The sequence below is a fragment of the Chryseobacterium rhizoplanae genome, assembly GCF_900182655.1.
Classification (GTDB): domain Bacteria; phylum Bacteroidota; class Bacteroidia; order Flavobacteriales; family Weeksellaceae; genus Chryseobacterium; species Chryseobacterium rhizoplanae.
On record NZ_FXTC01000009.1, the window covers coordinates 115,344 to 173,014 of the forward strand.

The 57,671-nt window shown below is 35.2% G+C and carries 54 protein-coding genes (2 of these 54 cut by a window edge); 32 read left to right on the forward strand and 22 right to left on the reverse strand.

Annotated features, from left to right (window positions below; all coding sequences use genetic code 11):
* The 6 genes in view from FN817_RS18190 to FN817_RS18215 are tightly spaced (at most 52 nt apart) and all read left to right on the forward strand, a layout consistent with a single transcriptional unit that may run on beyond the window.
* On the forward strand, positions 1 to 730 hold the 3' portion of the coding sequence (locus FN817_RS18190; RefSeq protein WP_142719169.1) for a glycosyltransferase family 2 protein. Its footprint begins 59 nt before the window's first position; 730 of the gene's 789 nt are visible here — the last part of the coding sequence; the start codon falls outside the window, past its left edge; its stop codon occupies positions 728 to 730.
* A 1-nt stretch (position 731) separates the two neighbouring features.
* The gene (locus tag FN817_RS18195; protein WP_142719170.1) at positions 732 to 1,496 is read left to right on the forward strand and encodes a polysaccharide deacetylase family protein; all 765 of its coding nucleotides are present in this window, start codon (positions 732 to 734) and stop codon (positions 1,494 to 1,496) included.
* A gap of 52 nt (positions 1,497 to 1,548) precedes the next feature.
* Positions 1,549 to 2,295: a glycosyltransferase family 2 protein gene (locus FN817_RS18200; RefSeq protein WP_142719227.1), complete on the forward strand. Its 747-nt coding sequence runs from the start codon at positions 1,549 to 1,551 to the stop codon at positions 2,293 to 2,295.
* Positions 2,296 to 2,299: 4 nt separating this feature from the next.
* Positions 2,300 to 3,286 (forward strand): glycosyltransferase family 4 protein, encoded by a 987-nt coding sequence (locus tag FN817_RS18205; protein ID WP_142719171.1) that lies wholly within the window; start codon positions 2,300 to 2,302, stop codon positions 3,284 to 3,286.
* Between the two features lie 3 nt (positions 3,287 to 3,289).
* Positions 3,290 to 4,477 (forward strand): glycosyltransferase family 4 protein, encoded by a 1,188-nt coding sequence (locus tag FN817_RS18210; protein WP_142719172.1) that lies wholly within the window; start codon positions 3,290 to 3,292, stop codon positions 4,475 to 4,477.
* Between the two features lie 3 nt (positions 4,478 to 4,480).
* Complete coding sequence (locus FN817_RS18215) at positions 4,481 to 5,722, forward strand: glycosyltransferase (protein WP_142719173.1); 1,242 nt, start codon at positions 4,481 to 4,483, stop codon at positions 5,720 to 5,722.
* A gap of 50 nt (positions 5,723 to 5,772) precedes the next feature.
* Here FN817_RS18215 and FN817_RS18220 read toward each other — a convergent pair whose 3' ends face one another.
* The 4 genes from FN817_RS18220 to FN817_RS18235 all read right to left on the reverse strand — a co-directional run bounded on the left by FN817_RS18220 (position 5,773) and on the right by FN817_RS18235 (position 10,089).
* Entirely contained in the window at positions 5,773 to 7,038 is a 1,266-nt protein-coding gene (locus FN817_RS18220) for a glycosyltransferase (protein ID WP_142719174.1), read from the reverse strand.
* Positions 7,039 to 7,064: 26 nt separating this feature from the next.
* Entirely contained in the window at positions 7,065 to 7,718 is a 654-nt protein-coding gene (locus FN817_RS18225) for a glycosyltransferase family 2 protein (protein ID WP_142719175.1), read from the reverse strand.
* A 3-nt stretch (positions 7,719 to 7,721) separates the two neighbouring features.
* Complete coding sequence (locus tag FN817_RS18230) at positions 7,722 to 8,519, reverse strand: glycosyltransferase family protein (RefSeq protein ID WP_142719176.1); 798 nt, start codon at positions 8,517 to 8,519, stop codon at positions 7,722 to 7,724.
* Between the two features lie 181 nt (positions 8,520 to 8,700).
* Positions 8,701 to 10,089 carry an MAC/perforin domain-containing protein gene (locus FN817_RS18235; RefSeq protein WP_142719177.1) on the reverse strand — a complete coding sequence of 463 codons (1,389 nt, stop codon included), beginning with the start codon at positions 10,087 to 10,089 and terminating at the stop codon, positions 8,701 to 8,703.
* 439 nt (positions 10,090 to 10,528) lie between these two features.
* Here FN817_RS18235 and gltX point away from each other — a divergent pair, with 439 nt between their 5' ends.
* Both gltX and FN817_RS18245 read left to right on the forward strand, forming a co-directional pair.
* Positions 10,529 to 12,037, forward strand: a complete 1,509-nt coding sequence (gltX, locus tag FN817_RS18240) for a glutamate--tRNA ligase (protein ID WP_142719178.1) — start codon at positions 10,529 to 10,531, stop codon at positions 12,035 to 12,037.
* Positions 12,038 to 12,086: 49 nt separating this feature from the next.
* Complete coding sequence (locus tag FN817_RS18245) at positions 12,087 to 13,043, forward strand: acetyl-CoA carboxylase carboxyltransferase subunit alpha (RefSeq protein WP_142719179.1); 957 nt, start codon at positions 12,087 to 12,089, stop codon at positions 13,041 to 13,043.
* Positions 13,044 to 13,104: 61 nt separating this feature from the next.
* On the opposite strand, the gene FN817_RS18250 is transcribed toward FN817_RS18245, so the two are convergent.
* The gene (locus FN817_RS18250; RefSeq protein ID WP_142719180.1) at positions 13,105 to 13,878 is read right to left on the reverse strand and encodes a DUF6759 domain-containing protein; all 774 of its coding nucleotides are present in this window, start codon (positions 13,876 to 13,878) and stop codon (positions 13,105 to 13,107) included.
* 145 nt (positions 13,879 to 14,023) lie between these two features.
* Here FN817_RS18250 and tsf point away from each other — a divergent pair, with 145 nt between their 5' ends.
* From tsf to FN817_RS18295, 9 genes are all read left to right on the forward strand, one after another.
* Positions 14,024 to 14,848 carry a translation elongation factor Ts gene (tsf, locus tag FN817_RS18255; protein WP_047385945.1) on the forward strand — a complete coding sequence of 275 codons (825 nt, stop codon included), beginning with the start codon at positions 14,024 to 14,026 and terminating at the stop codon, positions 14,846 to 14,848.
* 386 nt (positions 14,849 to 15,234) lie between these two features.
* Entirely contained in the window at positions 15,235 to 18,063 is a 2,829-nt protein-coding gene (locus tag FN817_RS18260; protein WP_142719181.1) for a T9SS type B sorting domain-containing protein, read from the forward strand.
* Positions 18,064 to 18,177: 114 nt separating this feature from the next.
* A complete protein-coding gene (locus tag FN817_RS18265; protein WP_167498896.1) occupies positions 18,178 to 21,576 on the forward strand; it encodes a T9SS type B sorting domain-containing protein in 3,399 nt (1,132 codons plus the stop codon).
* 201 nt (positions 21,577 to 21,777) lie between these two features.
* Complete coding sequence (locus FN817_RS18270) at positions 21,778 to 22,572, forward strand: hypothetical protein (RefSeq protein ID WP_142719182.1); 795 nt, start codon at positions 21,778 to 21,780, stop codon at positions 22,570 to 22,572.
* Positions 22,573 to 22,855: 283 nt separating this feature from the next.
* Positions 22,856 to 23,620 (forward strand): DUF6759 domain-containing protein, encoded by a 765-nt coding sequence (locus FN817_RS18275; RefSeq protein ID WP_142719183.1) that lies wholly within the window; start codon positions 22,856 to 22,858, stop codon positions 23,618 to 23,620.
* Between the two features lie 96 nt (positions 23,621 to 23,716).
* On the forward strand, positions 23,717 to 24,394 hold the full coding sequence (trmB, locus tag FN817_RS18280; RefSeq protein WP_047424982.1) for a tRNA (guanosine(46)-N7)-methyltransferase TrmB: 678 nt from the start codon (positions 23,717 to 23,719) through the stop codon (positions 24,392 to 24,394).
* A gap of 20 nt (positions 24,395 to 24,414) precedes the next feature.
* Positions 24,415 to 25,107 (forward strand): DUF6759 domain-containing protein, encoded by a 693-nt coding sequence (locus FN817_RS18285; protein ID WP_142719184.1) that lies wholly within the window; start codon positions 24,415 to 24,417, stop codon positions 25,105 to 25,107.
* Between the two features lie 6 nt (positions 25,108 to 25,113).
* Entirely contained in the window at positions 25,114 to 25,554 is a 441-nt protein-coding gene (locus FN817_RS18290; protein ID WP_142719185.1) for a DUF6759 domain-containing protein, read from the forward strand.
* A gap of 377 nt (positions 25,555 to 25,931) precedes the next feature.
* On the forward strand, positions 25,932 to 26,120 hold the full coding sequence (locus FN817_RS18295) for a bacteriocin-like protein (protein ID WP_142719186.1): 189 nt from the start codon (positions 25,932 to 25,934) through the stop codon (positions 26,118 to 26,120).
* Between the two features lie 66 nt (positions 26,121 to 26,186).
* On the opposite strand, the gene rpsB is transcribed toward FN817_RS18295, so the two are convergent.
* The 3 genes from rpsB to rplM form a co-directional block, all read right to left on the reverse strand.
* Positions 26,187 to 26,948 (reverse strand): 30S ribosomal protein S2, encoded by a 762-nt coding sequence (gene rpsB, locus FN817_RS18300; RefSeq protein WP_047373581.1) that lies wholly within the window; start codon positions 26,946 to 26,948, stop codon positions 26,187 to 26,189.
* Positions 26,949 to 27,155: 207 nt separating this feature from the next.
* Complete coding sequence (gene rpsI, locus FN817_RS18305; RefSeq protein ID WP_047385930.1) at positions 27,156 to 27,542, reverse strand: 30S ribosomal protein S9; 387 nt, start codon at positions 27,540 to 27,542, stop codon at positions 27,156 to 27,158.
* Positions 27,543 to 27,548: 6 nt separating this feature from the next.
* A complete protein-coding gene (gene rplM, locus FN817_RS18310; RefSeq protein ID WP_027375420.1) occupies positions 27,549 to 28,004 on the reverse strand; it encodes a 50S ribosomal protein L13 in 456 nt (151 codons plus the stop codon).
* Positions 28,005 to 28,353: 349 nt separating this feature from the next.
* Between rplM and FN817_RS18315 the strand changes: the two genes are divergently transcribed.
* Positions 28,354 to 29,466, forward strand: a complete 1,113-nt coding sequence (locus tag FN817_RS18315) for a DUF3667 domain-containing protein (protein WP_142719187.1) — start codon at positions 28,354 to 28,356, stop codon at positions 29,464 to 29,466.
* Here FN817_RS18315 and FN817_RS18320 read toward each other — a convergent pair.
* Complete coding sequence (locus FN817_RS18320; RefSeq protein WP_142719229.1) at positions 29,463 to 29,795, reverse strand: hypothetical protein; 333 nt, start codon at positions 29,793 to 29,795, stop codon at positions 29,463 to 29,465. The two genes, FN817_RS18315 and FN817_RS18320, sit on opposite strands and share 4 nt — an antisense overlap.
* Positions 29,796 to 30,044: 249 nt before the next feature.
* On the opposite strand from FN817_RS18320, the gene FN817_RS18325 reads away from it, so the two are divergent.
* The 4 genes from FN817_RS18325 to FN817_RS18340 all read left to right on the forward strand — a co-directional run bounded on the left by FN817_RS18325 (position 30,045) and on the right by FN817_RS18340 (position 37,218).
* Complete coding sequence (locus FN817_RS18325; protein ID WP_142719188.1) at positions 30,045 to 33,392, forward strand: methylmalonyl-CoA mutase family protein; 3,348 nt, start codon at positions 30,045 to 30,047, stop codon at positions 33,390 to 33,392.
* Between the two features lie 89 nt (positions 33,393 to 33,481).
* A complete protein-coding gene (locus tag FN817_RS18330; protein WP_142719189.1) occupies positions 33,482 to 35,575 on the forward strand; it encodes a hypothetical protein in 2,094 nt (697 codons plus the stop codon).
* Positions 35,568 to 36,476: an HNH endonuclease family protein gene (locus FN817_RS18335; RefSeq protein ID WP_142719190.1), complete on the forward strand. Its 909-nt coding sequence runs from the start codon at positions 35,568 to 35,570 to the stop codon at positions 36,474 to 36,476. Before FN817_RS18330 ends, FN817_RS18335 begins: the two co-directional genes overlap by 8 nt.
* Before the next feature lie 31 nt (positions 36,477 to 36,507).
* Positions 36,508 to 37,218: a Dph6-related ATP pyrophosphatase gene (locus FN817_RS18340; RefSeq protein ID WP_142719230.1), complete on the forward strand. Its 711-nt coding sequence runs from the start codon at positions 36,508 to 36,510 to the stop codon at positions 37,216 to 37,218.
* A gap of 36 nt (positions 37,219 to 37,254) precedes the next feature.
* Here FN817_RS18340 and FN817_RS18345 read toward each other — a convergent pair whose 3' ends face one another.
* The gene (locus tag FN817_RS18345) at positions 37,255 to 38,664 is read right to left on the reverse strand and encodes a pyridoxal phosphate-dependent decarboxylase family protein (RefSeq protein WP_142719191.1); all 1,410 of its coding nucleotides are present in this window, start codon (positions 38,662 to 38,664) and stop codon (positions 37,255 to 37,257) included.
* Between the two features lie 173 nt (positions 38,665 to 38,837).
* On the opposite strand from FN817_RS18345, the gene FN817_RS18350 reads away from it, so the two are divergent.
* Complete coding sequence (locus FN817_RS18350; protein WP_142719192.1) at positions 38,838 to 39,950, forward strand: serine hydrolase domain-containing protein; 1,113 nt, start codon at positions 38,838 to 38,840, stop codon at positions 39,948 to 39,950.
* A gap of 16 nt (positions 39,951 to 39,966) precedes the next feature.
* Here the strand turns inward: FN817_RS18350 and FN817_RS18355 are convergent, their stop codons facing one another.
* Positions 39,967 to 40,686, reverse strand: a complete 720-nt coding sequence (locus FN817_RS18355; RefSeq protein WP_142719193.1) for a hypothetical protein — start codon at positions 40,684 to 40,686, stop codon at positions 39,967 to 39,969.
* Positions 40,683 to 41,006, reverse strand: coding sequence for a PadR family transcriptional regulator (locus FN817_RS18360; protein ID WP_142719194.1), 324 nt, complete (start codon positions 41,004 to 41,006; stop codon positions 40,683 to 40,685). Before FN817_RS18360 ends, FN817_RS18355 begins: the two co-directional genes overlap by 4 nt.
* A 78-nt stretch (positions 41,007 to 41,084) precedes the next feature.
* Between FN817_RS18360 and FN817_RS18365 the strand changes: the two genes are divergently transcribed.
* On the forward strand, positions 41,085 to 41,609 hold the full coding sequence (locus FN817_RS18365) for a 2'-5' RNA ligase family protein (protein WP_142719195.1): 525 nt from the start codon (positions 41,085 to 41,087) through the stop codon (positions 41,607 to 41,609).
* 30 nt (positions 41,610 to 41,639) lie between these two features.
* Here FN817_RS18365 and FN817_RS18370 read toward each other — a convergent pair whose 3' ends face one another.
* The gene (locus tag FN817_RS18370; RefSeq protein WP_142719196.1) at positions 41,640 to 42,998 is read right to left on the reverse strand and encodes a T9SS type A sorting domain-containing protein; all 1,359 of its coding nucleotides are present in this window, start codon (positions 42,996 to 42,998) and stop codon (positions 41,640 to 41,642) included.
* Between the two features lie 2 nt (positions 42,999 to 43,000).
* On the reverse strand, positions 43,001 to 43,492 hold the full coding sequence (locus FN817_RS18375; protein ID WP_142719197.1) for a hypothetical protein: 492 nt from the start codon (positions 43,490 to 43,492) through the stop codon (positions 43,001 to 43,003).
* Between the two features lie 102 nt (positions 43,493 to 43,594).
* Here FN817_RS18375 and ruvC point away from each other — a divergent pair, with 102 nt between their 5' ends.
* From ruvC to FN817_RS18400, 5 genes are all read left to right on the forward strand, one after another.
* Complete coding sequence (gene ruvC, locus FN817_RS18380; RefSeq protein WP_142719231.1) at positions 43,595 to 44,149, forward strand: crossover junction endodeoxyribonuclease RuvC; 555 nt, start codon at positions 43,595 to 43,597, stop codon at positions 44,147 to 44,149.
* Positions 44,150 to 44,299: 150 nt separating this feature from the next.
* Positions 44,300 to 45,370 (forward strand): DUF4407 domain-containing protein, encoded by a 1,071-nt coding sequence (locus FN817_RS18385; protein WP_142719198.1) that lies wholly within the window; start codon positions 44,300 to 44,302, stop codon positions 45,368 to 45,370.
* A 173-nt stretch (positions 45,371 to 45,543) separates the two neighbouring features.
* On the forward strand, positions 45,544 to 46,137 hold the full coding sequence (locus FN817_RS18390) for a phage tail protein (protein WP_142719199.1): 594 nt from the start codon (positions 45,544 to 45,546) through the stop codon (positions 46,135 to 46,137).
* Between the two features lie 5 nt (positions 46,138 to 46,142).
* Positions 46,143 to 46,835 carry a T9SS type A sorting domain-containing protein gene (locus FN817_RS18395; protein WP_142719200.1) on the forward strand — a complete coding sequence of 231 codons (693 nt, stop codon included), beginning with the start codon at positions 46,143 to 46,145 and terminating at the stop codon, positions 46,833 to 46,835.
* Positions 46,836 to 46,932: 97 nt separating this feature from the next.
* Positions 46,933 to 47,130 carry a KTSC domain-containing protein gene (locus tag FN817_RS18400; RefSeq protein ID WP_142719201.1) on the forward strand — a complete coding sequence of 66 codons (198 nt, stop codon included), beginning with the start codon at positions 46,933 to 46,935 and terminating at the stop codon, positions 47,128 to 47,130.
* 54 nt (positions 47,131 to 47,184) lie between these two features.
* On the opposite strand, the gene FN817_RS18405 is transcribed toward FN817_RS18400, so the two are convergent.
* The 8 genes from FN817_RS18405 to FN817_RS18440 form a co-directional block, all read right to left on the reverse strand.
* The gene (locus FN817_RS18405; protein ID WP_142719202.1) at positions 47,185 to 49,053 is read right to left on the reverse strand and encodes a GEVED domain-containing protein; all 1,869 of its coding nucleotides are present in this window, start codon (positions 49,051 to 49,053) and stop codon (positions 47,185 to 47,187) included.
* A 347-nt stretch (positions 49,054 to 49,400) separates the two neighbouring features.
* Positions 49,401 to 50,861, reverse strand: coding sequence for an IMP dehydrogenase (guaB, locus tag FN817_RS18410; protein WP_047424940.1), 1,461 nt, complete (start codon positions 50,859 to 50,861; stop codon positions 49,401 to 49,403).
* A 189-nt stretch (positions 50,862 to 51,050) separates the two neighbouring features.
* Positions 51,051 to 51,755 carry a hypothetical protein gene (locus FN817_RS18415; protein WP_142719203.1) on the reverse strand — a complete coding sequence of 235 codons (705 nt, stop codon included), beginning with the start codon at positions 51,753 to 51,755 and terminating at the stop codon, positions 51,051 to 51,053.
* A 27-nt stretch (positions 51,756 to 51,782) separates the two neighbouring features.
* The gene (locus tag FN817_RS18420; protein ID WP_142719204.1) at positions 51,783 to 52,286 is read right to left on the reverse strand and encodes a DUF4252 domain-containing protein; all 504 of its coding nucleotides are present in this window, start codon (positions 52,284 to 52,286) and stop codon (positions 51,783 to 51,785) included.
* Between the two features lie 10 nt (positions 52,287 to 52,296).
* Positions 52,297 to 53,583 carry a DUF4252 domain-containing protein gene (locus tag FN817_RS18425; protein WP_047425186.1) on the reverse strand — a complete coding sequence of 429 codons (1,287 nt, stop codon included), beginning with the start codon at positions 53,581 to 53,583 and terminating at the stop codon, positions 52,297 to 52,299.
* 16 nt (positions 53,584 to 53,599) lie between these two features.
* Positions 53,600 to 54,277 carry a hypothetical protein gene (locus tag FN817_RS18430; RefSeq protein ID WP_142719205.1) on the reverse strand — a complete coding sequence of 226 codons (678 nt, stop codon included), beginning with the start codon at positions 54,275 to 54,277 and terminating at the stop codon, positions 53,600 to 53,602.
* Positions 54,252 to 54,761, reverse strand: coding sequence for an RNA polymerase sigma factor (locus FN817_RS18435; protein WP_124536645.1), 510 nt, complete (start codon positions 54,759 to 54,761; stop codon positions 54,252 to 54,254). The genes FN817_RS18430 and FN817_RS18435 overlap by 26 nt, the downstream gene beginning before the upstream one ends.
* An 85-nt stretch (positions 54,762 to 54,846) precedes the next feature.
* The gene (locus FN817_RS18440) at positions 54,847 to 55,197 is read right to left on the reverse strand and encodes a helix-turn-helix domain-containing protein (RefSeq protein ID WP_142719206.1); all 351 of its coding nucleotides are present in this window, start codon (positions 55,195 to 55,197) and stop codon (positions 54,847 to 54,849) included.
* A 154-nt stretch (positions 55,198 to 55,351) separates the two neighbouring features.
* Between FN817_RS18440 and FN817_RS18445 the strand changes: the two genes are divergently transcribed.
* The 3 genes in view from FN817_RS18445 to FN817_RS18455 are tightly spaced (at most 37 nt apart) and all read left to right on the forward strand, a layout consistent with a single transcriptional unit that may run on beyond the window.
* Entirely contained in the window at positions 55,352 to 56,689 is a 1,338-nt protein-coding gene (locus FN817_RS18445; protein ID WP_142719207.1) for a hypothetical protein, read from the forward strand.
* A gap of 12 nt (positions 56,690 to 56,701) precedes the next feature.
* Positions 56,702 to 57,265, forward strand: coding sequence for a DUF6705 family protein (locus FN817_RS18450; RefSeq protein WP_142719208.1), 564 nt, complete (start codon positions 56,702 to 56,704; stop codon positions 57,263 to 57,265).
* A 37-nt stretch (positions 57,266 to 57,302) separates the two neighbouring features.
* Positions 57,303 to 57,671: the 5' portion of a hypothetical protein gene (locus tag FN817_RS18455; protein WP_142719209.1), read on the forward strand. The gene runs 777 nt beyond the window's last position; only the first 369 of its 1,146 coding nucleotides appear in the window; the start codon lies at positions 57,303 to 57,305; its stop codon lies beyond the right edge, outside the window.

Genomic DNA, 57,671 nt, shown 5'->3' on the forward strand with positions numbered 1-57,671 from the left:
AGATTCATTAACAGATACTGTTGATGAAATTATTATTGTTGACAGCTTTTCGACAGACAGAACCAAAGAGATTTGCACTCAAAAATATCCTCAGGTAAAATTCTCTGAGAAAAAATTTAACGGGTATGGTGAACAAAAAAACCATGCCCTTACTTTATGTTCTCATGAATGGGTTTTGTTTCTGGATGCTGACGAAGTTCCTGATGAAGGCATGAAAAGATCCATTACGGAAATTGTGTCTTCAGAAAGAACAGAGTTCAATGTGTATAAAGCAAGATTCAACAATCATCTTGGCGTTCACCTGATCAGATTTGGAGGATGGGGAAATGTATGCCGTGAAAGATTGTTCAGAAAAAAATACGCCAGGTATTCTGATGATAAGGTTCATGAATTTCTGATTACCGATCAGAAAGCCGGTCTTCTGGAAGGAAAACTGAATCATTATACCTACAAAAGCATTCATCATCATGTCTCGAAAATCAATAAATATTCTGATATGATGGCTGAAAAAATGTACGAGAGAGGGAAAAAAATCAATAGATTTAAAATTATTGTAAGTCCTATCTTTGAATTTATCAAAGTATTTATTTTCAAAAGAGGCTTTTTGGATGGATTTCCCGGTTTTTACATTGCCAAAACGATGTCTTATTACACTTTTTTAAAATATATTAAATTGCACGAAAAAATAAGACTAGTGGAAATAGAAAAGGAAAAAAACAGAATAAAATAGTATGATTCTTTATCTTATTCCTGTTGTATTGGCGGTATTTATCGTTTTATATTTCCGTCTCTATCTATTTGCTTTCCCGCACAACAGACTGGTTATTCTTATGTACCATCAGATTGAAAAGGAAAGCCATGAAGATCTTACGGTAAGTTTAAAAAATCTTGAACAGCAGTTTTCTTACCTGAGCCGTAAAAAATATACTTCGCAGTTTTTTTCAGAACTTACTGCTTCCACGAAAAAAAATATCATCATCACCTTTGATGACGGCTACAGAAATAACCTTGAATATCTGCCTTCTTTACTGGAAAAATATAATCTGAAAGCTACTATTTTTATTCCAACCGAATTTATTGAAAAGGGATATAACAATTATTCCATGATGACCTTTGATGAAATCAGAAATCTGGATAAAAAATATTTTGAAATTGCCCTTCACAGTCATTCCCATGAAAATCTAAGAACTTCATCCATCAATTTTATAGAAAAAGATCTAAAAAAAAACATGGAAATTCTTGATGCCCAAAACATCAGGTATTCAAGAGTTTTAGCATATCCGTATGGAAAATATCCACAGAAAAAAGATGATAAATTAATATTTTTTTCTATTTTAAAAAAAATAGGAATCGATTTTGCAGTAAGAATTGGAAATAAGGTGAATTATTACCCTACCCGGCATCCTTACGAGCTATGTAGAATTGATATAAAAGGCAAAGATTCGATCATAAAATTCAAATTAAAACTTATCTTTGGCAGATTAAAACTATTTTAAAAACAATATTAAAGGAGTATTCACGTACTTCTCTATCAAACAAATCGTTGTGATGAATATAAGTGGTTTGATCATAACATATAATGAAGAAAAAAATATACAGGATGTCCTTGAGTCTTTTGATTTCTGTGATGAAATAGTAGTGATAGACTCATTTAGCACGGATAAAACTGTAGAAATTGCAATGAAATTCCCTAATGTAAAGGTGGTTCAAAATAAATTTGAAGACTTTACAAAGCAAAGAAATTTAGCTCTGGATTCTGCAAAAAATGACTGGGTGCTGTTTTTAGATGGTGACGAAAGACTTACACCGGCCCTGAAGCAGGAAATTAAAGATGAGCTGAATAAACCCGTGCAAAAAGATGCCTACTATTTTTACAGGAAATTCTTTTTTGCTCAGAAACCGATTCATTTTTCAGGAACACAGTCTGATAAAAATTTCAGGCTTTTCAGAAAATCGAAGGCCAGATATATGGCAGGAAAAAAGGTACACGAAACTCTGGAAGTCAACGGAACCATTGGGATTTTAAAAAATAAATTACTACATTACTCCGTTTCAGATTATGAATCTTATAGAAAAAAAATGATTCATTACGGAGTTTTAAAGGGGAAAGAACTGGCTGCAAAAGGTAAAAAGTACAATGTTTTAGTGCAATATCTTAAAACAGCTTTTAAATTCTTTAAGGCCTATATAATGAGACTGGGTATTTTAGACGGCAAAGAAGGGTATGAGTTATCTTACCTGCAATCTTTAAGCGTTTTTGAAACCTATGAATCATTAAAAAAAGAGCAAAATTAGTTGAATGAAGATTTGTATCATTAGTTATGATTTTTGGGATTATGATAAGTATATTGTTGAAGCATTATGCAAACGGGGTATTGATGCCCATCATATAAAGATCAGCTCAGTTACTCATTCCAATTTCAATGAAAGAGCTGTAAATGCTTTAAGCAAAACCTTTTTAAACAAAAATCTTAAGACTGAAAAAAGACAGAAATACGTTCTGGATGCCCTGGAAAAATTAGGACATCAGGATCAGATACTGGTGATGAACCCTGATACATTTGATCTTTCAACCCTTGAAAAAATCCGAAAATATACAGACCGTCTGGTTACTTATCTTTATGACAACCTTGAAAGAGTACCTGTAGAAGATAAGCTGTACCTTTTTGACAAAGTATTTTCCTTCGATTATATAGATGTTAAAAAGCACGGGTTTGAAAAACTGACGAATTATATTTATCTGCCGCATTGTGCAAAAGAAACCCAGCAGCCTGAAATGGATCTTTTCTATATCACCTCTTATGATAACAGAAGGGTTTCACTGATAAAATTACTGGCTAAAAAGCTGATTGAACAAGGTCTGAAGTTTCAGATTATGATCATCGGAAAAAAATCATGGAAACATCAGCTGACGAATATTTTCATGACAGTACCTAAAAACCTCTTTCTGATTTTCAGCATCAAAAAGATTCCTCATAACGATCTTCCTAAATATTATAAAAATTCGAAAGTGTTGCTTGACCTGATGCGTGAAGGTCAATATGGACTTAGTTTCAGGGTTTTTGAAGCAATGTCTCTGGAGAAGAAAATCATTACTGATAATGAAGCCATTAAAACCTATGATTTTTACAACCCCAATAATATTTTGATTTTAAACAAAAATATTAGTAATCTTGACAAATCTTTTTTTGAAACACCTTACGAAAAAATTCCTGAGGAAATCTACTACAGATATACTTTGGATAGTTGGGTAAACAAAGTTTTTGAACTTGATACTAAAAACTAGCAAATGGGACTCTTAAAAAAAATAAAAAAACACTTCGAAAGGAAACAAAAGCTCAAATATCTTCAGTCTAAGGATATAGTCAACATCAATCTGTATGACGATTCCCAAAAAACAATCCTGTTTGCATCAAGAGATTTCCCTGCCCATGATAAAGAATCCGGGGCCAACAGACTGAAGGAACTTATATTAATCTATAAAGAATTAGGATACAACTGTATTTTATTTGCCCCTCATATTTTTGAAGACGATTCTTATGTAAAGTTTTATCAGCAGCATCATGTTATGGTGTATGTAGAGAACAATAAGTACAAGAATATCTATGATTTCCTGTCTGCTTTTAAAAAGGTAGATTACGTTTGGTTTAACGGGCCGCTTGCCCTGAATCTGTTTTACAAAAAGATGAAAGCTATCCTGCCTTCTACCCGATTTATTTATGATATGGTAGATATTCATTTTTTAAGGTTTAAGAGAGCAATTGAACTGGAACCTACCCGTATTTCTTTAAAGAAAAATTATAAACACTTCTTCCGTTTGGAAACGGTTGTTGCCCCACAGCTGGACTACATTATTGCCATCTCTGATAAAGAGAAAGAAATCATGAGCCAGTACGCAGATAAAAATAAGATCATTACCATATCGAACATTCACTATCCTAAAATTGATATTACGGAAAGGAAGAACTTTAGTGAAAGTAAAGGAATTACGTTCATCGGATCTATCCATGAACCGAATATTGATGCGGTAAAGTTCCTTTATGAAAAAATAATGCCCATTGTCTGGAAAACCAATCCTGAGCTGGAAGTAAGCATCATTGGAAATGTTTCTGAAAAACTGGATCTTAAACTATATCCTAAGTTTAAATTTTTAGGATTTGTAGAAAGTATTGAAGAGCATTTCATGAATTCTAAAATCATGGTGGCGCCTTTACGCTTTGGAGCTGGGGTAAAAGGGAAAATAGGGCAGGCCTTTGAATACTTTTTCCCGGTGGTCACTACAGATATCGGCGCTGAAGGAATGAAGCTTACAAATAAAAAAAATGTGTTGATTGCCAACGATGAAAATAGTTTTGCAGAAGCCATCATTCAGCTGAATACTAATGAAGAGCTTTGGAATACATTAAGCCAAAATTCTGTAGACAGCCTGAGGGCATTTTCACCTGAAGAAGTAAAAGAAAAACTTAAAACACTATAATATATGTCATTAAGCGTAAACTATCACGGTTTTTTTGAGGGAAATTTTGGGATAGCAGAGGCAACAAGGCTTAATGCTGCTGCTATGGAAAGCCAGGGCATTACAGTAAACCGCATCAGCTACTCCAGTGACACTCTTGAAAAGTCTAAAAGTGACGCACAGCCCAATGCATTAATTAATATTTTTCACATTAACAGTAATGTGACCCACGAGTTTTTTTCAAAAAACCAGGATATCAATCTTGCAGGTCATTACAACATTGTCTATTGGGCCTGGGAATTTCCCGAAGTTTCAGATAAAACAGTTGAGTTTCTGAATATTTTTGATGAATTATGGGTTCCTAGTGATTTCTGTGTCAATATTTTCACAAAATATACAGGAATTCCTGTGATGAGATTCTCCCATCCGATTCAAAAACTACCTCCTTCTGATGAATTTGATTTTGAAGAATACAATATTAAACCCGGCTCAAATGTATATATTACAATTTTTGATTCGTTAAGTACTACCATCAGAAAAAATCCTGAAGCTACAATTGAAGCCTTTATCAATGTTTTCAAAAATGATACGGAAAGTGTTCTCATTGTAAAAACGCATAATCTTGACAGGAGTAAAGATGCACAGACAGTATTGGAAAAATACGCCGGGATTTCAAATATTATCATTATTAATGAACATTTTTCAAAAGAAAAACTTCATTCATTGATTCAGAAATCTGATGTTCTTATTTCTTTACATGGTTCTGAAGGTTTCGGACTGACGATGGCAGAAGCTATGTCTTACGGAAAAATTGTTGTAGGAACCGGATATTCCGGAAATCTGGACTTTATGAATGTGAACAACAGCTTTCTTATTCAATATGATTTTATTAAAACTTCTAATACAAAAGGGTTAATTGCTGAAGGACTTACTTTAGCAAGGCCAAATTTGGAGGATGCTACCCAAAAGCTTCAGTATATAAAAGATAATTTCCAGTCTTTAAATTCTATTAAACAGAGTGCGGAAGCTCAGATCAGAGATCATTTTTCTCTTGAGACTATAGGAAAACTGCTTAAGCTGAGACTTTCTTTTATTGACCAGATGGACAAAAAAGAAAATACTTCAGAAAATAGTGTCGGGAACGTTTTTTATCTTGCCGAAATAGACAGATTGACTGGCAGAGTAAATTACCTGGAAAAGACATTATACAATAAAATACGAAAAAAAGTAAACATCTTTTTAAAGAAAATAAAAGGTAAAAAATAAAAAAGAGCGGTGGTTTCATTTGAATCTACCGCTCTTTAATTTTACTGAAATTATTTTTTCCCTTTCCTATTTCTGAAATACATTTTGATATCATATATCCACTGAATAGGCTTACTCTTTTTGTAAATCCTCAGATCTTTTTTCAAAAATATACTGTCCGCATATAATTTTATTAATGCTGATCTGCTTTGCTGAATCTTACCCTCAGAAATCAACGCTTCGGACCTTTCTCTGATCAATTTCCCTACTCCTTCGAGTGAAAAATCATTGGTAATTGTTTTACGCGCATTATCTGATGCGGCTTTTACATCATCTCCACCCTGATATATTTTTTGTAGATATTGAGAAGCTTCTTCCAGTGAAGGCTCAGACCAGATGGTATTAGAATCATAATTAAGATCATCTGAACCGTAAGATACTTTCTCAGCATTCACTAAAAAACTGTTTTCAGCATTCATAAACTGTAAATTTCCGGAATATCCTGTAGCAATAACAGGTTTTCCAAAATACATAGCTTCTGCCATCGTCAGCCCGAAACCTTCAGATCTGTGAAGAGAAATATAGCTGCCACAGGTACTGATCACATAGTTCAGGGCATTTTTGTCAAAAATCTTTTCTACCACTTTGATCTTCACAGAGTTTCCGATAGCCTCTTTTATCTGTTCCCTTTCCAAAGAAAACTTATCAGATTTAGAGGTTTTAATGGTTAAAAAAGCGTTATTCTCTTTTCCGTCAAAAGTCTCTCTGAATACCTTGATCAGATTGAGCACATTTTTTCTTTGGATAGAACTATTGTAATCGAATATGAATAAAAAATTAAAGAAGTCAGTATTATAAAAATTCAATGCTTCAGAATCTTCTGTCGGCTTCAGGTTAATATCAATGGGATGCGGAATCACTTTTACCGGAGAAGCGATATACTTTTCAATACATTTTTTGCAATATTCTGAAGGAGTCCATACCTCATCGAAAAGATTAATATTCAAAAGATAATCTTCCGGAATAGTTTCTGATTCCCAGGCCATATACAGAATATTGTATTTTCTTTCAAAAAAAGAATAATCAAAATATTCAAAGAAGTTCGACATTTCCGAAACAGATGCTGAAACCTGAACCAAATTGATAGGATGATCTGCTTTATCAGAAAACCTGGTAAAGGTCTGATCATTAGTATCATGATTGGTTCTCACATCATAATTCATCAAATTAATGGGAATTCCTGCACTCTGCATCGCTTTACAATTAAGCCTTGTTGCCTCCGCAATGCCAAACTCGCCATTAATAAATCCAAAAACGTTAATTCCTAAATCTGCCATTTTAGTTGTGTAATAATTCAACCTGATTAATCTTCCAAAGTTTCATAAAAATCATTCTGCTTTTGCTGCTTTTCAAAATTCTTTTTATGAATTAATGATAATTCATATTTTTTTGGAATTTCTGTAAAATTTTTATTTCCATAGAGTACTTCATGTACTTTATTTTTCCAGAAGATTTTTTTATTGTTTTTAATAATCCTCGCCTGATAATCAGGAAAATTAATATAACCTTCGTTATTCATATTCCAGCCCATCTGCTTTACATATTCTTCTGTAATTCCTTCTACAATATTGATTCTGGGAACGTAAAATATTTCTACACTTTTTTCTTTTTTAAGATAAGCTTTCAATGTCTTGATGAAATGCTCAGTAGGATATTCATCTGCATCAATCTGAAACAAATATTGGCATGTTGCCTTTTCTACTAATCTGTTTTTAAAAGTGGCAAAATCTCCGTCCAGTTTTGCTTCAAGTTTTATAATATTATCATAGCTACTCAGTAATTCTGTCACCTCTTTATTTTTATTGGTAATATCCTGAAGTACAATTACCTCATCATTCTTGTCAATCAAAGGAAGAAGAACATCCAATAATTTTTTCAGTTCATCAGCTTCATCATTGACCGTAATACCATAAGAAACTGTTATAAATTTGCTGGAAATTCGTGAAAGTAGGCTCATAATTTAATTGTAGATTATAGGATAATTGCCGGAAAAATGAGTAAAATAATTTTCCGCAATGACTTGTTGTACGTAATTCTTATACTTCTTTGTGGGATAAAAACAGTATCCTGATTTTTTGTAATAATATTTCCTGAAAAACTGCGGAAGTTTTTTCTCATCGTGCTCTACCTCTTTTCCTTTTTCTGTTCCTTTTATTTTGTATAAAATCTGAACATTAAAGGCAGGAGGTAAAGCTTCAAACCAATTATTGATCTGGGAAAAATAAGCAAATGGTGTTTCTTCAAAACTATTCAGTTCACCCTGATTGTGTTCTGAAAAATAATATTCTTTAAAGATATCAGCTACTTTTTCCGGTCTGAAAATAAATACACCACCATTGATACTTCCCTGCAATAAAGGATTCGCTTCAAAATGACGGTCAGTAAAATACATCTCACTGGTCTCTTCAAGTATTCTCGGAATATGCCCCCAGGTTTTGTTGAATTCTTCAGTACCTCGTGGATCGAGAACAGCTCCGAAATATTTGTCTTCCGGAAGATAATCAAACACAGAAGGTGCTTTATCTGAAATAATGATATCAAGATCTAAGAAGAGAACCATATCATACTCCTTTGTTTCTGAAGGAATCAAAAGCTTCTGAGAAAGAAGCGGGCGATGAAAACTATCATCCATTGGTCTATCAATGATCTTTAAATCTGCTCCACATTTTTTAGCATAGCTTTCAAATCCGGCTCTGTTTTTATTATACATTTTCCAGTACTTTTCTCCTACGATAAAAAGGCAGATTGCTTTTTTCATTGATCATCTAAATTTATAAGCTACAAAAATACATTTTTAATGATAAGACTGCCGGAAATATTCTTTCAGTATTCTGCTATCAATGAAAATAATGTAGGAATATTTATTTTATCCTTTATTCAAATAAAAAACCGCCCTAAACAGGACGGTTTCTTTGGTTGTAAAATTTTAATATTTCTAATTAATAGGCATAGAATTCAATCCCTTCCTTAATATAACCCGAAGGTGTTACGCTGGATCTTGAATAATAATGGTCTTTACCGTTCCAATATTGGTAAATAGGAACTGTATTAGGCTGCGGAGTAGCAAAAGCATTGAACTCGATTCCTTCGTCTACATACCCTGAATAATATCCTGGAGTTTTTGTATAGTAATGATCTTTACCGTTCCAATATCTGTAGATAGGAACGGTATTCGGAGCTTTATATAAGAATGCATTAAACTCTGTTCCTTCAAATGAATATCCGCTGTAGCTTCCCTGAATTTTTGTGTAATAGTGATCTACTCCGTTATAATATCTGTAAATTGGAATTGTTTTAAATTCGAGATACACTTTATTATCAATCAGATATTGGTCTACATACGCTTTAAGCTGAGCTTTTTTAACAGGATCTTTTACAAAGTCATAAATAATAATTAACCCATTGCTTCCAAAGTCTACCAAAACAGAATTACTTACATTTGAGCTGTTCTGCCAATTGGAAATATTAACTTTAGTATTGGTCTGATCCAGGTTCAAATCTCCTACTAGACCTTTTGAAGGATCCCCTCCTCTGGTTTTGTAGGTCAATTTCTTAGAAAAATTCATGTGGTATTCAGAAGTATTCACATCATTATCCACATTCACATTAAAAATATTTAACATACCTGCCTTTATTCCGATTCTGGCTGCCTTATCACGAGTCTGACTCGTTGTTTCAGACTGGAATAAAATATCAAGCTTTGCTCCTGTATAAATATCAGTCATTACATGAGTTCCATAATCCTGAACAATCTGCTGTGGAGTTTTTGTTTGTAAATCCTGAGCAAATTCAGGAGTTACATAATCACCTAACATATCTGTAGTAGCATTGAATCTTACTCTTTTTTGTTTAATGGTAAGGTTATAACTTCCGTAGATATATTTTGCATCAAACTTATTGTTGGTTGTTACCGCTGAGCCAAAACCTACAGAGAGTATTTTTTTAAACAATGGAAAATTAACTGTTGCATCCACTTTGGTGGAAACCATTTTGGAATAAGCTTCAGCATTTTCACCATAATCTTCAGCATACTCTTGGGAGTTTGTATTTTCACTGATTAATCTATTTGTCTGCTCTACTTTAAAACGGTCAATATCAACCACTTTAAAACCAGCTGCCGTTGCATTGGCATATTCACCGGTAACATTATAACCATGCCCTAAGACATCGTAAATTCCGTCTCCTGCAAATTTGGCTGCTGATAATCGATTATTAGCTTTTGCTGCCGGGCTTTCAGGGGTTACCTCATTATTCAGTTCTTCCGTTGAACATGAACTCATGAAAAGCATCAGTAGACTACTGAAGCAAAATAAAATTTGTTTTTTCATAGTATTAATTAAAAGTTTCCGGCAAATATAATATTCATCAGTGAGTGAAAAAAGAAATTACATAATGATATATATCATTATTTAGTGAATTTAATCATTACTTAAAGTACCATTAACAAAGGTTTAAAATATCACAAATTAGAGATTTAAAAACAAAAACAAATTATAAAAACCGATTTTTTAACATTCATTAAAAACACACAAATATCAATTCAACAATTTCTCTTTATGAGCTTAATTTCCACAACACGGTTATTCATAACTATCATCCATGAATTTAAATTATGATCCGGAATAGAAGATTGAGAGCTTTAAAACAGTATTTCACAAAAACCTGTAGAGTAAATACAAAAATTGGAATCAAAAAAAAGAATACCAGGTCATAAATCACCTCTTAAACGCATAATTTTAAGTAAATTTGCAAAAATTAAAAATTGAAATGGAGAAAGTAAGAGTACGTTTTGCTCCAAGTCCTACAGGACCATTACATTTGGGAGGCGTAAGAACCGCATTATATGATTATCTTTTTGCTAAAAATCAAGGAGGAGAATTTGTATTGAGAATAGAAGATACAGATACTGCCCGATATGTAGAAGGTGCTGAAGAATATATTGAAGAAGCTTTGGAATGGTGCGGAATCATCCCGGATGAAAGTCCTAAGAAAGGAGGGAAATATGCTCCTTACAGACAGTCTGAAAGAAGAGATATCTATGACCGATATACAGAGCAGATCTTAAAAACAGATTATGCTTATATTGCTTTTGATACTGCTGAAGAATTGGACGGTATTCGTGCACAGTACGAAGCTAAAGGTGATGTTTTCTCATATGACAACAAAACCAGAAACGGTCTTAGAAACAGCCTGACACTTTCTGAAGATGAAGTTCAGAGATTGTTAGACGAAAAAACTCCGTATGTAGTAAGATTCAAAATGCCTGTTGACAGAGTATTAAATCTTGAGGATATCATCCGTGGAAAATTCTCTGTAAATACCAATACTTTAGATGATAAAGTTCTGGTAAAGAATGACGGAATGCCAACCTATCATTTTGCCAACATCATTGATGACCATGAAATGGAAATCTCTCACGTTATCCGTGGAGAAGAATGGCTGCCATCTTTAGGACTTCACACGTTATTATATGAAGCCATGCAGTGGGAAGCACCACAGTTTGCGCATCTTTCTTTAATTTTAAAACCTGAAGGAAAAGGAAAACTAAGTAAAAGAGACGGAGATAAATTCGGGTTTCCGGTATTCCCGCTTGATTTCAAAGATCCGGCAACGGGTATAGTTTCCAAAGGATACAGAGAAAACGGTTATCTTCCTGATGCTTTCATCAACATGGTTGCATTATTAGGCTGGTCTCCGGCAGACGATAAAGAAATTCTTCCTTTAGAAGAAATGATTAAGGAATTTGACCTTCACAAAGTACATAAAGCGGGGGCAAGATTCAGTAAAGAAAAATCAGAGTGGTTCAACCATCAGTATATTCAGATGAAGTCTGACGAAGAGCTTCTTCAGATATTGAAAAACACTGCTATTGATTTCGCAGGTGCTTCTGATGAAAAACTGTTGAAGGTGATTCACCTGATGAAAGAAAGAGCAACTTTCCCGAAAGATATTTACGAAAACGGAAAATTCTTCTTTGAAGCTCCAACTTCTTATGATGAAAAAGCTTCGAAAAAAGCATGGAACGATGAAACATCTGCAATTTTAGCAGAATTGGCAGCAGCTTTTGGTTCTACAGACTTTACTGCAGAGACATTGAAGCAGACCATGCATGATTTCGCGGAAAGCAAAGGGCTGGGTATGGGTAAAGTAATGATGCCGTTACGTTTGTCTTTAGTAGGAGAATTGAAAGGACCGGACGTTCCGGACATTCTGGAAACCCTTGGTAAAGAGGAAAGTACCTCCAGAATAAACAATGCTATAAATAATTTTAAATAGAATAACCATAATTTTTCATACATTTGAAAGATTTAATTTACTTCAAGAAATGGAATATTTAAGTTTCGAACTTCCTATCAAAGAATTGATGGATCAATACCAGACGTGTTCTTTAGTAGGAGAAGAAAGTGGTGTTGATGTAAAATTAGCATGCAGCCAGATTGAGGATAAGATTTTAGAAAAGAAAAAAGAAATCTATGGAAATCTTACACCTTGGCAAAGAGTACAACTGTCCCGTCATCCGGATCGTCCTTATACATTGGATTATATCAATGGGATGGCAGACAAAGGCAGTTTCTTAGAACTTCATGGAGACAGAAATTTCGCTGATGATCCGGCAATGATTGGAGGATTGATTACCCTGGATGGTCAGAAAGTTATGATCATAGGGACTCAAAAAGGAAGAACAACTAAAGAGAGACAATACAGAAGATTTGGAATGCCAAATCCTGAGGGATACAGAAAAGCTTTAAGACTAATGAAGCTTGCTGAAAAATTCAATATTCCTGTGGTAACTTTAGTAGATACACCGGGAGCTTATCCGGGATTGGAAGCTGAAGAAAGAGGACAGGGTGAAGCTATTGCAAGAAATATTTTTGAAATGGTTCAGCTGAAAACGCCTATCTTCACTTACATCATCGGAGAGGGTGCCAGTGGTGGTGCATTAGGAATAGGTGTTGGAAATAAAGTATATATGTTGGAAAATACATGGTATACTGTAATTGCACCGGAAAGCTGTTCTTCTATCTTATGGAGAAACTGGGATCACAAGGAAGATGCAGCCAATGCATTGAACCTTACACCAGCAGATGCTTTAAGAGAAAAGTTCATCGACGGAATCATCGAAGAACCACTTGGCGGAGCTCATTATGATCAGGAGACGACTTATTTAAACCTGAAAAATTCAATTTTACAGAATATCAAAGCTTTCTCCAAATTTACAAGACAGGAGCTTGAAACCCAGAGACAGGATAAATTCATTGCGATGGGTCAGTTTAAAGGATAAAAAAATAAAAAGGTTAAGAATTTCTTCTTAACCTTTTTTCTTTAGCTTTCTTCTATCTGTTTTATTCTGCAACATTCAGGGCAATTTCAATATCCTGGGTAATCTTCTTCGGAGCAGAATATTTTGCATCACACACCATTGTTGTCATTATATACTCTCCTTTATCTACCAGAATGAAGTTTTCTCCTTTTGCAGGAACACTCAGGTTATAATATTTTTTACCACTTATCTTTACAATAAGATTACAGGAAGATCTGTTTTTGATATTTACATAGGCTTCACTTTTGTTTATATCATTATTAAAGAGATGCGTCAGCATTGCAGCCCTTCTTTTATTTTCTTCACTCGGTTCTGCTTTAGAAGTACCGGCACTTTTTGCTGAACCTGCAGAACCCACTGATGCAAAAGTGGTTGTTCTTCTTTCTTCTTTTAAAGCTTCAATAGCTGCTGCAGTGTTATTGGAAACAGGCTTTCCGTTTGCCGTATACGTTTTATTTGCAGCAACAGTTTTACCGCTGTTTAACTCATTATTCTTAACGATATTTTCAATTTTATCTTTACTGATCGGTCTAATCGTAGGTTTCGCTTCAGGAGAATTGTCTGCCATGATAATATCAATCAGTTTTCTTTTAAAATAATCTGTTTTAGCATGTCCCGGATTCTGTTTCAAAAAGCCGGCAATCACTCTGGCTTCTTTTGAAATCTCAGCTTCCTGCTCTGTATAGATAATTACAGTTTCTTTTTCAACAACAGCTTTTGATTTTGTCTTTTTCTTTTTTTGGGAAAAACCAAGTGAGAAAATGCATATAAATAGAAGGAATAAGATTTTTTTCATTAATCAAATCTTTAAAATAGTATTAAATATATTAATAACGTGAAAAGTCATTTTTTAGTTTATCATTAAAATCATTATCTTTGCACTGCTCTAAATTTAAGCTAAAAATTAATACTAATCTTAAATAAAAAAAATAATAGATATTATGTCTTATACACCAGCTGCTGCAGACGTAGCAAAATTGAGAAACCAAACAGGTGCAGGTATGATGGACTGCAAAAAAGCTCTAGTTGAAGCTGAAGGAGACTTCGAAAAAGCGGTAGATATCCTTAGAAAAAAAGGACAAAAAGTTGCTGCTAACAGAGCTGACAGAGAATCTGCTGAAGGTGCAGTAATCGCAAGAGTAAACGAAGACAACACTTTAGGTGTAGTAATCTCTCTAAACTGCGAAACTGACTTCGTTGCTAAGAATGAAGCTTTCATTGAGCTAGCTTACGAATTAGCTGAGATGGCTATCTTCGCTGCTACTAAAGAAGAACTTTTAGCTACTGATTTCCACGGAATGACTGTTGCTGAGAAATTAGTAGAGCAAACAGGAGTTATCGGTGAGAAAATCGAAATCGGATCTTTCGAAAGAATCCAGGGAGATTTCTTAGGAGCTTACATCCACGCTGGAAACAAGATCGCTGCAATCTCTTCTCTTTCTGCTAAAGTAGACGGAGCTGACGAAGCTGCTAAAGCTGTTTCTATGCAGGTTGCTGCTATGAACCCAATCGCTTTGGACGAAACAAGAGTTTCTCAAGAGACTATCGATAAAGAATTAGAAATCGAAAGACACAAACTTACTGAAGAAGGTAAGCCTGCAAACATTATCGATAATATCCTTAAAGGTAAAATGCAGAGATTCTACAAAGACAACACTTTGGTACACCAGGATTTCATTAAAGACGGAAGTATCTCAGTTGCTGACTATGTAAAATCTGTAAATGCAGATCTAAAAGTAACAGGATTTGTAAGAGTAAGCCTATAAGCTCATCTTCAAAAAAATATTGAATCCCGGTGAAATTCACCGGGATTTTTTTATTCCCAAAATCTTTTAATTACAAAATAATACAGAGGCAGACGTCTGTAACACACAAATCAGCTGTTACCATTAAAATTGATGGCTCATAAGACCATTATTTCATCAATTTTCTGATAGGAATTATTTCTGTCCCCGAAAATCAAATAAAATAAGTCTTACAAAAGGGATATATTTCCATTTTTCAGATAAAATGCCTGAAATCCAATTACCAGTTTGACACTCAGGATGGCTTTTATTTAAAAATCGGCAATATTTTTTTAACATTTATTTATATTTTATTAAAAGTATTTCATTTTTTATTTTAATTTTGTAGAAATCCTAATTCCATACACATGAAAAGATTTCTACTCAGTCTGGTATTAATTTTTTTGACAATTAATACACTCTTTGCACAAAGGGATACAGAGCATTGGATTGCTCCTTACTATGATAGTTATGGCGGTAATACTTATACCAACATGATCTATTTGTCTACTGACTCACCCACCCCCTTTGATGTAACCATATACAATAACAATGCTCCAGTAACTACCGTTACCATTAGTAAGGGTAACCCGCAAACCTACAAGGTTACCAATAGCCTTATTAGTGCAACTACAACTACAGAAGCATTCACTGTTGGTAATAAAGGGCTGTATTTAAAAGCAGCAAAACCTTTTTACTGTAGTTTAAGACTTGCCCAAAGTGTTCACGGGGAAGTAATTACCAGTAAAGGAAAAGCCGGAATTGGAAAAACATTTTTCGTTGCTGCTGCTCCCAATACCTACACCAGCAGTATTCAGAACTTTACAGCAGGAGTGCTTGCTACTGAAGATAATACCAATGTAACAGTATCATGGAACCCTACTGCTGGAGTTGTTTTCATTAATGGAAGTCCTACAGGAAACACGCAAACCTTTACCTTGCAGAAGGGGCAGTCTTTTATTCTTGCAGGATCTGGAACACAATCTGGAAACCTAACGGGGTTTATTGGTGCAAAAATAGTTTCTGATAAACCAATAACCCTTACCAACGGAAGCTGTAATGCCAACTTCTCTGCCAGTACATCAGGAAGTGATCCGGTTCTGGATCAATCTGTACCTGTTGACAGACTTGGAAATACTTTCGCAATGGTAAAAACAAGATCTACTGCTCCCAATTTAAATATGGAGGGAGGTCTTATTGTTGCTACTGAAGATAACACTCAAGTATTTTTAAATGGCGGAGGAACTTCCGTTGCAACACTTGCTGCCGGAGAATGGTATAGAATTAATGAAACCAGCTATGTGGCTCAAGGGACTTCAGGACATTCAAACATGTTCATTTCGACGACTAAAAATGTATACTTATACCAATTTATTGGAATTCAGGGAAGTGATGCTACAAACGGATTTAACTATATACCACCGTTGAACTGTTTCCTTCCGAGAAAAATTGATGAAATCGGAAAGATCAATGAGATGCCTATTGGCTCAGGAGGAGCCAGTGCAGTTCAGGATATCATTGTCAAATTAAATATTTTAACAGAGACAGGAGCAACTGTGATGGTAAATGACGCCCCAGTTGCAGCTACAGACGGACCATATCCTGTAACAGGAAATACTAACTGGGTAACATATGGAATCACCGGAGTAAGCGGAAATATTAAAATCACTTCTACAAAGGCTGTAACAGCTGGTATCAACGGAGGATTCAGTTCTGCAGGATACGGAGGCTACTTTGCGGGATTCTCATCAATTCCTGTAATTGCGAAAAAAACAGGAGAATGTGTACCGGGAATCATTCTTGAACTGGATGACGGATATGAAACATACCAGTGGTACCGTGACGGAGTAGTCATTCCGGGTGCTACTTCTTACACCTACACTCCTACACAATCAGGAAACTATACTGTAAAAGTAACAATGGGAACATGTCCTCCTGTGACAACTCCTATCTATAAAGTACAAACTTGTTTAAAAGAAACAACTCAAACGCTTAACGCTTGTTCTACTAAAATCATTACTCCTGCGTTTACTTCGTCTACACAAACCGTGGTACCAAGTACAGTAGTAATTATAACTCCTCCTACAAAGGGAACAGCCGTGGTTAATCCAAACGGAACAATCACTTACAACCCAAATCCCGGATATTTAGGACCGGATAAAATAGTTTATAAATTCTGTGGAAACTCTGTTGAGTTTACAGATTGTGAGCAGGTAACACTCAACCTTACCGTAGTACCATTCATTGTAACGGATACTTCTATTAAGGCATGTTGGTATGATGTAGCTCCTTATGCTTATTTTGATCTTACAAAAGCTAAAGTGACAGATTATAATGCCGTTACTAAGAAATACTATCGTACATTAAATGACCTTACTGCTGGCATCAATGAAATCACAACACCAGATAACTTCCCTTCAACAGGAGGATTTGTATATGTGAAAGTAACCACAGCTGAAGGATGTACAGCCAATGCAAAAATCGAATTGATTGTACTTCCAATCAAAAAATCTCCGATATTGGTAGATCAGTATATCTGTATGGATGCTAAAACCAATCTGGACGCAGGTTCCGGATATGATTCTTACCAATGGAGCACAGGCGCTACCACTTCAGGTATCAGAGATATTGGTGTTGGAGAATATACTGTAATACTTGGTAAGAACGGATGTTTCCTTACTCAGACAGTAAAAGTTAAAAAAGTTGAAGATCCGGTAATCCAGACGATTGAGATCAACAACAATACAGCAACAGTAATTGTAAGCGGAGGTAAAGCACCTCTAAAATATGCGGTTGACGGAACTGCTAACTGGCAGGATTCGAATGTCTTCACAGGTTTAAGCAGAGGACAGCATACATTCTATGTAAAAGATTTCTACAACTGTACTCCTACTTCCGTAGAAATTACGGTTCCTAATCTATTGAATGCCATTACCCCTAATGGAGATAACGTAAATGATTATATAGATTACAGCGAACTTGCTTACAAAGAAAACCTAAGTTTTGTAGTATATGACAGATATGGAAATATGGTATTTACCGGAAATAAATTCAACAACTACAGATGGGACGGAAAACACTTCGATAAGAAAATTGGAACAGGAACATACTGGTACCATATCAACTGGAATGAATCCAACAAAGAAAAGACTCCAGTAAAATACACAGGTTGGATTCTTGTTAAAAACAGAGAGTAATAATTAGTTAAAACCATATTGGTAAGCCACGATTTTACAATCGTGGCTTTTTTATTACATTTTCAAGCATTTAATACTTTTTATTGTTAAATTTGTGATAAATACTACCGCTGAATGAAGAAAATTCTATCTTTTTTATTTATATTTTATATTTTCACCTCTGCTTTTGCCCAATTGGACCGGGAGCATTGGTTTGCTCCGATGGTAGACAGGACTGGTGCACCCAATCCTTATCAGAAACTGTATTTATCCACCAACAGAACAACTCCTTTTCCGGTAAATATTTATAACAATAATGTTCTGATCGGAACGGTGAATATCAGTAAAAATAATCCGCAGAAATTCGATGTATTAAGGAATTATATCATTACCACACAACAGGCGGATTTATTTACCCCTACAACCAAAGGGCTGTACCTTAAAGCAGAATTTCCTTTTTATGCCAATTTAAGGTTCTCGGTATTCAACCACGCTGAAATCATTACTTCCAAAGGGATTCCTTCTACGGGAAAATCGTTTTACGCAGCCTCCGCTCCTATCACTGTGAGCAATAATATTCTGAACTTCATGACCAGTGTACTGGCAACTGAGGATAACACAACTGTCACCATCTCCGGATACACGCCTACGGTTCAGTTTTCTAATGGAACTACCGGAGCTACCAATCCGACAATGACTTTCACTTTAAATAAAGGGCAATCTTATATCATTGACGGAATCGGGGATATAGCAGGAAATTTTGATGGCTTCATAGGCTCCAAAATTATTTCAGACAAGCCCATCAATGTTACCAACGGAAATTTTAACGGGCAATATGCAGGTAATTTTCCGTCCAGTTCTGATATTTTAATGGACCAGGCAGTACCTGTCAACAGACTTGGAAATGAGTTTGCCCTTGTAAAAGGTAACGGGCCGATAGGTGCCAATATGGAAGGCGCTGTTGTTATTGCCACCGAAGACAATACCCAGATCTTTGTCAATAATGAAATACCTCCTATAGCGACCATTAATGCCGGGAAATATTTCGTTATTCCTGATTCCAAATACATTCTTCAGGGAAACGGACATTATAATTTATATGTAAAAACATCAAAAAATGCCTATGTCTACCAGATTTTAGCCGGAGACTCAAATTCGGGAAATGAAACGGCTACCGGAGGATTCAATTTCATTCCGGCTTTGAACTGTTACTTACCGAAACAGATTAATGAACTGGGACTCATCAATGAAAACTTTGTTCATTCCAATGGTAATCCCGGAGGTATTCTGAACATCCCGACAAAACTGAATCTTATAACAGAAAGAGGAGCTATTATTACAGTAAACGGAACTAATCCTCCTGCAGTAACAGGTCCTTACAATATGACAGGGACCACCAACTGGGTTACTTATGGAATTCCCAATGTAACAGGGACCATTACAGTAGTTTCAAATAAGGCTATTATGGCAGGCATCACTGCCGGAAGTGATGCTGTAGGATACGGAGGTTTTTTCGCTGGTTTTCCTACGCAGCCCGTTATTTTACAATCAGGTGTAGGCTGTATTCCCGGTATTGTTCTTACTGTGGATCCACTGATCTATGACTCTTATCAATGGTACAGAAACGGTACCCTTATTCCGGGAGCTACGGCATCTTCAATTACCCCTACATTACCCGGATATTATACATGTTCTGTAACAATGGGAAGCTGTGCACCTTTGGTTACTGAAAAATTTAAGGTTCTGAATTGTACAAAACTTACCAATGCTTCTTACAATGTTTGTACTTCGCAGACTATAACACCTGCTTTCAGCAGTTCATCACAAACTCCTGTCCCAAGTACGGTAGCGATTACAACAGCACCTGCTCTGGGTACTGCAGTGATAAACCCTGTTACAGGAATCATTACTTATACTGTCAATACTCCCGGAACCTCCGGAACAGATACATTCACTTATACATTCTGCGGAAATGATCCGGACTTCCCGGATTGCGAAACAATAACAGTTACCATCAATATTCAGGCTCTTACGGTGATGAATACCACATTATTTGCCTGTGATATAAACGGGCAGGGAACGTTCAATTTGACTACAGCCAACGTCACCAACAATTCTCCTGTTACCATCACTTATTATCCTACTCTTGCAGATGCTCAGAATGAGAATACCACAGCATTAATCACCAATACAACATCATATACAGCGCCGAATGCGACTATCATATATGCTGTTGTCAAAAACAATATTGGATGTAAAAGTATTGCCCAAATTACATTATCTCTTTTCAATAAAGCAATTGTTCTGGATAACTACGATGGCGTTTTCTGTGATGATAATCTGGACGGAACGGTTACTCTCATCCTTTCCAACATCACCCCTATTGTCCTTAATAATCCTAACTATTTTACCAATGTAAGATATTATGCAAATCTGGCAGATGCTAACGCAGGAAACAACAATACTCTTCCTAACAGCTGGAGCTATACAGCAACAACTACAATTTACATCAGAGTAGATTCTCCTGACGGCTGTGCTTCTGTGATCAAGCCTTTACAGTTTAGCATTGGAGCTAAAGTGACATTGATTACCAAAACCGTTACGGAAAGTGTTTGTGATGATGATCTGGATGGAATAAAAAGTGTGAATTTAGCGCAGTTTATTCCTCAGTTTACACTAGATCCCAACGTTACTTTCACTTTTCACGCAACATTGGCAGATGCTCAGAATAATGTAAATATTGTTTCATCCCCGGTTAATATTACAACTTCCCAGACTTATTATATCCGTTTCGAAAAAAATGGAGTCTGCCCGGAAGTAGGCACTCTTAAAATCAATATTAAAGTTCCTAAAAAATCGGATATATTACAAGATAAGGCTATTTGCTCTAAAACCACAACTACACTGGATGCAGGACCCGGTTTTGAAAGGTATTTGTGGAGCACCGGAGCTACGACTCCTTCCATCACCAATGTAGCACCGGGAAGTTATTGGGTAGAACTCACTTTCAATGGCTGTGTATACAAACAATATGTAAATGTTACTGAACTGCCTCTTCCTATGATTACGTCTATTGAAATTGATGGGACAACAGTAAAAGTCGGAGTAAGTGGTGGTACACCTCCTTATGAATATTCTCTGGACGGTGTGGTGTGGCAGAGTTCCAATGTTTTCTACAACGTACCAAGAGGAGCTCACAATGTATTTGTAAGGGATTCTAAAATGTGTGAAGAAGTCAAAAAACCATTTGCCATTATTAATCTGATCAACACGATTACTCCGAATGGAGACGGTTATAACGAAGGAATAGACTATTCTGCTTTGATGGCCAATGATAATCTTGTATTCAGGATCTTTGACCGGTATGGTGCGGAAGTCTTCAGAGGAACTCCGGAAAACAGATATACCTGGGACGGAAGAATAGGTGGAAGATACGTGCCTACAGCAACCTACTGGTATTTCATCACCTGGACAGAATATGGCTCTTCCCTCACTGTAAAATACTCGAGCTGGCTGCTTGTAAAACATAGATAAAAAAGGAAGCCGGAAGAAAGCACCGCTGAAAATTCAGTATTCTTCTTCCGGCTTCTCTACTTGTATACACTCTTTTTTAAGGGAATTATAAATTTCTAACAGTCCTTAACAGTTTAATGTTAAAGTTTAATATAACTTTAACCACTATTCTTTATCTAACTAGGGAAAATTGCTTTATTTCTATGTAATTTTGCGCATTATATGAAGAAACTGTTTACTCTACTGCTATTGGTTTTTCTGGCAAAAATTAATGCTCAAATATATTCCGGGGAGGTATTTCTGAGAGACAACTCTATTTTATATCTCAATCAGGTATATGTCACTAACCTGAACACCCAGAAAACCGTTCTTACGGACTATAACGGTAATTTTAATATTCCTGCCAATCCCGGAGATGTAATCCGGTTTACCTCTATTGTTACTGAAAGAAAAGATATTAAGCTAACGCCCCAATCAATGGTACAAAAAAATCTGGTTGAGCTTAAAATTGCTTACTATGAGATTCAGGAAATTGTACTCAGCAGGTTCAAACCTACCGGAAACCTTCGGTACGATGTCAACTCTTTAAGAAAAGAGGATAAGGCCTATGCTCTTAAGAAAGTAATCGGGCTTCCTGAACCGAAAGGGGACGGAACTCCTCCTGAACTTCCTGTTGCCGGATTGCGGGATGGCGGGCTTACCTTCAGTCTTGAAAGTATCTATGATATTCTTTCCGGAGAGAGAAAGAAAAAACAGCGTTATCAGGCTTATGAGAGAATGAACAGCTCCGTTGCACAGATCAAAAATTATCTTGGGAAAGATTATTTTACAAGGTTTAAAATCCCTGAGAATTTAATTGATAACTTCCTTCAATTTGTTTATACTTCTGAAAACATTCAGGCTTATGTATTAGCCGGAAACTTTGAAGCTGTAAAGATTCCTATTGAAAAATATCTGCCAATTTATCAGAAGAGACTTAGAAGTTCACATCTTCAGGAAGTTGTAAGCAATAATTAGAAAAACAATTCCAATCCATATAAATAATCCATGTCATTCACATGGATTATTTTTTTTGAAATAAACGGAAATCCCGTGGTGTTCCCCTTCCACACGGCATCCGATACAGATTATTCAACTTTTATTGCATATCATTCTTCAATATTCAAAAATATGTTTAATTTTATCTCACAAACAAGTGTTTAAAATAAAATTACTTGTATTTCGTTATCCAAATAAAAACTAACCAACCCAAAGCGCAAATTAAGAGAGAAGCACCTATTTTTAAACTTAATATTAATTAATGAAACAAGTACTTTTACTTCTTTGCTGTATGTTTTTGTTTACTGTGTCTGCTCAAAAAAAAGGGAAAGACTATAGTAATATTCTGAAAAGTAATAATATCTATGAAATCAACGCTTTCTTAAGAGATGCCCATCCTGATGATCCCCGGAGATCTGTCCTGAAACCAAGAGTAATGGAAATGATGAAAGAATACATCAAAAATGCACATCCTGCTGATCAGAAAGTAAAAGATATGCAGGAAATGCTTGCCATGCTGAAGAGAAGGCCTTCCACAAAGATCACTTTTGATGAAATGAATGCGATCATCAAACAAAAGCAGATAGCAAAATACAAAGCAGAACTGGCAGCAAAACAACCTACTACCGTTTATACTCCAAGTACAGCCCAGAATACATTTGTTGTAAATGCAGCAGCCAATACAGCAATTCCCAATGCAGAAGCCGAAGAATTTAACATGCTTATGGCGGTTTCTCCCGTAGAGCATAAAAATAAAACGGTAAAAATCCTCAACTCTTTATTTGATAACGACCCCAATGCTAAAGAATGTATTGTTCTGATTCAAAATAAATCAGACTGTAATATCATTGTAAGAATGGAAGGTGTAGGGACTACCAAATACAGACTTGCTGTTCCCGCTCAGGGCGAAGGCTCAATTGTTATAGAAAAGGGCCAGTATCTTTTCACCAGTTTGGTTTGCGGGGCACAATATGCATCACAAAAGACAATACAAAGACCTATCATGGTGGCTTTGGGAAGTCAATAGCCTTAATCATAAACGGATTATCTCTCTGTCTTTTACCTTCAAAAGGCAGAGATTCTCCATAAATTTTCACTATTTTTGCACTCATTTTATAACTCAATGGGCAAGAATAAATTAGCAAGATTTGCAGAAAACAAAATATTACCGAATGTAATCCAACCTACAAGGGAAGACGCTTTACAAGGTTTCGAACTGAAGGGAAAATGGAGAGAAAATTTCTTTAAAAATGACAATCCGATTGTATTGGAATTAGGGTGTGGAAAAGGAGAATATTCTGTAGGACTCGCAAAAACATTTCCTGAAAAAAACTTTATCGGAATTGATATTAAAGGAGCAAGATTTTGGTTTGGTGCTAAAGAAGCGGTAGATAACAATATGACTAATGTCGCTTTTCTGAGATCACAGATCGAGCTTGTTGATCATTTTTTTGCCGAAAATGAAGTAGATGAAATATGGATTACGTTCCCGGATCCACAGATTAAATACAGAAGAACAAAGCACAGATTGACTCACCCAGATTTCTTAAACCGATACAAAAAGTTTCTGAAACCGGGCGGGATTATTCATTTAAAAACCGATTCAGAGTTTTTACATGGATATACACTGGGATATTTGCAGGGAGCCGGCTATGAAATCATCAGCGCTCATCATGATATCTATGGAGCACCGGAATATGATCCTGATACGGAACACCTTAGAGATATCAAAACATATTATGAAGAACTTTTCTCAGCGAAAGGAAAAACAATTACTTATATTAAATTCCGAATAAGCTGATGAAGTAAAAATAACAATTGATGAAAAAACTTTTACCCTTTTTATTCTTCATATTTCTGTTCCCCAACTTAATATCTGCTCAAAAGAAAGTAAATAAAGACATCCTGAAAAGCGTTGATATTAAAGAAATTGAAGAGTATATTAAGAACACCCATCCGGATGACCCGAAGAAAAGCGTACTGAAACCTAAGCTTATCGCTTTAAAAAACGCAGAGTGGACCAAAGGAGCCCGTACCGCCAAGCCTATGGAAGCAAGGCCTATTATCTCCGATATTCCTAAAAGCATCATGAGAAATCCTTATTCAGAGGATGCTGAGGAATTTAAAAAGCTCATTGCTGAAACTTCTGCTGAGCACAAAGAAAAAACAGTAAAGCTTCTGAATGCAATGTTCAATGAAGATATTACACGCAAGGAAGCGATACTCTTATTCAAAAATAATTCAGACTGCAATATCGTACTGAGGATTGAAGGAAAAGATTATTATAACCTTGCTGTTCCCGCCCGCGGAGAAAATTTCGTTGTAATTAATAAGGGTTCATATACGCTCAGCAGTAATATCTGCGATATGAAATACATCTCCCAGAAAGACATTAAAAAAAGTATATTTGTAACGATTGATAATCCAAGACTGCCTGAAACTGAAGTAAAAACTACTGAAAAGGAAACTTCCAAAGCAAAGGAGTCTTCGAAAAAAAGAAAAACCAAAAAGTAAACTAGTATGAAAAAACTATTAGTTTTTGCCGGGATCTCAGTGATCCTTGCCAGCTGTAATGTAAATTATGGCAGCTATCCGGGAAGAACCTCCTACCCTTCCTCTACCGGCAATCCAGGTAACAGAGCCAATACAGAAAGAGAATATAATGAACTGATAAAGACCTTTAAGCCGGAAACTGCAGACGTTCTTAATGATCTTCTTAACAGTGATGACCCCAAAAATCCGAAGACTTCTATTTCAGTAGAAAATAAATCTCCATGCAATATGGTCCTTACGGTAAGCGGAAATAATTTCTTCAAGAAAATCCCTATTGGTGCGGGAAAAATAGGATACACAATGGTTCCTAAAAATCAAAATTACAGGTTATCCGGAGTTTTATGCAACTCGACCTATCAGTCTACAAAGTTTATCACGACCTCATATTCTATAAAACTTTCAAACTAACATACAACCTGCAGGATTCTGTGGGTTTTTATTTTAATAAATGTATTTAAAATATAATATATAGTTAGCATTCATTTGAAATCCAAAACAAGCCATTTCTGAAGTTTTTTTAATAAAGCCAACCAACTTTTCTAAACTTTCTAAAAACGTCCGACAAAGTCATCTGAACAACCAGGAGAGGTTAATAAAGGCTCATTGCATTGACTTTAGATACAATGTGAAAATAATCACAAATCCCGTCATTAAATAGTTAAACCAAGTAAAATAAAAATATCCTATTGTAAATCATACACATAACAAATATTTCCATATATTTAGAAATATAATTGCGGTATCCGAAAAGCATATAGAGTAGGAAAAAAACTAAACTAAAAACCATGAAGAATTTAAAAAAAGTCTTAAGAAGTGAGCTAAGAACCATTAAAGGAGGATACAGAAGCTGTATAGACGGCTGTAGTATGGAGCTCGGAGAAATGTGTTGCGGCGGTGTATGCAGAATTGGAGTAATTATTCCTAGTACCGATCCTAATCTGCCTGACCTTATGGTATGCCCTAAAAAACCTTAGTATGAACAATAAAAAAAACGCTGGACCTAAATCCAGCGTTTTTCCTATATTAAAGAAAATCTTTAATTATTCTGCATCGAAGTCAGCATCTTTATCAGCAGATACTACTTCTCCTTCTTCTTTAGATTTTTCTTTATCAGCTTTTCTCTGAGACTGACCTTCTTTGATAGATTCTGAAACAATGCTCAAGATCATATCGATAGATTTAGAAGCATCATCGTTTCCTGGGATAACGAAGTCAACTTTTCTAGGGTCAGAGTTTGTATCAACAATACCGAAAACTGGAATACCTAATTTCTTAGCTTCAGTTACAGCGATGTGTTCTCTCAAGATATCTACAACGAAGATTGCAGAAGGAAGACGAACCATGTCAGAGATAGAACCTAAGTTCTTTTCTAAGTTAGCTCTTTGTCTGTCAACTTGTAATCTTTCTTTTTTAGATAAAGTTTCGAACGTACCGTCTTTTTTCATTTTGTCGATAGCATTCATCTTCTTTACAGCCTTTCTGATAGTAACGAAGTTCGTTAACATACCTCCTGGCCATCTTTCTGTAATATAAGGCATATTAAGTTCAGAAGCGTGTTTTGCAACAACTTCTTTCGCTTGCTTCTTAGTAGCTACGAAAAGAACTTTTTTACCTGCAGAAGTTAATTTTTCTAAAGCACTGCAAGCTTCATCTAATTTAACTGCTGTTTTATGTAAGTCTACAATGTGAATACCGTTTTTCTCCATAAAAATGTATGGAGCCATATTTGGGTTCCACTTTCTAGTCATGTGACCGAAGTGTACGCCAGCCTCTAAAAGGTCTTTTACATTTGCTTTTGCCATGTTTTCTGTTTTTGTTAGTTTACTTTCCGTCTTTTAAACAATCAACAACTTCTTTAGATGGGAGAAGCGTTTGGATGCTAAACGTAACGGGCAATTGGCGGTCTGCTTTTTGCTTTTGGCAATGGGCTTTTCGCCGAGATTAAGTTTAAAAAAAATTTAATACATTTCTGTAGGCAATAGCCATAAGCCATCTGCCAACGAGAAATCTTAACGTTTTGAGAATTGGAATCTCTTTCTTGCTTTTTTCTGACCTGGCTTCTTTCTTTCCACCATTCTTGCGTCTCTTGTAAGTAAACCAGCTGGTTTCAATGCTAATCTGAATTCAGCGTTGATTTCGCATAAAGCTCTTGAAATACCTAATCTGATAGCTTCTGCCTGACCTGTATTACCACCACCGAATACGTTTACGGTAACGTCATACTGACCAACAGTCTCAGAAAGGATAAACGGTTGGTTTAATTTGTAAACCATCACGTCTGTAGAGAAATATTCTTTAGCATCTTTACCGTTTACTGTAATAACACCAGAACCTGGTCTTACATAAACTCTTGCTACAGAAGTTTTTCTTCTTCCGATTTTGTGAACTATAGACATAATTAATTATTTAAATTCGTTAACATTAATTGTTTTAGGCTGTTGAGCTTCATGTTTGTGCTCAGTTCCTTCATATAAATAAAGGTTCTTAAGGATAGCAGCTCCTAATCTGTTTTTAGGCAACATACCTTTTACAGATTTCTCTAATACCTTTAAAGAATCTTTCTTTTGAAGTTCAGCCGCAGTCATAGACTTCTGTCCACCAGGATATCCTGTATGCCAGATATAAGTCTTATCAGCCCACTTGTTTCCGGAAAGTGTAATTTTCCCAGCATTCAAAACGATCACGTTATCACCACAATCTACGTGAGGTGTAAAGTTCGTTTTGTGCTTACCTCTCAAAATCTTTGCAACCGTAGAAGCTAGTCTACCTAACGGCTGTCCTTCAGCGTCTACCACAACCCATTCTTTATTCGCAGTAGCTTTGTTCGCTGAAACAGTTTTGTAACTTAATGTATTCACACGTTTTAGTTAAAGATTAAACATAATTTACCCCTAAAAGGGTGTGCAAAGGTACAAATTATTTTTGTAACCCAAAAACATATTTTATTTTATCTATATAATCAGGTCCACACACCCCTATATCAATAGATTTTAACACTATTATAATTTTGGCATGCATCTTGTAAATTGTTGTGGCGATGAAAAAAAACGCTTAGACGATTCTAAAAACACAAATGATACAGCAAAGAGTTCATTCCCTCAACTCTTTCTTTTATTAAGTTTACTTTAAAGATTTCCGTAAAACACATTAATATAATTACAGTTTCATTGAAATAATTATATTTGCGTCAATCATATTCCATAATTCATGAGCCACGGAAAACTAAGAGATGATAAAACCTGCCTGAACTGCGGACATCAGGTTGATGAAAGGTTTTGCCCACACTGCGGACAGGAAAATATTGAAAGCAGACAGCCCTTTCATTTTCTCTTTACCCATTTCATTGAGGATTTCACCCATTATGACGGACAGTTTTGGAAAACCATGCAGTATCTGTTTACCCGTCCGGGAACACTCACCAAAGAATACCTGGCTGGTAAAAGACAACTGTATGTAGCTCCTGTAAAGCTGTATATATTTATAAGTTTCATCACATTCTTTCTACCCAACATCTTACCTCACGCCAAGGAGGAAGCAGAAAGACCAAGCCAGATAAAAAAAGAAACAAAGGCAAAAAAGCCAAAAGAAATTTCACAAGACATTGTAAAAGATTTACAAAAAGAAGGTGTTCTGTCCCATGAAGTAGCAACAAATACTCAAAAGGTGTTGGATACTTTAAAAACTTTGGATACCCTAAAAATTAAAGACACCCGGGAAAAGACTGAACTTTTTGACCGTACGTTCGATACGAAAGAAGAGTCTATTATGAATGCCTATACAATAAAACAGTATGATTCTATACTTGCAAAGGATAAAACAGGGATATATTCATTAGCGAGACCCCTGGCAGAAAAAGCTTTTTCTTTAAAGGAAGAAGGATACAGCAAACATCAGATCTGGGAAAAATATAAAGACAATTTCATTCATACGATTCCTAAAGCGCTCTTTGTATACCTTCCTATATTTGCATTCTTTTTATGGCTGTTCCATAACAAGAAAAAATGGTGGTACTTTGACCACGGTATATTTACCCTTCACTATTTCTCTTTCCTTTTATTAGGAATATTAGTATTTATAGTAGGAGAAAAGATAACAAGTTATCTACCGGACAGTAATTGGCTTACCCTGTTATATGTTTTAGCCTGTTTAGGACTATCCGCCTATATGACGATCTATTTCTTTGTTGCCCATCACAGGGTATATGAAACAAAAAAAAGAACGAGTATACTGAAAGGGTTGCTACTATTTATTATTAACTATATCGGATTACTCCTGATGTTTATGGTACTGATGTACCTAAGCTTTGTTATGCTTCATTAATTTCTAAGGGATTTATTTCCTCTGAAGCTTGCAAATAAATAATACGCAACGAAAACGGTAGAAAATTTCAGGATAGAAGGAATCGCTAATTCAAGATTAAAAATTAAAGCTCCTACAAGAACAAGAATTCCCATCCCTACAAATGACAGCCCTAATTTCTTAGGCAGCGAAAAATTGGGTGTGTCCAGATAATAGGCAAGTCCCCAGGCAGAACCAAAGGCCACAGCATAATAAATATCAAGTCCGATATTCTCTGAACTTAAAAAGAAATAATTGATCAGGAAGCTAATTATGGTTCCTAATCCGAAGTACATCAAAGCTTTTTGCATGTCTGTAAAAATATTCTGCAAAAGTAGAGAATTTAATTTGAGAATGTAAAGATGGGTGTCTTTGAAAACGAAGTCACTGCAACTTGTTTTAACTCTGTGGTTTCCCAACTTTCCAGGTATCCAACCCAAAAAGGGGATATACAATTAAATAAATACAATCAATCAACTGACAATCAAAAGGATAAAATCAAACACGCGGTTCTTTTTTTATTGTTATATTTGAGAACTTAGAAACTTTCTAGAATTTTTATGGAAACCCAAAAATATACTCCAACCAACAAGGTAAGAATCGTAACTGCTGCCTCATTATTTGATGGGCATGATGCTGCGATCAATATTATGCGTCGTGTTATTCAGGGAACAGGATGCGAAGTGATCCATTTAGGACACGATAAATCAGCAGAGGAAGTTGTAAATACAGCAATCCAGGAAGATGCCAATGCTATTGCATTAACTTCATATCAGGGAGGTCACACAGAATATTTCAAATATATCTATGACCTTTTGAGAGAAAAAAATTCACCACAGATCAAAATTTTTGGCGGCGGCGGCGGTGTAATTCTTCCGGAAGAGATCAAAGACCTGATGTCTTATGGAATAGACAGAATTTATTCTCCGGATGACGGCCGTGAACTCGGGCTTCAGGGAATGATTGATGATCTTGTACACAGATCAGATTTTGCAACAGGAAAAGATGTAACTGCAAAAGATCTGGATGCCATCAGCTTTGAAAACTCAACAAGCATCGCCAGCATTATCTCTGCTGTTGAAAACTTCTCAGAAGAAAAACCTGAGCTTGTAAAAGCAATTGATGAAAAGTCTAAAGATTTAACCATTCCAATTATTGGTATTACAGGTACCGGAGGAGCTGGTAAATCTTCTTTAACAGATGAATTGGTAAGACGTTTCTTACGTTCAAATACTGATAAAAAAATCGCCATTATCTCCATTGACCCTTCGAAAAAGAAAACCGGAGGGGCTTTATTAGGAGACAGAATCCGTATGAACGCGATCAACGATCCTAGAGTTTATATGCGTTCTATGGCCACCAGAGAAAATAACGTTTCCGTTTCTCCATTCATTCATTCTGCATTGAATGTACTGAAGCTGGCTCATCCTGATGTCATCATCCTTGAAACGTCAGGGATCGGACAGTCTGGTTCAGAAGTTTCAGATTTTGCCGATGTTTCTATGTATGTAATGACTCCTGAATATGGAGCGTCTACACAGCTGGAAAAAATCGACATGCTAGACTACGCAGATCTTGTAGCCTTAAACAAATCTGACAAAAGAGGAGCTCTTGATGCTCTTCAGGCTGTAAGAAAACAGTTCCAGAGAAACCACCTTCTATGGGAAAGCCCATTGGAAGACATGCCTGTATATGCTACAAAAGCATCTCAGTTTAATGACCACGGAACAACGGAACTATACAACAGGTTAATTTCTAAAGTAAACGAAAAATTTGCTGATTTAAAACTAAACGCATTTGTAGAGCAGGAAATCACAGACGAGGTAACCATTATTCCACCAAAAAGAGTTCGTTACCTTTCTGAAATCGTTGAAAACAACAAACAATATGACGCCAATATTGAAAAGCAGGCTGAACTGGCCAGAACAATGTATCATATTGAAGGCGTAAAAAATATAATTTCCAATGAGGTTTTGGATGCTGAATATCAAAAGGCAGAAAAACACCTTCAACAGGAAAATATAGACTTCCTGAAAACCTGGGATGATACGAAAAAAGCTTTCCAGGCAGAATTCTATTCTTATTTTGTAAGAGGAAAAGAGATTAAGGTAGAAACTTCCACAGAATCTTTATCCCATTTGAGAATTCCAAAAATTGCATTGCCAAAATACACTGACTGGGGTGATCTGATCAAATGGAAAGGACAAGAAAACCTTCCGGGAAGCTTCCCTTATACGGCGGGAATTTATCCGTTCAAGAGAACTGGTGAAGATCCGACAAGGATGTTTGCGGGAGAAGGAGGCCCCGAAAGAACCAATAGAAGATTCCATTATGTTTCTGCAGAAATGCCTGCAAAACGTTTATCCACAGCTTTTGACTCTGTAACATTATATGGTCAGGATCCTGCTTTACCACCGGATATTTACGGAAAAATCGGAAATGCAGGGGTTTCTATCGCGACATTGGATGATGCTAAAAAATTGTATTCCGGATTTGATCTGGTGAATGCACTGACTTCAGTTTCAATGACCATCAACGGTCCTGCACCAATGCTACTGGCTTTCTTTATGAATGCTGCCATCGATCAGAATGTTGAAAAATATATCAAAGAAAACGGTTTAGAAGCTAAAGTAGAGGCTAAACTTAAGGAAAAATTTGACGATAAAGGTTTAGAAAGACCCAAATACAAAGGTGAACTTCCTCCATCCAATAATGGTTTAGGATTACAGCTTTTAGGATTAACGGGTGATGAAGTAATTCCTGCAGATGTATATGCAGAAATTAAGGCTAAAACGATTGCTACCGTTCGTGGTACCGTTCAGGCTGACATCTTAAAAGAAGACCAGGCTCAGAATACATGTATCTTCTCTACTGAATTTGCCCTTAGACTCATGGGTGACGTTCAGGAATATTTCATCAGAGAGAAGGTGAGAAACTTCTACTCTGTGTCCATTTCAGGATATCATATTGCTGAAGCAGGAGCAAACCCTGTTTCTCAGTTAGCATTTACACTGGCCAACGGTTTCACTTATGTGGAATATTACTTAAGCCGTGGAATGGATATCAATGATTTTGCACCAAACTTATCTTTCTTCTTCTCCAACGGTATCGACCCTGAGTATTCAGTAATCGGGCGTGTGGCAAGGAGAATCTGGGCAAAAGCTATGAAATTAAAATACGGAGCTGACGAAAGAAGCCAGATGCTGAAATACCACATCCAGACTTCAGGACGTTCTCTGCACGCTCAGGAAATTGATTTCAATGATATCAGAACAACTCTTCAGGCGCTGTATGCAATCTATGATAACTGTAACTCACTCCACACCAATGCTTATGATGAAGCAATCACGACTCCTACTGAGCAATCGGTAAGAAGAGCGATGGCAATCCAGTTAATCATCAATAAAGAATTAGGATTGGCTAAAAACGAAAATCCGCTTCAGGGATCATTTATCATTGAAGAATTAACGGATCTTGTGGAAGAAGCTGTATATACAGAATTCGACAGAATCACAGAAAGAGGCGGTGTTCTTGGAGCAATGGAAACAATGTATCAGCGTTCAAAAATCCAGGAAGAATCTATGCATTACGAATGGTTGAAACACACAGGTGAATATCCGATTATCGGGGTAAATACTTTCTTAGGAAAAGACGGTTCACCAACTGTTTTACCAGGAGAAGTTATCCGTTCTACAGAAGAGGAAAAACAGGCACAGATTGAATCTCTGCACAACTTCCAGCAAGCAAACGACAGCAGATCTGAAGAAGCTCTGAAACAACTTCAACATGCAGCCATCAACCAGCAAAACTTATTTGAAGTGATGATGGATGCTGTAAAATACTGTTCTTTAGGACAAATTACCAATGCCTTATTTGAAGTGGGTGGTAAATACAGAAGAAACATGTAGTCCGCAACTGGACATACATTTTTTATAAATTAAACCTCAAAGGATTTCTTTGAGGTTTTTTTTATTACTTTAGAAAAAATAAAATAACCATGAGTTTTAAATTAATTGCAATACAACCCTTACATGGACATAATGCAAATTTTATAAAAAATTTACATCCAAATACAGTTTATCAGTTTTATAGTGATTATCAATTTAATAAAAATAAATCAGGAAATATAACCGAAGTTATTTATAAAGAAAGAGTTCCTAAAAGCCTTTACGAGGAAAAAGTAAACATTTCAGCTATTGTTGGTAAAAATGGGAGTGGCAAAAGTGCTTTAGTTGAATTATTATACGTGACTTTTTATAAAATTTCGAGAATACTTGAAATTCTAGATGCTGAAGAGACTGATTTTTCAGAAATTGAAGATTTTAAACCTGAAATCTTCGAAATTGCGTTTGGGCATTTTAAACAAATATTTGAAAATAAGACTATTGAAAATAGAGACTCAAACCTTAAAGAGTCTGCAAAAAATTTAGTTGGGAATTTAAATAGATTTACAAGACCAAAGACAAAGTTTAAAGAATATGATAAATACACTACAGATTTAGGTATTAATATTTTCTATGAAATTGAAAATGAAATCTTTTGTTTAGGTATTAAAGAAGAGTCATTATTTCTTTTTTCCTACACTAATGGTACAATAGATATTTCCACTAAAATCAAGTTAAGAGAAAATGCTAAAAAAATATTCTACAACTTAGTTATTAATTACTCAATATATGGATTAAATTCTGAAGAATCTGGAAATTGGATTGAAAAATTATTTCACAAAAATGATTCATATCAAACACCTATTGTAATAAATCCTTTTAGAGATAAGGGAAATATAGATATTAACACTGAAAATTATCTAGTTAGACAAAGATTACTTGCAATTGTCTTCAGTAAAGAAATTATTCATTCTAATGAATTAATTGAAAACAAAACTATCCAAAAAATAAAATTTAGATATCGTAATAAATCTAATTATGAGTATAATTTAAATGAACCAACCTTTATAAATAACATTTTTCCCAAACTATATCAAAAATTTTTTAATGAGGTATTTATTGATTATAAACAAGAAACTATTTATCAAGAAAGTGTCATATATATAATTAACAAGATTTGTTCTATTACTGAAAGATATAATACTTTTTCCGAATTTAAAGATTTTGATTCTGGAGATGAAGAGCAATTGGAAGGTTTAGTTAATTTATTATATGAAGACAGAAGTCATATCACATTAAAATTAAGGCAAGCATTAAATTTTTATAAATATCAAAACTATATAGATTCTCAAACCGTTAATTTACAAGAATATAATCAAGAGTATACATTTAAAGAAATATTTGATAAGATAAACAGCCAAATAACTTTACCTGATGATCATTTATTTACATATTTAATAGAATATCTACCTCCATCATTTATTGATATTGAATTATATTTTGATGAAGATGAAAATAATTCTTTATCGAATTTAAGTTCTGGCGAAAAACAAAGAATTTATAGTCTTAATTCGATTATCTACCATCTAAGAAATTTACTATCAGTCAATTTTAATAGAAAAAAAGAAGATTTAATAATATATAGTAACTTTAATATTATCCTTGATGAAATCGAACTATATTATCACCCTGAGCAACAAAAATCTTTTGTAAAAGATTTGTTAGATTATATAAAAAAAATAGACTTTAAAGACCTTTATAAGGACTACATTCCAAATATAAATATTTTATTCATAACTCATTCACCTTTTATACTTTCTGATATTCCGAAACAGAATGTTTTATTTCTAAAAAAAGGATTGCCAAGTGAAGATTTTTCAAATAAAAATACATTTGGAGCAAATATCAATGATTTATTATCTAATAGTTTTTTCTTTGAACATAATGATAGTAAACTTTTGATGGGTGAATTTGCAAAAAACAAAATTAATGAAATAATTGATTGGCTTAATGAAAAAGAAGTATCATCTGAAAACAAAAAAGAGTATAAAAGAATTATAGATTTAATTGATGAACCACTGCTAAAAAATAAACTTGAAGAAATGTATTTTTCTCGCTTTCCAAATGAGTTTGATGAAAAACTTGAAATTGAAAAACTAAAAGTGAGAGCTATTGAATTAGGTCTAAAAATTAAAGAAAATGATTAATATAATACCAACAAAAGAAGCAATTGATTTTCATGAATCGAAAATCAGCATTTTTTTTGAAAAAATAATTTCTGATGGTTACATTTTAAGAAATAGAAAACAAAAAAAATTACCTGATACTTTTATCAGATTTTTATCAGATTACAAAGAAGATTTAATATCTGGGACACCGCAGCGTTTACAAGAAATCAATGAAGAATTCAAAAAAAAACATTTCTCAAATTATCATAAAGATTTGATTAAAAGTACATTTATTCAAACAGGCTATACTAATTTCCAAAAGAACCACGCAAAGGAGTTTTTAAGTAAATTAAATATTGATTCTTGTGTTTATTGTAATAGAAATTACACTTTAGATATTGTAAAGAATAGAACTAGGGCTGAACTAGACCATTGGTTTCCAAAAGAAAGTCATTATGTTTTAGCCTTATCTTTTTATAATCTTATACCAAGTTGTCATTCATGCAACCATATTAAACATAATAATAGTCCTGAAGGAGGATGGGAAAATGCAATTATAAATATTAATCATCCTTATTCAAAAGATACAAATCAAAGTTTTACATTTAATTATATTTTAAAGGATTTAAAAACTCCCAAGACAATTACAAGGTATAATGAAACCAATTTAAAAGTAAAAAAAACTTTGGATTTTAATAAAACAAGAGAGATTTATGATACCCATTCTGATAGAGAATTAATAGACTTATATAATTTAAGGTATAAATATTCTGATAATTATTTAAAAATATTAATTGATAGCTTTCAAAATTTCACTACAAAACATGAGGCTTACAAATTATTGTTTGGTATTGAAGTTGAGGAAAAAGATTACCATAAACGTCCATTCAGTAAATTCAAAAAAGATATTATTGATGAACTATTAAAAAACACTTATTAATAAACTACCAATGAGGCTTGTTATTTTTACAATGAAACCAAAAGCTTTATTCAACTGGAGCAGCGGAAAAGATTCTGCTTTTGCCCTTTATAAGATACTACAGGAAGATCAATATGAGATTTCTACACTGCTTACAAGTATTACTCAGGAATTTCAAAGGATTTCCATGCATGGAGTTCATATTTCTCTGTTGGAAAAACAGGCAGAAAGTCTCGGAATTCCATTGATTAAAATGGAGCTTCCTAAAGAACCGTCAATGGAAGAATACCAGCAAATCATGAGTACAACAATGACCGGAATTCAGGCTCAGGGAATTACCCATTCCGTTTTCGGTGATATTTTCCTGGAAGATCTGCGAAAATACAGAGAAGATCAATTAAATGCTGTCGGTATGAAAGCCGTATTTCCCCTGTGGAAACAAGATACATCCAACCTCATCCGTGAATTTTTAGATCTTGGTTTTAAAACCATTGTAACCTGCGTCAACGGAACTTATCTGGATAAAAGCTTTGCAGGACGGATTATTGATCAGAAATTCATAGATGATCTTCCTGAAAATGTAGATCCATGCGGAGAAAATGGAGAGTTTCATACCTTCACTTTTGATGGCCCTATTTTTAAAAATCCTGTTCAATTTGAAATTGGAGAAACCGTCAAAAAGACTTATCCTAAACCTAAAATAACTCCTGAAGAAGAAGACAGCGAATATGTTTTCTGGTTTTGTGATCTGCTGATAAAATAAGCCTGTGAATATTAATCCACAGGCTTTTTCAATATATTATTGTATTTCAGCAATGATTTCATTCATGAGATCAAATACCTGTCTGATATCTTTTTCACTGGTCATCCAGTTTACAAAAGCGGCTCTTATTCCTTTATGCTGATTATAAAAAGTAGGTGTCATAAAAACTTTTCCCGTGTCATTAAGCTTTTCAAGAAATTGTTCTACCTCATTCTGTCTTGTATCATCTTTTAATGTAAAACAGACCGTATTCAATCTTACCGGAGCCAGCAGTTTAAAATCATGACTGTTCTCAATCATCTGGCCAAACTGTTGTGCCCATGTTATATTATTATCTACAATCTCCTGGTAACCTTTCTTCCCATATGCCATGAGAGAGAACCATGCCGGAAGAGCCTTTAATCTCCTTGAGTTTTCAGGAAGGAAATTTAAATAGCTGAAATTCTCCAACGGATCGCCCAGATAAGGAGCATTGGAGTTTTGAAAAGTTTCTACCTGTAAAATTTTATATTGCTCTTTAATCAGAAATACTGCACTTTCATAAGGGACATTCAACCATTTGTGGCAATCTACTGTAATACTGTCGGCATATTCCCACCCTTCCACAAGATGCTGATGCGTTTCCGAACAAGCTGCAAAACCACCGAAAGCAGCATCAATGTGCCACCAGAAATTGTATTTTTCTTTTAACCTGCTGATCGCTTTAAAATCATCAAAATCCACCGTATTTACTGTTCCTCCGCTTGAAATTAATATAAATGGGCCACCATTAAGCTTCAGAATATTTTCTTCCAGATCTTTGATATGGATTGCTTCACGGTTTCCTTCTTCCGTTTTGATCTTAATGATATTACCGCTGCCAAGTCCCAATAGTGACAATGATTTTATTGAAGATGAGTGAGGTGTCGCCGTAAGTACCTTTACTGTTCCGGAAACGCCTTCTTTGGCAATATCTCTTCCCTGCTCTTTTCCCAGCCATTGACGACCAACAGCCAAACAGGTAAAATTAGACATCGTAGCTCCCGATACAAAACCTCCCAGAAAGCTTTCCGGAAGCTGAAGAAGTTTCAGTAAAAGCTGTATGGTTTCCATCTCTATTTTTGCGGAAGCATCTCCCTGCTCTGTTACTGACTGGGGATTCTGGTCATAAACCGTCGTCAGCCAGTCACCTGCTATCGATGCCGGTGTAGCTCCTCCTGTTACAAATCCCCAATATCTCGGCCCTCCCGATCCAACCATGGTCGGTTCAAATTTTTCATTAAAAACCCTTAAAGCTTCTTCTGTTCCTAATCCTGATTCCGGAAGCTCCTGCCTCTCCGATATAGTATTATTGATTACTGATGTTAATCTTTCTTCAATAGAATTCAGGTAATCTGTTCCCTGTTCTTTGATGATATTCAGCAGATTTCCGATGTTTGCTGAATCATTTTTCAAGTGTTCATTCATATTTTGTGATACATTTTCTCTATCAAATGTATTAAATGCTCACTAAACAACCCCATTAAATCCATATAAAATTGATTCAAGGCCCTTCCTAGCACGTAATTTGCATCCCTTAATGCTCTTGGATATTTTAGTATCTTTAAGAGTAACAACCATTATTTAAAAATACAACACCTGTGATTAAAAATTTAGTATTCCTGACCCTATTCTGCGTTTTATTTTCCTGTACAACAACTGAGGCTCCAAAAGCCACTCCTGTTGATAAAAAAGCCATTATTGATTCTACTGTTGCAGCTTTTCAGAAAACACTTTTAGAACAGCAGATTGATTCTACTTTTAAAAAGTACCATTTCAATGGAAGCATTGCCGTTTTTAAGGACACCATTCCCCTTTACAGAAGAGAAAACGGATATTCTGATTTTAAGAAGAAAACTAAAATTGACAGCAATACTATTTTTGCCATAGGTTCGGTAAGCAAGCAGTTCACCGCTGTTTTGGTCTTACTTCAAATGGAACAGGGAAAACTGAATGTGACTGATAAAGTTTCAAAATACCTGAAGGAATTCCAGGGTAAAGAATATGAAAACATTACGATTCATCAATTATTAAATCATACTTCAGGATTGAATATAGTGGGAGGAAAGCTGATGTTTAAGAGCGGATCCGACTTCTTCTACTCCAACGACGGATTCAATACTCTTGGAAAGATTGTGGAAAAAGTTTCCGGAAAGTCCTATGCTGAAAATGTTCAGGAACTCTTTAAAAGAGCAGGAATGAAACATTCTTCTACAGGAGACACTTTTAAAGGAAATAATTTTGCCAGTGCTTATCTGGGTACTCCTGCTAAATTTCAGGAAGTTCCCAATATGCCGAAAAGATTAGGCGGTGCAGAAATCGGAACTCCGGCTGGCGGAATATTATCTACCATTCAGGATCTTCATTCATGGAACAACGCTTTGTATGGCGGAAAAATTTTAAAGCCTGAAACCCTGAAGTTATTCATGGCAAAAAGCGCAGAAAGACGCCATGCAATCTTTGGAAAAATGGGCTACGCTTATGGTATCATGCTTAATATCGGGAAACCCAATTCTTATTTCCACAGCGGCTATATAAAAGGTTCTCCTTCATTAAATATCTATTATCCGGACACCAAAACTTCCGTAATCATCCTTTCTAATATTGCCGATGAAGAAAAAGGGAAAGGAGTGATCTTCAGACCTCATATTGAAGTAAAAAAGATCACAGATCATCTTGAGAATACTCTTACACAGCTTAGATCACAACATTAGTTGAATGGTGTATTATTTATGCGGGTTTAAGGAATTCCTGCATTTTCACCAAACTCTTTTTGTGTTCCATAAAATTGAATACAGCAAAAACAAGTGCCGTCTGCAGTATAAACGGCAAAATCAAGGTCACTAAAGTCAGAAAAACTTCAGAATGGTTGTGTTCTCTGAAAAACTGATAAGCATAATTTCCGTTTTTCATGACAACCTGTGCCATTGAAGAAGCACATACAACCATCAATCCTATATTCTGTTGATACATTGTATAAAGGCTTTTCCCTTTATATTTAAAATCTGCTTTCAGGTATTTCCAGATCTTATAATTAAAAACCAATATCAATACTGAGCCCAATAAAAAAGACCCGTTAAGCAGTTTGAAAAACAGATTATAATGGTCCTGATTTTTTGCTATAAAAATCAACAATAAATTAATTATTAAAGCCAGCAGCCCTATCATTAGAGATTTTCTGAAAAGCCCGGCATATTTTTCCTGTATAATCCTCTTGGCAATCAAAGGGATTGCCGTTGGATAGAATAGCAGATAATTAACTAACTTAAATTCTCCATTCCAGGATTCTTTTGTCTTTAAAAAAGCATCCTCGAAACTGATATTATCCTTATTCTGAAGATCTGAAATCTGACTGATCATATGATCTCTGATTTCTACCATAATATCCAATGAAAGCTGCTGAGCGATCAGATAATCTGTAATTTTATTTTCCTGTTCTCCGGTTATCATAAATTGAATATGGTTTGTAGGTTTAATAAGTAACTTTTCATCTCGGTTTCTTTTTCTGCCTGTTGTGTTTTTCCTTTTTCAGTCAGCAGATAATATTTCCGGTCTCTTCCGTTGATCTTCTGAATTTCAGAAATAATCATCCCATCACTCTCCAGTTTGTGCAGCAATGGATAAAGTGCTCCTTCCGTCATTTCAAGCTCACCTTCTGTGAGTTCTTTCGCCCTTTGGGTAATCTGATATCCATACATTTTAACTTCTTTGGAAAGAAGCTTCAAAATAATATTCTGCAGGGTACCTTTATAAAGACTATTCTTTTTCATAAAATGATTTATACCTTGCAAACATATGCATAATTTTCTTATGTATATAAATTTAATATAAAAATTTTAATTTGCTTTATGAAAAAAATGTACTTCATAGCGATTTTTCCTCCTCGGAAGATTGTTGAAGAAATAAAAATATTTAAAGAAGACCTGGCAATGAATTATGCCAATTCCAAGGCTTTGAAAAATGAAGCCCATATTACACTATTTCCTCCCTTTTCCAGGGAAATTGAACTGGAGGATGATATTCATGATGCTTTTCAAAAGATCAATACAGAAATCACACCATTTGAAGTAGAACTGGATGGCTTTGGAAGCTTTGCTAATCCTAAAAACCCTGTACTCTATATTCAGCCGAAAGAAAATATTCATTTAACCGCGCTTTATCTTAGAGTAAAAGAGTATTTTAATTTTGCCCTGTATTCTTTTAACCCTCATGTAACTGTAGGATTCAGAGATCTGAGTTGGGAAAATTATCTTAAAGCCTGGAAAAAATATGAAACAAAGGAATACAAAACTAAGTTCTTAGTCGATAAAATAATTCTTCTCCGTCACGATGGACAATGGATACCCATAGCAGAGAAAAAACTGGAAAAATAAAACCGGCTGCTGGAGCCGGTTTTGTTCAATTTATTCTTTTATGATCTTTTGAGAAAGAATCAGGTTTTTATTTTCTTTTACATTCAGCAGATATGTACCTGTCGGAAAGTTTTTAATATCAATCTTAATTCCGGCATCTTTAAATTCAAATCTTGATGGAATCAGTTTTCCCGAAGTATCATAGATTTCTACTTTTACATCTTTTGAAAAATCCTGTTTTCCTTTAATGAAAAATTCTCCGTCTGTAGGGTTCGGATAAACACTGAAACGTCTTTCTTCAGCTTTTACTTCTGAAAGTTTAAGGGTAGATTTACTCAGTGTCCATGAAACCGTAGTAACATGCAGAGTGCTGTGGTTATCAACTTTCAAAAGCGGATTATTATCCACTACGGACAATGTTAATGTATTATTTCCATTGTTCAATTGGGCAGGAGTAATGGTAACGCTGCTCCCTGTTGATCCAAGCGTTGTTCCGTTCAAGATCCAGGTATTGACTAAAGTATTAGGATTGGGAAGAATTTCAGTAGCTGCAAAAGTAACATTAGATGTAGCATCTACAGTCGTATTATTGGCAGGTGTATAGGAATCTATAGGAGAAACTAAACTATGGATTTTTTCGATAATTGCCTCTTTACATACGGAGCAGAACTGCTGGTTCAGATACCTCATCTCACAACTCTGATGCGGACGGAACCAGCTAGGACTTTCAGCATGAGCATACACTCCTACTCCATTCAATCCTACCCAATTTTTCCATTTGATCGTTGCAGGATTGGAATTCTGTGTTTTATTAGGAGATTCCAGTGAACCTGAGAACCAATATTCATCTGCCAACTTTCCAAAAGAGTGTCCCAGCTCATGCACTACAATTTCATTTGAAGATCCGTTTAATGAAGCAAAAGCATAAGTTCCTCCACAGCCTCCATATTCTGTAGAATTCCCCAAGATATAAGTAATATCATAATCAGGAATATTCGCAGCCAGTACCTGACCTACTTTATTGGTTGTATTACTATATATACATCTGTGAACTCCAACATCGAATGTTGAGCCCAGATAATTGTTCGGATTGGTAACCGGGATTACAGGTTCAGTAACATCCGTTGCTGTGCCCGGATGTTTCACCCCTGATTCTGTGGAAATCACTTTTACGGCATAAGCATTAAAGTAATTTTTATATTCCGTATAGGGACTCTTTGTAAAAAGATAATTGACCGTATTCTGAGCTGATGTTGTAAAAGCAGTTTGCTGTGCAGCAGTGAATCCGTCTCCTAAAACAGCAATAATAATCCTTTTGCTGTTGTCTCCGTTCTGTAAAAGCGGAACAGTATCGAATGTCTGGGCAAAGCAGCTGCTACCAACTAAAAGGGATAATAAAACTTTTTTCATAATTATAGTTTTTTGGTGAATAATAGTTGTGCTCCATCATCGGTTGCCTTTTCAACCTTTACCGTCTGAACATTTTCAGAATAGGAAAAGCGGGCACTGAATTCCGTGCTTTGAAGGGAAGCTTTATGTCTGGAAATCCCTTCTTTTTCGTATACTTCCAATTCAGGGTTAAAAGGATCTTTCACAAGCTGTCTGGCAACTTCTTTTCCGTCAGACCCTGTCAGCGTAATAATAAAGTCTCCTTTATGAGCATCACTTCTTTCGAAGGAAGAAATCTGCTTCAGTCTGCCATCCGTAATTTTGCTGTTCTGAAGAGTAATTTTTGCATTTCCGGATTGATCTTTATCTGCCTTGAAAAACAAATAAATAATACGCTCGCCTTTTCTTGTCACAGTTTCAGAAAGCGATTGCCTTTTTTGTGTTAATCCGTTCTCTTTCTGAAAGCTACAGAACAGAAAAACAGGAACAATGAGTACATTAAATACATTTTTCATAATCATTTTTGTTTAAAGGTACTAAAGTTTTAAATATAAATGAAAGTCATTTCCAATACTTTTTCACTCTTAAAAAACTTAGAAAGTCCTATCTTTGAGGCAATGATTTCAGAGAAAATAATTTTAGGTATTGACCCGGGAACAACTGTGATGGGGTTTGGCATTATCTCCGTAAAAAAAGGAAAAATGGAGATGGTTTCTATTCATGAACTGATCTTAAAAAAGTATCCCAATCACGAAACAAAGCTCAAATATATTTTTGAAAGAACGCTGTCTCTTATCGATGAGTTTCATCCTGATGAAGTAGCTCTTGAAGCGCCTTTCTTTGGAAAAAACGTACAGAGTATGCTTAAACTTGGCCGCGCACAGGGAGTGGCCATGGCTGCCAGCCTTTACCGAAATATTCCTATCACCGAATATTCTCCGAAAAAGATCAAAATGGCCATCACAGGAAACGGAAATGCCAGTAAAGAACAGGTAGCGGGGATGCTTCAGAATCTTCTTAATTTAAAAGAGTTCCCTACCAAATATCTGGATGCTTCCGACGGGCTTGCCGTTGCGGTATGCCATCATTTTAATTCCGGAACTATAACGGATACTAAATCCTATACCGGATGGGAAAGCTTTTTGAAGCAGAATCCGGATAGATTGAAATAATTTTGGCTTTTCTTATATTCTTTCAAACTACTGTTTTAAACCACTAAAAAACAATATTTTACAAAAACACACATAATTACTTGGTAAAACATAATACTATCTTTTACATTGGTATGATTTTTAGTACTACCTTTGTATAAATTTTCAGTTATGAAAACAAACCAACAAACTATAAATCAAGGGACTCATAAAATAAACTGGTTCCAAAAGTTTCTGATGGTATGTTCCGGCGGGAACATCCATATCTTAAGAAAGACTCCGAGTGAATGGAATAAGTTTTCCGGAATTGGGGGGATTGTACTTTTTACTGCAGTATTCGCCACTTTGTCTGCAGGCTATGCGATGTATACGGTATTCGACAATATCTGGGTTTCCATAGGATTTGGAATTCTTTGGGGGCTGATGATCTTTAATCTTGACCGTTATATTGTTTCTTCGATTAAAAAAACAGGAACCTGGTGGAATCAGATTCTGATGGCTATTCCCCGTCTTATCCTTGCTACATTTTTAGGGATTATTATTTCAAAACCATTAGAGCTTAAAATTTTCGAGAAAGAGGTAAATAAACAGTTGAATACAATCATCCAAAGGAATAAAAAACAGCTTCAGGGTGAAATGAACGGAAGGATTCTTCAGCAGAGCGGGCCTTTTGAAACCGAAAAACAACAGATTTCAGGAAAAGTAGCACAGTATCAGAAAGCCTATGATTCCGCATCAGTAGAACTTGAAAAGGAAATTCTGGGGAAACAGTCGGGCTTAACCAGTGGAAAAGAAGGTTACGGACCGAATGCAAAACGTAAACAGGAATTAAAAGAGCAGCGCAGACAGGATCTTGAAAATTATCAAAAGCAAGCTGCTCCCAGACTGGAATATCTGGATAAAGAAATATCCAAGGTATATACGAACCTTGAAACCGAAAGAAAATCTACAGAGACTTTTGAGGATAAATTCAACGGATTTGCAGCAAGGCTTCAGGCATTGGATGAATTAGGTAAAAATTCGGCAATTATAGGATTAGCAGCAGCTTTTATTATGGGCTTGTTTATCTGTCTTGAGATATCTCCGGTTCTGGTAAAATTAATTTCTCAAATAGGGCCTTATGACTATCTTTTAGAAAAAACAGAAAATGATTTCAGATTGTATTCCAAAGAGAAAATTGAAAAGGGAAATGCTTTGACCGATTTCAGGATTGAAAATTTTAAGGATAATTTGAAAAATTAAAATAATAATTCATTATGTCATCCACTTCTAAACATTAGAGAAAAAATCTATAATAATTAATTTTTTAATAAATAAAATCTAACCTTTCGTTATATAACGAAAGGTTTTTCTTTTAATTAAGTGTTTTGTGTAAAATATTTTCTAATTTTATACTACTTAAAATTCTTGCTATCATGAAAAACTTAATTTTTGCATGTACACTGCTAATCTGCAGTGCATTTGCTCCTGCCTTAAAAGCTCAGGCATCAGAACCTTTTTTAGGGCAAATAGCCTTTGTACCTTATAATTTTGCTCCAAAATACTGGGCAGAATGTAATGGGCAGATCCTGCCTATCGCTCAAAATCAAGCACTTTTTTCATTGCTAGGAACCACTTACGGAGGAAACGGAACCACTACATTTGCCTTACCTGATATGAGAGGAAGAGTACTTGTTCATAACGGACAAGCTCCGGGAGGGGCAACGAACTATACTATGGGAGAAACCGGCGGAGCTGAAAGTGTAACATTACTGATAACACAGATGCCAGCCCATAATCACACAATAAATGCAGTAACAGCGGAAGGAAATCAAAACTCACCTACCAACAGCCTTCCGGCGGACACAAAAGTTCTTGACAAAGAATATTCCGATGCAGCTGCTAATACTACGATGAAAAGCACAATGGTAGGAAATACAGGAGGAAATCAACCTCATGAAAACAGACCTCCTTTTATTACCCTGAAATGCATCATTGCATTGGCAGGAGTCTTTCCATCACAAAATTAATAGTTATGAAAATTCTTTACGTATTATGTCTTGCTATGGGAAGCTCAGCTTTTACGCAGACAATAACTTTTAGTGGATGTCCTAATCTGTTTAGTAGCCCGCCTAATACTTATGTTTTTAACAAAACAGGAGTAGATGCTTTTAGTAAGAACATCTATATGACTACTCCTATTGATGGTGGACAGGATTGTAGTGGATTGGGTACCTGTGAATTTAAAATCCAATGGAATAATACCCTTACCAGATGGGAATTTCTTGGTGATGAAGGAAACGGAACTTTTACCACTCCCTATCTGATTTATTATAATTCAACAGGAAATAATTCTGTTCCGATACCTCCAGGTAATAGTATTGGAACCTGGGTTGAAAATACCACAATGACAAACGGGCAATGCGGCGGAAACCTTACCGCGGTAAATTCTACCATGACAGGTGATGTACAGACCACAACATTGGGAATTTCAGATCTTTCTAAAAATAAAATCCAGATCTTCCCTAATCCTGTAACAGATTTTATTCGTATTTCCGGCATTGAGGACGGGTTATCTATTCAAATTTACAATATGGATGGACGTCTTATAAAATCTGAAATGTTTGATTCAAAGATTGATGTCTCACAACTTGTTCCAGGTGGTTATATATTAAAAATAAATACCCGGAATTTTCAAACTCATCAATTTAAATTTGTAAAAAAATAATCTGCTCTTTAAAAAAAACAGATCTTTGAAGCTTTCGGAATTTCCGGGAGCTTCTATTCTTTCCTGACAAGGAACATTTTTTGTATGAACGTCTAACATGCCTTCAAGTGTTGTACATCATTTCATCTATTTCCCAGATACTGAAATATTAAGAATTATATATCAGTCAGGAGCGGTTTATGATTATCTTAAAGTACCACCTGACATTATTGAAAAGTTTAAGGAGGCAAGATCCAAAGGGCAATTTTTAAATAAAGTGATCAAGCCTAAATTTAAATACCGTAAAATTGAATAAAAAAATGTCTCCATCGAAATGGAGACATTTATAATATATTAAAATTGAATCAATTTATTTGATGATCAATTTTGAAGTTTTAGATTCTTTTCCATTAGAAACCTGAATCATATATACTCCTTTTCCTAGCTGCTGGTCTACTTTGAAAATACCATTTCCTTCTTCAGTTGCAGAAGGGCTTGCTACCAATCTTCCTGCCATATCAGAAATAGAAACTTTCAGGTTTTTACCATTTTTAGCTTTAATGAAGATCTTATCCCCGGTTGCAACCGGGTTAGGATAAACAGTTAAATCACCATTATCTGCTTTCACTTCGCTTGTCCCTAAGTTCGTAACAAATTTCACAGTATAGTCTTCAACCTGTCCGTACATTAATTGTCCGCAAGGAGTCATGTTAGGATTTTCATCATCTACAAGAACTCTCATTCTTAGCGGAGTGTTAAGTACCACTGAAGCAGGAGCCGTAATAGTAGTATTGTAAGTACCTATTTCTGTAGCTGGATCTGCTATAATATTATCAGCAGAAGCTACAAGTTCAGAAGCTTCAAACGTTCCATTATTATTATAGTCAATCCAAACTCTTATTTCATTATTTGAACCTGAAACATTTACCTGAAGGTTATGTGTTCCCGTTGATGAAAGTTCAGTTGATGTAGCTTTCAGGCAGCTTGCTCCTGTATAGTCTTCATAAAAACTAGCATTATTATGCCAATATCCAGTAGTTGCATTATTAATACTTCCCAGTTTTACGAGAGTTGGTCCTACAAAATAATCATCTGCTGTAGTAATGCCTGCGGGATTACATGTTGCAGCAATAGGCGTTCCAATCGCAGCAGCAGTAGATGGAGCTGTTCCTCCTAATGAAGAACTCAAAGATCCTCTCATTAAAAAGAAGTAAAGAGCAGCCCTGTCATGCTGTCCATTGGTAAACTTAAATGCTATTGGATTGGTATAATTCATCATGTTATACTGTACTCCCTGATAGTTTGCTCCTGTACAATAATTCATATCATTGTTAGTAGGTGCAGGATCATTCAGTAAGCTTCTTGATCTTTCTGTATCACATACCTGATCATCATCTTTATTACAATCATTATAAGTCATCGCCGGGCAGTAGGTAGTAGAAGTAGTACCTTGTGGCGGTTGAGCGTTAGCATTACCAAATGTATGAAGTAATCCCATACTATGTCCAAATTCGTGCGCCAAAGTAATATCATCCTGTAAAGTAACTACAAAAGATTTCATAAAGGATTCGTAGTTATCATCAGAATTTTGAGGCAATCCGGCCCATCCCATAATACCATAAGTTCCGCCTCCATCTACTTTGTTCATAATATAAATATTAAAGTAAGAAGCTTCTGGCCAGTGCGGAGCAATTGTTTTAACCTGTGCTGTAGTAACACCAGATGTACCACTACGGTTTACCCCATTGGCATCATATCCTGGAAGAGTACCACCATTATATCGAACAATTCCTGTAGTAGCATTACAATTTGGGTCTCTTTTGGCCAATACCAACTTAATCGGCATTGTAGCTGCAGTACCAAAATCTGCAGGAATTCCCTGAGCCCATTGATAAGTACCTGCATACATTTGATTACAATGATCCAGCCACGCCTGAATTTGTGCATCACTCTTATTGTAAGCGGTACCAATAGCAGCTCCTGTAGGTGCTATTACGTGTACTACAACAGGAATTTCATAAACTCCATTTACAATTTTGTATGCACTTCCACCTTTAGCAGTTGTATTTTGATTACTGCTAATAATTTTGTTACGCATATTGCGAACCATTTCATCAATTTCCGCATTCTGTTTCTGGTGTACTCTCTGTTCATTATCAAAGTCACACCATTCTTTTTTTTGCTGTGCTGAGATTGAAAGGGAAAGTAACAATGCCCCACAAAGGATAGTTTTCTTCATTACAATAATTTAAAAAAATTAAACAAGTTGAAAATTCATTAATTTCACATATCAATCAACAATATTTATCATCAAAACCAATGTAAAATTTTAAATTTCACTTCAGTTAGTAGAAAAAAGTTCATTATTGTTACATTTTTAAACCAAAATAAAATTAACATCACTTCAAACTACTATTACTTTATTTAAACTTTCCTTAAAAAAATATACAAAATAAAGAGAAATATATAATTTAAAAAATCAAAATACAAAATCAACACACTGATATTCAAATATTAAAGTAAAATTACAAAATAAAAAAACCGCACAAATTGTGCGGTTTTTAATATATAAATTCAATAGTGATTTTATAAAGAATAATTCGGAGCTTCCTGTGTGATAATTACATCATGCGGATGAGATTCTTTCAATCCGCTTCCTGTAATCATTACCAGTTTAGAATCTTTTTGAAGGGTTTCAATATCCTTAGAACCACAGTATCCCATACCAGCTCTTAGGCCTCCTGTTAACTGGAAAATTACATCTTCCAGTTTTCCTTTATGTGGAACTCTCCCTTCAATTCCTTCCGGAACGAATTTTTTAGCTTCACTTTGGAAATATCTCTCTTTACCACCTCTCTTCATTGCTGAAAGGCTTCCCATACCCTGGTAAGACTTGAATTTTCTTCCCTGGAAAATAATTTCTTCACCCGGAGCTTCATCTGTACCCGCTAAAAGTGAACCCAGCATTACTGCTCCTGCTCCACTTGCAATCGCTTTAACGATATCTCCTGAAAGTTTGATTCCACCATCAGCAATTACCGTTACATTTTGTGATTTAGCATATTCGTAAACGTTGTAAATCGCAGATAACTGAGGAACTCCCACTCCTGCAACTACTCTTGTTGTACAGATAGAACCCGGTCCTACTCCCACTTTAAGTACGTTAGCTCCAGCTTCAATAAGGTCTTTAGCAGCTTCTGCAGTTACAATATTTCCGCCTACAACATCAAGGTTCGGATATGCTTTTCTGATTTCTGAAATTTTGTCTAAAACTCCTTTAGAATGACCATGTGCTGAATCGATTGCTACGATATCAACTCCTGCCTGTACCAAAGCCTCAATTCTCGCCAAGGTATCTTCTCCTACTCCTACTCCGGCTCCTACGATAAGACGGCCGTTCTGGTCTTTATTAGCATTTGGATATTCCAACTGATTATCAATATCCTTGATGGTAATTAATCCTACAAGTTTATTATCTTTATCTACAATCGGAAGTTTTTCAACTCTGTTTTTAAGAAGGATTTCTTTTGCCTTTTCAAGGTTGGTATCTTTGTCTGAAGTGATCAGATTTTCTTTGGTCATGATCTCCTCAACTTTCATATCAAGGTTTTCCTGATATTTTACATCTCTGTTGGTGATAATTCCAATCAGAACATTATTAGGATCTACCACCGGAAGACCGGAAATCTTATATCTTGACATAAGATCTCTAGCTTCACCTAAAGTATGATCTTTAGATAAAGTTACCGGATCTGAGATCATTCCGTTTTCGGAACGCTTTACACGGTTTACCTGAGCTGCCTGCTCAGCGATTGTCATGTTTTTGTGAATAAAACCTAATCCTCCAACTCTTGCTAAAGCAATAGCGAGATCAGCTTCGGTAACAGTGTCCATCGCAGCGGAAACTATCGGAACATTCAGCGTGATTTTGTCGGTAAGTCTTGATTTTAATGAAACCTGGTTAGGTAAAACTTCTGAATAAGAAGGGACTAGAAGAACGTCATCGAAAGTGATGGCTGTCTCTACAATTTTGTTATGAATAGACATCTTTACTTTCTTTGCAAAATTAGGTTATTTTAGTGAGATATGAAAATCCTTTTTAATAGTTTAAATAAAATTTAATAATCAATAACTTAAATCGAAAAAACCGCTCTTTTATCAGAACGGTTACGGTACAAAATAATTGAATATGTAGAAACTACTTGTTAAGTCTAATCAAGATGGCTGTTAACAGGTCTATTTTACCGGGTTTCCATTTTCATCTAATTTATCAATATGGGTCTGATTATTTTTATCGATGTATACTTTTAATCTTACTTTCCCTTTTGTATCCCGGATAAATATCCCTACATCACCACTGGCTGTTTTACCGGCAAAGAAGCGTTCATTGGTAAGCTTTCCTTCTTCTCTGAGTTTTGCATAGGCTTTTTTACTTGCACTCGGATCATTTAATTTTTTCAGAGAATCTTCAAACTTAATGATTTCTTCCAGCGGAAAATCATCAGGACGATCCCAGAGTTTTAAGCCGTATACCCTGTTTTTATCTTTTCCTGATCCTTCAAAATACTGAAGCTGCATGATCTGATCTGTATTTCTCTGATCAACAGAATACACCATTCCGGATTCTTTTTCATTGCCATCATATACAAGGCCTCCGCACTCATCTCCCATAGAATTGAAGAAAATAAGTCCTGCCTCTCTTTCACGGGGTTTCAATTCTTTATGATTTACCAAACCAGGGTGCTGGCGTTCTTTGTTACTGATTACCATTTTTAAAGTTCCGTCCTTCTCAATGATATTGATACGTTCTACATCTATTTCCTTAAAACGTTCGTTGGAAGATGAGTTTTTGAATGCGAGAAAGAAAAACATAGCACACAGTATGGTAAGTACAACGGCATAGATTTTAAGGATACGAACTTCTCTTATTAGTTTTTCCATGCTGTGAATGTTTGAGGTTATACAGCTTTATTTATCGGAAACAGAATTAATCATTTTTGAGATATCATTAGCGGTAAAGTTTCCTTTAACGTCTACAAACACGATATCATTTTTCTTAGAACCTACCGTGATCAGCATATTTTTAATGATCTCCCCATCCTGCTTTACACGTATATTGATATCATCTCCATCATGTTTTATGCTTGCCCACTCTTCGTAATGGTTATTACTTAAAAACTGTACGTAGTCGTTCAGCATTTCGCTGCTTCCGTTTGTTACGGTAAGCACTTTTATTTTAGAAGCTTTCTTTACAAGATCTATGGTCTCTTCACTTTCTCCTTCTTCTCTCAGGGCTTTCTTAATATAAGATTTAGCCAGAACCATCGGTACATTGATACTTGCAAACTGAGCTCCCTGGAAATCATATTTTGAGTTCTGGAAAAAATCGATGTTCGGTTTTTCTGAAACGACACACGACTGAAGCATGCCTATTGTCAGAACAGTAAGGAAAATGTTTTTAAGAGTCTTCATAGTTTAGTTTTTATTTGATTTGTCTGAAGCTTCCTCCCGAAACTTTATCTACTTTGGCATCCAGTTCAGGGTTTCCTCTCAACTTTACTGCCGCTCCTGATGAAACACTCACTTTCAGCTTCTCTGTAACCAGTAAAGAAAGACTTGCTCCTGAGGTAGATTCTACTACTGCTGTTGCGATCTTAAGATCATCAGCTTTACAAGACGCTCCGCTGCTGATATCAATTACGGCAGAGGCCGCCTCTCCTGATAAGCTAATACTTGCTCCGCTGGAAGTATCTAATGCCAGCTTTGGTGTTTTAATATCAATATCTATTACTGAACCTGAGCTTACTTCTACTGCTGCAGACTCTTTTACATTGAATGTTCCTTTAATAATAGAACCAGATTCTGCTTCAATTGCAAGGCTGCTTTCTGTAACAGGATTCACTGCTGTAAAGACACTTCCTGACGATGTTTTTATAGCACTAATGCTGGGAGCTGAAACATTGACATTAAGATTTTTAAATCTCAGGTTTCGAACACCTTTATTGTCAACATAGATCTTTAAAACTCCGTTTTCTACTTTTGTAATCACATACTGAAGCTTATCTGCATCTGCAATTACTTTTACACTTCTTGTATTTTCCTGTTTGTAGGTAACATTTACTCCTACACTGGCATCTATTTTTGAGAATTCACCCACGTTTCTGTTATCTCCGTTCAGGTAAGATGATGTATTGCCCGAAGTGAGGTCATTTCTTACGGAAGTTGTCACAGAAGAAGTGGTTGTTTCACCGGAATTAATGATCTTATTCACATCAGATAACTTCATTTTTCCATTAAGAATAAAAATAATATTCTCTTCTTTGGAATCAACGTTGAAAACAAGATTTTCAAGATAGTTATCTTTCTCATCTTCAGCCAGGAATTTCATAGAAGTTCCATCGCTGCTCATAGACATCAGCTCATTGAAGTTTAAAGATTTCAATGCATCATTTATTCTCGCCGTTTTATCTTCATTCATTTTTATATTGGCAAGATTCTCATCTTTTAAACGATCCGGGAAGGTAATTTTAGGGATAATCAAAATTTTAAGCCCATCCACATCGTTCAGAATCGGTTTTATTTTTCCGACGTAAGCATCGTCAACATCAATGGTATTCAGTAGCTTGAACATCGGTTTTTTAATATTGATAGAGGTTACTCTTCCCTTTTTTTCAAAATCCTGAAAAAGCTTGTCTAATTTCTCAGTCTGTGCAGAATAAGTTGCAAAGCTGCTTAGCATTACGGCTATTATAAAAAATATTTTTTTCATGGGATTGTTCTGATTTTTAGTATTCGCTGTCAAGATTTTCATTTTTTTGAGAAGATGCTACTGTTTTTTTAAACTCGTTTCCTAATTTCATAAAGGAATATTTGGCAACATCTATGGCTTCTTTTTCACTGCTGATTCTTTTGCCGTTTACAATAACATAAGAGTCATTGTACGAAGATGCAGAATCACTTAAATTTTTATTGTTTGAGGCATTGCTTACATATCTGGGTCTTGTTTCCTTTTTAAGTCTTCCTCTTTTTGGCAGAATTTCATCCATTACATCTTTTTCTGCCACCTGGTTGTCCTGAAAAACAGAATCTTTTTTCACTCCGGAAATGGAATCTGTGTGATTTACAGCAACCTGTTCCTGGTGATCACTGTTTTCTTCAATGAATCCGGATTTCTGCTTTAAGATTTCATCTTTTACCAGCTTTTCTTTGTCCTGCGCATCCTTATTACTGTTATTCAGGAAGAATCCGATGCTTAAGACCAGCATTACACTGGCGGCCATCCAGAACCATTTAGGAAAGGAGGGTTTCTTCTTTTCTTCCAATGGAATAACAGGTGCTGTATTCTGTTCAGGTTCCGCACCTTCTGCAGTCTGAAGAAAGTCTTCAAAACTCCAGTCCATTTTTTCTTCCTTAATATCCTGGAAGATTTCGTTATATTTATCTTGTAATTGATCTTTTTTCATAGCTCATCAGTTGTGAGATTTGTTCTTTTACTTTTTGTCTCGCACGCATCAGGTTTACCCTTACTGCATTTTCCTCCATTTCCAACATTTCAGAAATTTCGGAAACATCATACTCTTCTACATCTTTCAAGTGGATGACCATCTTCTGTTTTTCGGGGAGCTGATTGATAAATCCTATAATATGTTCCTTAAGGTTATCAACTTCCATACTATAAAGCTCCGACCGATGAAGCTGCATATCCGCAAAGCCGATCTTTACATCGTGATGCTTCAATCTGTTCAGGCATTCGTTCCGGACAGACTTCAGTGCATAGGATTTAAAATTCCCGAACTGCTCAAGCTCATCCCTCTTCTGCCAAAACTTCATCATGAGATCCTGTACTACATCTTCTGCTTCATCACTGCTCATGACAAACCGTTTCGCAAAACGATACATCTCGTCTTTGAGAATAAACACCGTATTCTTGAAAGTTTCTTGGGTCATGAGTTTTGTTTCTTATAGGTAAGACAATTGCCGTTACAGATCTATTACATCAAAAATAAAAAAACTTCAAAAAAAATTGAAGTTTTTATTTTTTACCGAGAAGCTGCTTGAGAAATGCGATCTCCGCATCCTTGTCTTTAAGCCTTTGTTCGTATTGGTCTATTAGTTTTTCAGAGGCATTGATGGTTGCATAATTCTGAGCTATTGCAACTTCATTATTATTTTGATTGACAGTTATACTATCTCCACTCAAAAAATCCAGAACGCTTGCCTCTAACACTTTTGCAATATCCTCCACCTGAGAAAAAGCGGGTTTACTTTTATCATTTTCAAAATTGGAATAGGTTTTCTGGGAAACATTCAATGCTTCCGCAAGATACTCCTGGATAAAGTTCTTATTGATTCTCGCTTTTTTCAGTTTTTCTCCTAGAGTCATAGCACAATGTATTTTTATCAAAATTACATATTTTTTCTTTTAGAAAAATAATACGGAAACCAGTATTTTTCTACTGTATTGTTTCAGTTTATTATTCACACATTTGTAGAGTTATAAAAAAAGTATATATTTAATACCTAAAAAACAAATGCTTATGAAGAAAAATTTAATCTTTCGGCTTTTCCTGCCGATGGTTCTCTTTACCCTGTTCCATTCCTGTATTCATGATGAAACATTAGCTTCCTCAGATCCGGCTTCTAAAGAATACACCAATAAGAGCTTATGGAAAGAAGATGAAAAGTATATCATGAATGTCATGAAAATCTATGAGGATAATGAATTTAAGATCAAAAAAAGTAATGGCACTCCTTACTGGAACTATGCTACTACTGTGGACCAGTATGATGAAAGCTTTCTGATGGTACCTGTAGTAGAGAACGGGAAAGTGGTATCTGTATTACAGGTTCCGAGACATCAGGATAAAGTGTATTTTATTTATACGTCTTCAGATGATGATATTTCTTTCTTTCAAAATCTGTTTTCTTCTAAACTAAAAAGAGTAATAGACACAAAAGTGAGTGATGAGGCCAGCAAGCTGGTTTGTACTACAAAGGTCTATTCTATATGGTATCCTGATAATGAGTCTAATCCCGATCCTTCGAGCGGATCAGGACATTGGGGAACTTATCACGTCACCAACTGTACATTTTCACAAGCGGAAGCTTGCCTAGGTATTGTAGGGCCTAATGGAGAGTGTCTAGAAGGCGGCGGCGGTGGATATAATTATCCAATAGGAGGCGGAACTAATAATAACCCACCTGATCAACAAAATCCCTGTGATAAGCTAAAAACACAAACTTCTAATATTACGTTTAAAAATAATATAACTTCCCTCGAAGGAAAAACTACTGACAGCTATGAAAGTGGTTATAGGATAGGAACTAATTCTGATGGATCTTTACAAAATCAATTATTACAAAATAAGCCTGGAACACAACAAGTGGATCTCAAAGCCTTCTCAAATACAATAACATTAATGCATTCACATTATGACGAATTGTATCCAATGTTTTCACCAGGTGACATCATCTTCTTTAACCAATGGATTGTTTGGGCACAGAATTGGAACTCAGTACCTAAAAACATGCCTAAGATACCATTAAATAATCTTACATTCACCCTAGTAACAAGTAATGGAAATTATTCTTTTAATTTTGATGGAACATCTACAATCCCTTTACCTAATTATACAATTCAAGAATTAGATAAATTGAATAAGGATTATATAGAAAATCTAAATAAAGCAGTTACTATAGGAAATGTAAGTGGAGATGCAAGTTATAATATGGAAAAGTTAGAAACAGAATTCCTTAAATTTATGAATGATAAAATGAAGATGGAGGGGCTGCAACTTTATAAAACCACAACTAGTGGAAATTCATCATTAACTTTAGTAAATGGAACACGTCAGGAAACTGATTGTCCGAATTAAAAAATTATAATTATGAAACAAGCATTATTAATATTACTAGTATTTATTACAATCTCATGTAATGCACAAATTTATCCTTTAAACTATAAAGAAGATGTTCCGAATGGAGCCTACTACAAAGACTTAGATGGTGAACTTGATAAATATGTTGGTTTATGGAAAGGAACATGGAATGGAAAGACAGTGTACTTAGAGTTAAAAAAAATTAAGGATTATAGTGATGGAACTCATCCATATTACAAGGACAGGATATTGGGAGAACGAAAAATTATAGCTTCAAACGGGACTGTAGAAATTGATAGAATTTCTAATTTCGGAAGTGAGGGAACAGAGTTTTGGGGAATTGGGTTTAATTTAAAAAACGGAAATATAAAACGATTATATTTCTCTCCTAGAAACATGTGTAAAAAAACTGCAACTTTGGATATTACAAGTTTCACAGGAAGTCAAATGACTTTACATTTTGAATATCTTCCAAGTATTATAGATCCTAATTGTCAACATAACGCCTATGTAGATCAGTATGGAGATTTTCCTATTAATTTTCCGAAAGATATTGTATTAACAAAACAATAAACAAAGCCTCTTCGGAGGCTTTTTCAAATGATGAAATATGAAACGAATACTATTTATTTTAATCTTTTTATCTACTTGGTTTAACGCTCAGGTTATAAAAGATTCAATTTTAGGGAAACCAAAATTCGTAAAAGAATACGTAGTTTTTCTAAATAATTCTGGTCCATTTACCTTTATGAAGGGTGATGATGAATATGGACATGCTGTAATCATGACACCCAAAAACCTAAGAAGCAGAATGCGGGAGACATGGTTTGAAACAGATTTCTGCCGATATATAAATAATGAAACTTACTATGATAAAAACCGGAATATAACAAAAGAAACGTGGTATTACAAATCAGGAGAAATTGTTGATGATTATGATTATACGTTTGATAGCCTTAATAGATTAATTGCAGAAAAA

Excerpts from the sequence above, each read along its gene's own strand:
- FN817_RS18275 (WP_142719183.1), top strand. The coding sequence starts at position 22,856 with ATGAAACAAGTACTTTTACTTCTTTGCTGTATGTTTTTGTTTACTGTG.
- FN817_RS18355 (WP_142719193.1), bottom strand. The coding sequence starts at position 40,686 with ATGATAACCGGAGAACAGGAAAATAAAATTACAGATTATCTGATCGCT.
- FN817_RS18435 (WP_124536645.1), bottom strand. The coding sequence starts at position 54,761 with ATGACCCAAGAAACTTTCAAGAATACGGTGTTTATTCTCAAAGACGAG.
- FN817_RS18245 (WP_142719179.1), top strand. The coding sequence starts at position 12,087 with ATGGAATATTTAAGTTTCGAACTTCCTATCAAAGAATTGATGGATCAA.
- FN817_RS18420 (WP_142719204.1), bottom strand. The coding sequence starts at position 52,286 with ATGAAGACTCTTAAAAACATTTTCCTTACTGTTCTGACAATAGGCATG.
- FN817_RS18360 (WP_142719194.1), bottom strand. The coding sequence starts at position 41,006 with ATGAAAAAGAATAGTCTTTATAAAGGTACCCTGCAGAATATTATTTTG.
- FN817_RS18220 (WP_142719174.1), bottom strand. The coding sequence starts at position 7,038 with ATGGCAGATTTAGGAATTAACGTTTTTGGATTTATTAATGGCGAGTTT.
- FN817_RS18385 (WP_142719198.1), top strand. The coding sequence starts at position 44,300 with ATGAAAACAAACCAACAAACTATAAATCAAGGGACTCATAAAATAAAC.
- FN817_RS18370 (WP_142719196.1), bottom strand. The coding sequence starts at position 42,998 with ATGAAAAAAGTTTTATTATCCCTTTTAGTTGGTAGCAGCTGCTTTGCC.
- FN817_RS18335 (WP_142719190.1), top strand. The coding sequence starts at position 35,568 with ATGATTAATATAATACCAACAAAAGAAGCAATTGATTTTCATGAATCG.
- rpsB (WP_047373581.1), bottom strand. The coding sequence starts at position 26,948 with ATGGCAAAAGCAAATGTAAAAGACCTTTTAGAGGCTGGCGTACACTTC.
- FN817_RS18205 (WP_142719171.1), top strand. The coding sequence starts at position 2,300 with ATGAAGATTTGTATCATTAGTTATGATTTTTGGGATTATGATAAGTAT.
- FN817_RS18325 (WP_142719188.1), top strand. The coding sequence starts at position 30,045 with ATGGAAACCCAAAAATATACTCCAACCAACAAGGTAAGAATCGTAACT.
- FN817_RS18375 (WP_142719197.1), bottom strand. The coding sequence starts at position 43,492 with ATGAAAAATGTATTTAATGTACTCATTGTTCCTGTTTTTCTGTTCTGT.
- FN817_RS18395 (WP_142719200.1), top strand. The coding sequence starts at position 46,143 with ATGAAAATTCTTTACGTATTATGTCTTGCTATGGGAAGCTCAGCTTTT.
- FN817_RS18405 (WP_142719202.1), bottom strand. The coding sequence starts at position 49,053 with ATGAAGAAAACTATCCTTTGTGGGGCATTGTTACTTTCCCTTTCAATC.
- ruvC (WP_142719231.1), top strand. The coding sequence starts at position 43,595 with ATGATTTCAGAGAAAATAATTTTAGGTATTGACCCGGGAACAACTGTG.
- FN817_RS18430 (WP_142719205.1), bottom strand. The coding sequence starts at position 54,277 with ATGAAAAAAGATCAATTACAAGATAAATATAACGAAATCTTCCAGGAT.
- FN817_RS18200 (WP_142719227.1), top strand. The coding sequence starts at position 1,549 with ATGAATATAAGTGGTTTGATCATAACATATAATGAAGAAAAAAATATA.
- FN817_RS18425 (WP_047425186.1), bottom strand. The coding sequence starts at position 53,583 with ATGAAAAAAATATTTTTTATAATAGCCGTAATGCTAAGCAGCTTTGCA.
- FN817_RS18215 (WP_142719173.1), top strand. The coding sequence starts at position 4,481 with ATGTCATTAAGCGTAAACTATCACGGTTTTTTTGAGGGAAATTTTGGG.
- FN817_RS18285 (WP_142719184.1), top strand. The coding sequence starts at position 24,415 with ATGAAAAAACTTTTACCCTTTTTATTCTTCATATTTCTGTTCCCCAAC.
- FN817_RS18450 (WP_142719208.1), top strand. The coding sequence starts at position 56,702 with ATGAAACAAGCATTATTAATATTACTAGTATTTATTACAATCTCATGT.
- FN817_RS18270 (WP_142719182.1), top strand. The coding sequence starts at position 21,778 with ATGAAGAAACTGTTTACTCTACTGCTATTGGTTTTTCTGGCAAAAATT.
- FN817_RS18295 (WP_142719186.1), top strand. The coding sequence starts at position 25,932 with ATGAAGAATTTAAAAAAAGTCTTAAGAAGTGAGCTAAGAACCATTAAA.
- guaB (WP_047424940.1), bottom strand. The coding sequence starts at position 50,861 with ATGTCTATTCATAACAAAATTGTAGAGACAGCCATCACTTTCGATGAC.
- FN817_RS18315 (WP_142719187.1), top strand. The coding sequence starts at position 28,354 with ATGAGCCACGGAAAACTAAGAGATGATAAAACCTGCCTGAACTGCGGA.
- FN817_RS18445 (WP_142719207.1), top strand. The coding sequence starts at position 55,352 with ATGAAGAAAAATTTAATCTTTCGGCTTTTCCTGCCGATGGTTCTCTTT.
- tsf (WP_047385945.1), top strand. The coding sequence starts at position 14,024 with ATGTCTTATACACCAGCTGCTGCAGACGTAGCAAAATTGAGAAACCAA.
- rpsI (WP_047385930.1), bottom strand. The coding sequence starts at position 27,542 with ATGTCTATAGTTCACAAAATCGGAAGAAGAAAAACTTCTGTAGCAAGA.
- FN817_RS18320 (WP_142719229.1), bottom strand. The coding sequence starts at position 29,795 with ATGCAAAAAGCTTTGATGTACTTCGGATTAGGAACCATAATTAGCTTC.
- gltX (WP_142719178.1), top strand. The coding sequence starts at position 10,529 with ATGGAGAAAGTAAGAGTACGTTTTGCTCCAAGTCCTACAGGACCATTA.
- FN817_RS18390 (WP_142719199.1), top strand. The coding sequence starts at position 45,544 with ATGAAAAACTTAATTTTTGCATGTACACTGCTAATCTGCAGTGCATTT.
- FN817_RS18225 (WP_142719175.1), bottom strand. The coding sequence starts at position 7,718 with ATGAGCCTACTTTCACGAATTTCCAGCAAATTTATAACAGTTTCTTAT.
- FN817_RS18340 (WP_142719230.1), top strand. The coding sequence starts at position 36,508 with ATGAAACCAAAAGCTTTATTCAACTGGAGCAGCGGAAAAGATTCTGCT.
- FN817_RS18330 (WP_142719189.1), top strand. The coding sequence starts at position 33,482 with ATGAGTTTTAAATTAATTGCAATACAACCCTTACATGGACATAATGCA.
- FN817_RS18265 (WP_167498896.1), top strand. The coding sequence starts at position 18,178 with ATGAAGAAAATTCTATCTTTTTTATTTATATTTTATATTTTCACCTCT.
- FN817_RS18210 (WP_142719172.1), top strand. The coding sequence starts at position 3,290 with ATGGGACTCTTAAAAAAAATAAAAAAACACTTCGAAAGGAAACAAAAG.
- trmB (WP_047424982.1), top strand. The coding sequence starts at position 23,717 with ATGGGCAAGAATAAATTAGCAAGATTTGCAGAAAACAAAATATTACCG.
- FN817_RS18260 (WP_142719181.1), top strand. The coding sequence starts at position 15,235 with ATGAAAAGATTTCTACTCAGTCTGGTATTAATTTTTTTGACAATTAAT.
- FN817_RS18345 (WP_142719191.1), bottom strand. The coding sequence starts at position 38,664 with ATGAATGAACACTTGAAAAATGATTCAGCAAACATCGGAAATCTGCTG.
- FN817_RS18365 (WP_142719195.1), top strand. The coding sequence starts at position 41,085 with ATGAAAAAAATGTACTTCATAGCGATTTTTCCTCCTCGGAAGATTGTT.
- FN817_RS18230 (WP_142719176.1), bottom strand. The coding sequence starts at position 8,519 with ATGAAAAAAGCAATCTGCCTTTTTATCGTAGGAGAAAAGTACTGGAAA.
- FN817_RS18235 (WP_142719177.1), bottom strand. The coding sequence starts at position 10,089 with ATGAAAAAACAAATTTTATTTTGCTTCAGTAGTCTACTGATGCTTTTC.
- FN817_RS18415 (WP_142719203.1), bottom strand. The coding sequence starts at position 51,755 with ATGGAAAAACTAATAAGAGAAGTTCGTATCCTTAAAATCTATGCCGTT.
- FN817_RS18440 (WP_142719206.1), bottom strand. The coding sequence starts at position 55,197 with ATGACTCTAGGAGAAAAACTGAAAAAAGCGAGAATCAATAAGAACTTT.
- FN817_RS18250 (WP_142719180.1), bottom strand. The coding sequence starts at position 13,878 with ATGAAAAAAATCTTATTCCTTCTATTTATATGCATTTTCTCACTTGGT.
- FN817_RS18400 (WP_142719201.1), top strand. The coding sequence starts at position 46,933 with ATGCCTTCAAGTGTTGTACATCATTTCATCTATTTCCCAGATACTGAA.
- FN817_RS18195 (WP_142719170.1), top strand. The coding sequence starts at position 732 with ATGATTCTTTATCTTATTCCTGTTGTATTGGCGGTATTTATCGTTTTA.
- FN817_RS18290 (WP_142719185.1), top strand. The coding sequence starts at position 25,114 with ATGAAAAAACTATTAGTTTTTGCCGGGATCTCAGTGATCCTTGCCAGC.